The sequence below is a fragment of the Solihabitans fulvus genome (genome assembly GCF_008386585.1).
GTDB lineage: Bacteria > Actinomycetota > Actinomycetes > Mycobacteriales > Pseudonocardiaceae > Solihabitans > Solihabitans fulvus.
Map to the genome: position 1 here is coordinate 1 of NZ_VUOB01000021.1, position 56,723 is coordinate 56,723.

Sequence of the window (56,723 nt, forward strand, 5' to 3'; positions counted from 1 at the left end):
CCGGCCCCGGCAGGACACACCCGCCGGGGACGGCCGGGAGCACCTGCTAGGGGGTGTCCCGTGGATCTTGTCCGCGCTAGCCGGGCCGAGGCGGCCCCTGACGGCACCGCCGGACCACCCGAATACAACCCGGTATGAGGCCGGCCCGGCGGCACCGCCAGGAACCACCTCGATCCCGACTCCCATCGAACAAGACCCGCAGGACACCCCCTAGACCGCGCTCCGACGCGATCGACTCCCGAGCAGCCGGCAGCCCAGGACGCCGAGCCCCGGCCACACCGCGAGGGCGCCGAGGCCGACCACCGTCTCGAGCACCGCCACCAGCCCGCCGAACACGACAAGCAACAGCAACGACACCCGCAGGGCGTCGCCCCACTCGCTCACCACCCGGTCAACCAGGCACCACCAGGACCGGCTCACGCGGCGATGACGCGGACCGGTGCCGCAGCACCGCGTCGGCACGATCCTGGCGCCGGGGTCCTGCGAAAACGTTGAGGCGCCGCCGATCTCCTGCCGCGACCGACCGCGAGGTCTCGACGGTCGGTCACCGATCGCCCGGTCGGTGACCCGATGAGATGAGGTTCTACCCCCGTTCTGGGCTGGTGAGCTGAATCCGGCTGGTCCTACACTGGCCATGTTGTTATTCCCTATGTCCTACGGCTGTTGGGTGACAACGACCGCGCGGCTCCCTGTGACAGCAGGGAGCCGCGTTGTGTGTGGCTCCCGAGATTCCGCGGCGCGACCGAACGTCCCACCGAAGGAATCTCGCCCCACGGAAGGAAATAATGCCCGAACAAATCTTTGCGCTGGTGGTGTAGGGCGACAGGAGCGGCGGGTGGCCCCGTTCTCACGTCGAACGGCCGAGTGACCTTCACTTCGACCTATCGGCCACGCGCAAAACCTGAAACGCTGTCACGTCAACCATTCAACGCGTGATGTCACCCTATCGAGTGAGGCCGGGATTCGGGTTCGTCCGCGATGTCGGGTTGTCCTCGCGAGGTGTCGCGCGCGACTGCTGCATTCAGGTGGCTCGACGCGGCCCAACGGGTCGCCGGAGCGCGTCGGATTATTCGCATAGCGGGGCACGGAACCGGACGATGTCGGCGCGGCGGCCCGAATCGGCGCATCGCCGCGCGATGGGCGGAACCGATCAGCGGGGTCCGACCACCCGATCCCCGGCCAACACCCGGCCGGAGACCCCGGCCGGCAGGTCGTCGGACCCGCCGGCCAGGGACGCGGACACTCGACGTCAGGCTGAGTTCGGCCCGACATCGTTGGTGGTCAACGGAATCCTGGTGACGCCGCTGGCCACGTACTCGTCCGCGCCGATGTCGAACACGCCGACCCGCGCCTGAAGGTCGAAGTCCTTCGCGGCGTAGGGATAGCTGCCCACCGAGGCGTTGATCGCCGGGCTGCCCGAGGTCAGCCGGAACAGCCCGGCGGCGTCCTTGGTCAGCTTCGGGTCGACCGACCGGTAGCCGCCCGTCGGGATGGAGCCAGGGGCCGTGCCCCACACGATGTTGCCCTGGTACTTGACGATCGAGCCGGTCGGCATGGCCACCGCGCTGCCCGAGGTGCCCACCATGATGTTGTCGGCGAGCACGCAGTCCTTCGGATCGAACTTGCCGCCGTCGCCGTGCACCAGGTCGCCCGAGCCCAACAGGGTGTTGAACGCCACGGTGTCCCGGTCCGGCCGGTCGTGCAGCTTGCTGGTCGGCCCGCTGTCGGCCTCGTCGCCGGACCCGAACACGATGTCCCTGCCGCCGGTGTTGGCCACGTAGTTGTTGACGATCCGGTGGTCGTTGCCGTGGAAGCGGATTCCGGAGTCGAACAGCAGGTTGCCCTCGACCACGCTGCGGTTGCCGTGCCGAAGCACGATGTAGCCCCGGCTGTCGCGGATGGTGTTGTAGCGGACGATGTTGTCCGACGACTTGACCGAGATCGCCTCGATATCGCCGTTGGCCTTCTCGAACAGGTTGTACTCGAGGATCGCGTTCGCCGAATACGACTGGTGGTCGCTCAGCCCGAGCCGGATGGACTCGCCGCCGTTGGCTCCGGCGAAGGCGTGGTTGTAGAAGTAGTTGTGGTGCACCCACACCCGCTTGGCCATGTCGTTGGCCGGCCCGAGGATCTGGAGGAACACGCCCTGGCTGGTGCGGTCGTGGAAGATGTTGTGGTCGACCTGCGCGTCGTCGCCGGAGACCGTGAACCAGTTGCCGGCTCCGGTCAGCTGCACGTCGTTGCGGGTGAGCTGGATGTGGGTGCTGCCGGGCGGCACCTGGAGCGAGCCGCCGTGCCGCAGCTGGAAGCCCCTGAGCACCACATAGGAGGCCCCGGAGAAGGCGAACCCGGTCGATCCGGTGATCCGCGCCCTGCCGATGTGCTCGGCGCTGACCGTGATCGGCGCGGTCGCGGTGCCGGAACGCCGGATCGTGACGGCGGTGCCCGCGTTGTAGACGCCGTCCGCCAGCAGCACCTCGTCGCCCGGCTTTGCCGCGTCCACCGCGCTCTGTAGCGCGGCCAGCGAGGTGACCCGCACGGAGTGCGGCGAACTCGCCCCCGACGCGGCTCCTGTGCACCACAGCGTGACCATCAGCGCGCCGACGAGCCCGGCCGCCACTCGTGTCGTTTTCATCCCGATCCTGTCTGTCGGTGAAGAGCGGCGGCGGCCCCCCACCGTAGCGTGAAAGCGTTTACCGTTGGTTTCACGCCCGCGCCATTCGTCCGGACCACTCGGCGCACGTGCACGCCCGTGACGGGTTCGCGCCACTTTGGTGATTCAGGATCATCCCGCGACTACGCCATGCCATGGTGGCCTGATCCAGCGTGGGCGAGGCCAGGGGGCGACGTGGCGGACGAGGCGACAGGCACCGAGCGGCCCGCGCGGTTCCGGGACGTGTTCGCCGTCGGCCAGTTCCGCGTCCTGTGGCTCGCGCACGCGCAGTCCAGGATCGGCGACCAGCTCGCGCGGGTCGCCCTGTCGGTGTTGGTGTTCGACCGAACCCACTCGCCGGCCTGGACGGCGCTGACCTTCGCGATGACCATCCTGCCCAACCTCGCGGGCGGGGCGCTGCTGGCCGGCCTGGCCGACCGCCTCCCACGCCGCACCGTGATGGTGGTCGCCGACGTGGCGCGCGCCGCGCTGGTCGCGGTGATGGCGTTGCCCGGCCAACCGATCGCGGTCATGGTGGTGCTGCTGTGCCTGGTGCAGCTGCCCGCCGCGCCGTTCTCCGCCGCCCGCAACGCGATCCTGCCCGCGATCCTGTCCGGCGACCGGTACGTGGTCGGCGTCGCCGTCATGCGCACCACCGACCAGCTCGGCCTGGTCGGCGGCATCGGCGTCGGCGCCGCCCTGGTGACCGCGCTCGGCACCCGGACGACGCTGGTGATCGACGCGGCCACCTTCGCCCTGTCGGCCGCGCTGATCGCACTCGGCGTGCGCGCGCATCGCCCACCGGGCAACGACATCAGCGGTCACTCGCCGCGCTCGTGGTGGCAGTCGCTGCGGGCGGGGGCGACCCTGGTGCTCGGCGACCGGCGGCTCCGCGCGCTCGTGGGACTGGCCTGTGTCAACGGTTTCTACGTCATCCCCGAGGGCATCGCGGTGCCCTACGCGGCACATATCCACGGCGGGACACCGGCGGTCGGCTGGCTGCTCGCCGCGATCCCCGCAGGCTCGGTCCTCGGCATGCTGACCCTCAAGAACGTCCGCCCGGACTGGCGGTTGCGCGCGATGGGCCCGCTGGCCGTCGCCAGCTGCGCGATCCTGCTACCGACCTGGCTTGCTCCGGTCCTGGTGGTCTCGGTGGCGCTGTGGGCGCTGTCGGGGTTCTTCTCCGCGCACGACATGGTCGTGCAGGCCACGTTCGTGCGGAACGTGCCCGACGCGTCCAGGGGCCAGGCCATCGGCCTGGCGAGCGCGGCGATGCAGACCGCGCAGGGCCTCGGCATCGTCGCGGCCGGACTGCTCGCCCAGGTGCTCACGCCGGCCGCCGTGGTCGGTCTCGCCGGCGCGACAGGGGTGCTGGCCGCCGCCCTCGCGGCCTCGGCATGGGCGCGCGCGGCCTCGCCCCGACCCTCGGTGGGGCGGGGCGAGGCCGGCCTCGACGCGGCCAGCGGCTGACCGCCCGGGAAACACCGGGCCGAGCACCGCTGGGTGGGCGAGCAGGGATCACGTCCAGGTGTTCTCACGCCGCCAGGTGTTCTCACGCATGACCGTTCACCTCCTTCGTGACGGGCCCGCTGTCCCGCCCATGCCCATGGCCTCGTTGCGCCAACCGGGTAACGCTCCAATGGTCTCCCAGGAGAACAGTTACCACGTGTGCCAGTTCGGTTACGCTGGCCGACACGAACGTGGGCATGCGTCCTCGTGAGACACCGGGGGGTGTCGCCAGGTGAGCAGACCATGGCGATGGGTCCGAGGCCACGAACTGTGGACCACGCCCCGTCCTGTCCTGAGTTACGTCCTCGCGGTCGACCTACTTGCGGTGGCGGCGACCGCCGCGACGGCCGGACTGCTGCCGATCACCGGGGCCGACTGGACCCGGCTGGCGATCCTCATCGGCTGCTCGATCGTGCACGTCGAGCTGTCCCGCAGCATCGAACGGGTCCGCAAACTGGCCGCGGGGTCGGGGCCGTTCGTGGACGGGTTGACGCCGTGGCACTTCGCCGCCGTGCTCGTGCTGCCCGCCCCGCTGGCCAGCGCGCTGGTGGTGTTCACCCAGACCTACGTGTGGCTGCGGGTCTGGCGCGGCCGACGCCCGCTGTACAAGTGGGTGTTCTCCGCCGCGACCGTGCTGCTGGCCACCCAGGCCTCCGCCATCGTCCTCGCCGCCGCGCCGGGCGCGCACCCGGGGATTCCCTTGGGATGGCTCGGTATTGCGCTGGTGCTGGTGGCGGCGGTGCTGCGCTGGCTGATCAACTACGCGCTCATCCTCGGCGCGATCCTGGTGTCCTCACCGGATCTGCGCGCGGCGCAGATCGTCAGCGAGTTCAGCGAGCAGGTGATCGAGGCGGGCGCGCTCGGCCTCGGCCTTGCCGCGGCCGGCCTCCTGGAGTTCGATCCCCGGCTGCTGGTCGGGATCATCCTCGGCCTGGTCGCCATGCACCGGGGCGTGCTGCTCACCCAGTTCCGGCACGCCTCCCGCACCGACGGCAAGACCGGCCTGTACACCCCGACGTGGTGGCACCAGATCGCCGAGAGCGCGCTGCGCCGCGCGGTGGCCACGCGCACCAGCGTGGCCGTGCTGATGCTGGACCTCGACCACTTCAAGCGCCTCAACGACACCTTCGGCCACCTGGCGGGCGACGAGGTGCTGCGCGCGGTCGCCGACGCGATCACCGAGACGGTCCGCAGCTACGACGCGGCCTGCCGTTGGGGCGGTGAGGAGTTCGCCATCCTGCTGCCCGAGGTCAACGTCACCGAGCTGCGCGCGATCGCCGAACGCATCCGCAACCAGGTCAAGGCGCTCGTCCTCGACGTCGCCGCGACCGACCAGACCGCGCCGCCGCAGGTGACCGGCCTGACCATCTCCATCGGCGGCGCGCTCTATCCCAGCCCCGGCATCACCGGCCTCGACGACCTCCAGCTCGCCGCGGACACCGCGCTGTACGGCGCGAAGGAGGCCGGCAGGGACCGCGTCCACCTCGCCAGCTCGCCCGAAGTGGCGGCGGCGCACGAGGAGGACGAGGTGTCGCGCCAGGACCGTCGTCATCCCTGAGAGCGGTCGCGCCGTTCTCACTGGTCCACGAGCGCCGGGCGGGGCGACGGTGCCCCGCCCGGCGCTCGTCGACGGAACAGGGCGCGCGTCAGGAGGTCCGCGTGAGCCGCAGCGCGGTCCGGAAACCGAACTCCACCATGGCAACCCCGCCCTGTTCGTCCCGCAGGAAGCGGGCGCTCGGCCTGCGGGTGTCCGTCGCCCTGGCCACCACGTCGTCGGCCACGAAGGCGACCTCGAAGGCGGGCGGGGAGTCGATCTCGTGGCCGACCACGACCATCCGCGCCACCAGGGCGTCGTCTAGCACGGAGAAGTCGAACACCAGGTTGCCCGTCTCGTAGCGTCCGGCGTACTCGGCCAACTGCTGCGGCGACCGGGGCAACGTCCGCTTGTTCTCGATCGGCGGCAGGCCCGCCAGGTTCTCCAGGCACCAGTCGACCACCTTGGGCCCCAACACCGAACCGCCGGAACTGTTGGTCAGCACGGTGACGGCGAACTCCTCGCTCGGCAGCGTGACGAACTCCGACAGCTGGAGGTTGCTCACGTTGCCGCCGTGCCGAACCAGTTCGGCTCCGCCGTGCCGCAGCCGAATCCAGCTCAGCCCGATCTCCTCGGCGGGGAACGCGGCCGCGCGCTGCGGGCGCCACAGCGCGGCCCTGGTGTCGTCGCTGATCGGTGGCGTGCCGTCCGCCTGTCCCGTCAGGAAGAACCGGGCCCAGCGGAGCTGGTCTCGGGCCGTGGACCACAGCCCGCCTGCCGGCGCGGCCGACCGCGGCAGGCCGATGGTGTGCGCGACGGCGGCGACGCCCTCGCGCACGGTGTGGCCGACCGCGTGCCGGCGGGTGAGCACGTCCCACGGCAGGAACATCGAGTCGTTCATGCCCAACGGTTCCAGCAGCCGCGTGCGCACCAGGTCCTCGAACGGGGTGTCCGACACGACCTCGGCGACGCGGCCAGCGAGCATGAACCCGGTGTTGCTGTAGGAGAACACCTCGCCGGGCGGGAACACCTGCGGCAGCTCGTCGAACTGGTCGGCCGCGCCGGCGAGCGCGTCCGTCCCCCAGCCGGTGTCGATGCCCACGTCCCCGAGGAAACCGGCCGAGTGGGTCAGCAGGTGCCGCAGCGTGATCGTCTTCCTGGCGAGCGGATCGGCCAGCCGGAGGCCGGGGAGGTACTCCACGATCGGCTCGTCCAGCCCGAGCAGGCCGTCCTCGGCCAGGGCGAGCACCGCGGCCGCGGTGAACGTCTTGCTCGTCGAGCCGATCATGAACAGCGTGTCATCGACGACCGGCGACGCGGTGTCCACACTGGACACTCCCGTGGTGAGCACCGACTCCTCGCCGCCGTGCAGGACACCCACCACGGCACCGGGCACGTTGGCCTCCAGCGCCCACTGATCGAGCAGGACCTGGAGTTCCTCGCTGGTCTTCGGCACGCGCGCCGCCTCTCACCCGGTTGTCGCCACGATGGCACCACCGTGTCACTGCGGCGCGGCCGCCGGTCCGTCAGAGGCGACGAACACTGGCTGCCGGCTTCGTCGGCTATCACCAACCCGGTGCGTCTGGCCCGCGCACGGCGCGGGCGCGCGGTGCTCACTCGCGCACGGCAAGGACCACGGTCAGGGCCTGGCCCTCCTCCACGCGTTCGTTCCTGCGCACCTGCGCCTTCACCGGAACGACGTAGCGGCCGTCCTTGGGGAACAGGGAGGTCCGCCAGGTGGTCGCGCCGATGGTGGCGGTCACCGGGATCATGCCCCAGCCATAGCTGACGAACCTGGAGAGATCCTCCAGTTCCCGACACTGCTCGTCGGGAACGGTGACGAAGTACCACGGCGAAGGTCCCCGCCAGTACCAGAGTTCGCCGCTGAACGTGAGCTGCACCCGGTCAGTCGCCTTCCCGCTCGCCGTGGCACCACGGGTCACCGTCGAGGGCGGTCATCGCGGGGCGTCCTCGCCGACGCGGCCGTCGATGGCCTCCCGGATCAGGTCGGCGTGACCGCTGTGGCGGGCGTACTCCTCGATCATGTCGACCAGGAGCCGACGCAGGCTCGGCACGCCCCAGCCGGGGAACTCCTGTCCCCGCGCGCGGTCCAGCCCGCCGTCCGCCATGGCCTCGGCGATGAGGCCGCGGGACCGTTCGACGGCCGCGCGCCAGTCCCGCCACACCGCGTCGGGGTCGTCGGCGGCCGTCCACACCCAGTCGCTGTCCCAGTCCTCGGCGGACCAGACGGGCTGTGGCACGCGGCCGTGCAGCTTCCACTCGAACGAGCTCTGCTCGACCCGCACGAGATGGCGCAGCAGCCCGCCGAGGGTGATGGCGGAGGTTCCCACGGTGGTGGCCATCGCGGCGGCGTCGAGGTCGGCGCACTTCCACTCGAGCACCCTGCGATTGCGTTCGAGGGTGCCGAGCAGGGTGTCGAGCTCGTTGCCGGCGACCGGTGGTTCGGTGATCAGGTCCTGGGTCATGACGTGGACGATACGATCGCTCCCGGACGATCCGCTTCCTGAATCCGATGGTGGTCGCGATGTCACTCGAGGTGAGCCCCACCGCGCGCGCCCTGCTGGCGCTCGAGCTGATCCAGAACAAGCCGGGGGTCACCGGGGAGGCCCTTGCGGCCCGCATCGGGGTGTCCGACCGGGCGGCCCGCAGGTACGTCGGCATCCTGCGGGAGGCCGGCGTGCCCATCGAGTCGGTCAGCGGACCGTACGGCGGGTACCGGATCGGGCGCGGGCTGCGCGTCGCGCCGCTGATGTTCAACGCGCCGGAGGCGCTCGGCCTGGTGATGGCGGTGCTCCAGGGGTGGCACGGGGGCACCGACGGGGACCACCCCGTGGCCACCGCGCTCGGCAAGATCGTGCGCGTGCTGCCGGCCTCGGCGGCCGCCCCGGTCGAGGCCATGCGCCGGGTGAGCGCCCAAAACCCCGGCGACGCGGCCGCGAGCCCGGACCCGCAGCTCACCGCAGCCGTGGCGCAGGCGTGCGAGAGCCGCCGCAGGCTCCGGATCCGATACCGCACGAGCAGCGCCGACGGCCGGGAGATGGTCGTCGACCCGTGGGCCGTCGTGGTGCGGCACGGGCGGTGGTACCTGCTGTGCTGGTCGCACACCGCCGACGCCCGCAGGGTGCTGCGGGTCGACCGGATCACGCAGGCGGAGCCGATCGAGGGCTCCTACGATCCCCCGGCCGACCAGGACCCGGTGCGCGAGGTCGAGGAGCACCTGGCGGACGGGTGGAGGTACGAGGTCGAGGTCCGCATCGACGCGCCCGTGGAGCTGGCGGCGCGGTGCGTTTCCCGGACGCTGGGCCGGCTGAGCCCCGTCGACGCGCAGAGCTGCCTGCTGCACGGCAGCACCGACAACCCTCGCTGGTACGCCGGGCAGCTCGCGGCGATGGAGCTGCCGTTCACGGTGCTCGGCTCGGCGGAGGTGCGGGCCGGGGTGCTGGCCCTCGCGGACCGGCTGGCGCGGGCCGCAAAGGGCTAGCGGGTGTGGCCTATCGGCCGCCGGTGCGCTCGTACGGGATCTTCTCGCCCGCCTCGACCGCGACCGGCAGCCGGTTCTCGGCCGGCGGCAGCGGGCAGGTCGCCAGGTCGGTGTAGGCGCAGGGCAGGTTGGTCGCCCGGTTGAAGTCGATGACGACCGCGCCCCGGTCGTCCGGCTCGGCGATGGAGAGGCTGCGGTTCGCCTGGTAGGTCGTCACGCCGGAGGTGGCGTCGGTGAACAGCAGGTGGAAGCTCCCTGGGCGCGCGCCGTTGAACACCGTCAGCCGGTGCGTCCGGCCGGCCAGCTCGAACTCGACCTGGCCAGGGGCGTCGTAGACGTGCTGGAGCCCCTCGACCGCGGCCCCGACGGTCACGGCGCGGGGCGACTCGAACGGCAGGAACCGGCCGCTGACGGCCCAGCGCGGGTCGGGGGCGTGGGCCGGGGTGGTGGTGTAGCCGACCCGCAGCGGGTGGTCGGGGTGCCGTGGGCGCAGGATGTCGTGCCCGCCACGCTTGGCGACCTCGACCACCGCGTCGCCCGCTCCGGCCAGGACGCTCGCCCGCTCCGCGATGATCCCGAAGTCGTGCCAGCCGCGCACCGCGGTGCCGTGCACGGTCAGCTCCTCGCCGTCGGCGAGTTCGACCGTCACGCCGGCCGCGGTGCTGGACCACTCCCCCGGCGCGTCGGGAAAGCGGGTCGGCTCGGCGGTCAACCACCGCAGGCTGGTGACCGCGAGGAAGCCGTGCGGATCCCCGACGGCGCGCTCGTGTTCGGCGTGCCACTGCTCCCACTGGTGAACGAAGCCCGCCCGCTCGGTGGCCTGGACTGTCATGTCGACTCCCTCACGCGCCGGGACGCGGTCATCGTCGGTTCCACTCGGCGGCGAGCAGCTCGTAGGAGCGGACCCGGTCGGCGTGGTCGTGGGTGATGGTGATGATGATCAGCTCGTCGGCCCCGGTGGCGTCGCGCAGCGCCTCCAGATGGTCCGCGACCTGCCCAGGCGAGCCGACGAACTGGGTGTCGACGCGGTCCGCGACCAGCGCCCGGTCCTGGTCGGTCCAGGCGTGCGCGCGGGCCTCGTCCGGCGTGGGGAACGGGATCGCGCCCTCGCCGCTGCGGATGCTGCGCACCCACAGGCCGTAGCCGGTGGCCAGCTCCCTCGCGGTGGCCTCGTCCTCGGCGACGACGACGTCGGCGGACACACTGACGTGCGGACGCGCCAGCTCGGTCGACGGCGTGAACGCCGCCCGGTACGCCTCGGCGGCCTCCAGCACGGTGGCCGGGCTGACGTGGTAGTTCGCGGCGAAGCGCAGGCCGCGCGCGCCGGCGACCTCGGCGCTGATCCCTGCGCTGCTGCCCAGGATCCAGACCTGCACGTCGGCGCCCTCACCGGGGATCACGTGCGCCTCGACCCCCTCGGCGGACACGTAGGTGCCGGCCAGCAGGGCGAGAATGTCGGCGATCTGCTCGTCGTAGGGCTGGGGTTCGGCGCCGGGCTGGCGGAGCAGCCCCTTGTGCAGCCCGAACCGCGGCGAGCGCACCAGGTGCTCGGGGGAGAACCGATTGGCCGGGATCGTCAGGCCGCCGGGTGTGCGGCCGTCGACCACGGCCGCCGCACCGGTCAGCACGGGCTGCCTTGCGGCCGGGGCCGGTTTGCCGCCCGACCGGCCGAGGCCGAGGTCGAACCGGCCGGGATGCAACGCGTCGAGCAGCCCGAACTCCTCGACGGTGGACAGGGCCGTGCGGTGCCCAAGCTGGGTCGCGCCGGAGCCGAGCCGGATGGTGGACGTCGCGGCCGCGGTGAGGGCGAGGACGACGGCGGGCGAGGTGCCCGCGACGCCGGGGTTGAGGTGGTGCTCGGCGAACCAGTACCTGGCGTAGCCGAGCCGTTCGGCCTGCCCGGCCAGGTCGATGCTGTTGCGCAGTGCCGCGGTCGCGGTCGACCCGGATGAGATCGGCACCAGGTCGAGAACCGTGAGCGGGGTGTTGGCCATGGCGGGTCCCTATCTCGCTGGCACGGGCACGGCTGCGTCGACCGGTCCCCAGTGCCATGGCGGGTCGGGAAGTTCGCGGCGCAGCGTCGGGGCGATGTCGGACTGGAACAGCTCGAGGCTGTCCCGGTGCTGGGCGTCGGTGAGGCCGCCGGCCTCGGCGCGGACGTGCAGCACGCTGTGGCCGAACTGTTCGTGGTAGCGGTGCACCTTCTCGATCACCTGTTGCGGGCTGCCGATCAGGGCCGAGCTGCGCTCGACGAAGTCCTCCAGGGTGCGGAAGACCGGTTCGAGGCCGAGCCGCTGCTGGGCCGCCAGCTGGCCCTCGAAGACGGGGCGGTAGGCCGCCAGCGCCTCCTGCGAGGTGCGCGCGGCGTAGTACCCGGCGGTGCCCGCGCCGACCGTGGCGAGCGCGGGGTCGTGGCCGTAGTGCTCCCACCGCTGCCGGTAGTAGCGGACGAGCTCGGCGTACGGCTCGATCGAGTTGGTGACGTTGGCGGAGAACAGCGGGTCGCCGTAGCGGGCGGCGAGGTCGACCGACTCCCGGCTGGTCGCGCTGCCGTGCCAGACCCGGATCGGCTGCTGGAGCGGCCGGGGCCAGACCTCTGCCTCGGTCAGCGCGGGACGGAAGCGCGGCGAGTACGTCACCGTGTCCTGCCGCCAGAGTCGGCGGAACAGCTCGTAGGACTCGGCGTTGCGGTCCCACTGGTCCTCGGCGGTGACGTGGAACAGCTCGCGCTGGGCCGTGCCGTTTCCCTTGCCGATGATCAGTTCAAGGCGACCCTGCGAGAGGTGGTCCAGCGTCGCGTAGTCCTCGTAGGCGCGCACCGGGTCGAGCAGGCTCAGCGTGGTCACCGCGGTGAACAGCCGGATCCGCCTGGTGCGGGCGGCGATGTGGCTGAGGATCACGGGCGGCGACGACGAGATGAACGGCCGCTCGTGCCGTTCGCCGACGCCGAAGCCGTCGAAGCCGAGCTCCTCGGCGAGCACCGCGTTGTCGATCACCTCGCGGAGGCGGTCGTTGGTCGACTTCAGCGCGCCGGTCACCGGGTCGGGGCCGTGCACGATCAGGGTGATGGCCAGGAATTTCACGACGCCACCCTGGTGCCGGTGTCCGCCGAGCGCGCCTCGCCGAGCCCGAGGTGGTCGCGCAGGGTCGCGCCCTCGTACTCGGTGCGGAACACCCCTCGCTCCTGGAGCAGCGGCACGACGGTGTCGGCGAACTCGTCGAGGCCGCCGGGTGTCAGGTGCGGGATGAGGATGAAGCCGTCGGCGGCGTCGGACTGCACGAACTCGTTGAGGCTGTTGGCGATTCCCTCCGGCGTGCCGATGAAGGACTGGCGGCCCGTCACCTCGATGATCAGCTCGCGGGTGGTGAGTCCCTTCTCCTCGGCCAACGCCCGCCACTGGGCCGCGGTGGCCAGCGGGTCGGTGTACTGGCGCACGCTGGCCCTGCCCCTGGCGACGAGATTCTCGCCGACCAGCGGGTCAACCGCAGGCAGCGGCCCGTCCGGGTCGTGCGCGCTGAGGTCGCGGTTCCACAGCTGTTCCAGGAGCCTGATCGCGGTCTGGCCGCTCACCTGCTGGCGGCGGATCACGGCCGCCCTCTCCCTGGCGTCGGCGTCGGTGTCGCCGAGGACGAAGGTGACGCCTGGCAACACCTTCAGCTCGTCCCGGGAGCGGCCGTACCGAGCGAGGCGGCCCTTGACGTCGGCGTAGAAGGCGCGGCCCGCCTCTAGCGTGCCGTGCCGGGTGAAGATGGCGTCCGCCGCCGAGGCCGCGAACTCCCTGCCCTCCTCGGAGTCGCCCGCCTGGAAGATCACCGGTCGGCCCTGCGGGCTTCGCGGCACGGTGAAGTGGCCGGTGATGTCGAACTGGCTGACGTGGTGGTCGAAGCGGCCGGGGGCCGGGTCGCTGAGGAAGACCCCGGAGTCCTTGTCCGCGACGACCTCGTCACCCCGCCAGGAGTCGAACAGCTCCCCTGCCGCGGTCAGGAACTGCCTGGCCCGCTCGTAGCGGTCCTCCTTGGCCAGGAAGCCGCCTCGGCGGAAGTTCTGCCCGGTGAACTCGTCCCAGGAGGTGACGACGTTCCACGCCGCGCGCCCGGCGGACAGGTGGTCGAGCGAGGCGAACTGGCGGGCCACTTCGTAGGGTTCGTTGAAGGTGGAGTTGATCGTCCCGGTGAGCCCGAGCCGGTCGGTGACGGCGGCCAGCGCGGCGAGGACGGTGAAGGTGTCCGGCCGGCCGACAACGTCCAGGTCGTAGATCTCCCCGTTCTGCTCGCGCAGCCGCAGTCCCTCGGCGAGGAACAGGAAGTCGAACTTGGCGCGCTCGGCGGTCTGTGCGAAGTGGACGAAGGAACTGAAGTCGATGTGGCTTCCTGCGGCCGGGTCGCTCCACACGGTGGTGTTGTTGACACCGGGGAAGTGCGCCGCGAGGTGGATCTGTTTGACGGGCTCGCTCATCGTGGTGACGTCCTTCCTGCCTGGCTCAGACGGTGGCGGCGTAGCGGTTGGCTGGGCGGGGCAGGCCGAGCAGCCCGCGCAGGGTGTTCGCCTCGTACGCGGTGCGGAACGCGTTGCGGCGCTGGAGTTCTGGCACGAGGTGGCGGGTGATCTGCGTCAGGTCGTGCGGCAGCGCGGCCGGCCGCAGCCGGAACCCGGTGAGTCCGGTCTGCCGCAACTCCACGAGCAGGTCGGCGAGTTCTCCGGCCGTTCCGGTGAATACGGCGGCGTCGCTGGTGAGTTCGGCGCCGTCGCGCTCGTCGAGGCGCGCCTTGCGGGCGGCGGCGACACCGGGGTCGGGGTCGAGGAAGACCACCAGGTCGGCGAAGACGTGCACCGTCTCGTCCGCGCGGCCGGCCGACGCCTGCTCGCTGCGGATCTCGGCGAGGATCGACCTGGCGTCGTCGGCGTCGCGCGGGGTGACGAAGCCGACGTCGGCCGAGCGGGCCACCAGCCGGTTCGGCTCGCCCCGGTGCGCCAGCGCGGCGACCACGGGCTGGCCCTGCGGCGGACGCGGCGTGATGGACGGGCCCCGCACGCTGAACCTGCTGCCCTCGAAGTCGATGTAGTGCAGCTTGTGCCGATCGACGAAGCGACCGGTGGCGGCGTCGCGGATCTCCGCGTCGTCCTCCCAGCTGTCCCACAGTCGCCGCAGCACCTCGACGTAGTCGCCGGCCTCGTCGAAGAGATCCTTGAGCAGCGCCAAACCTTCCGCCGAATCCAGGTCCTCGATCCGCACCGACGGCACGGTTCGGCGGCCGAAGTGCGCGGCCTCCTCGGCACGTCCGGACACCTTGACCCGCACGCCGGCGCGGCCGGTGCTCACGTAGTCGAGGGTCGCGATCGCCTTCGAGACGTGGAACGGCTCGGTGTGGGTGACCACCGCGGTCGGGATCAGCCCGATGTGCCGGGTCAGGGGCGCCACCCTGGCCGCGATCAGCACCGCGTCCAGCCTGCCCCGCACCCGGTCGGTCCGGCCGTCCGGCTCGGCGCGCCAGGATGACTGGAGGCCAAGGGAGTCCTCGATGGTCACGAAGTCCAGCAGGCCCCGCTCGGCCTCGGCGACCAGGTCGGACCAGTACTGCGCGGTGAAGATCTGGTCGGGCCGGGCGTCGGGCTCCCGCCAGGCCGCGGGATGCCAGCCTGCGCCGTCGAGCGCGACGGCCAGGTGCAGCGGTGCGGGTGATGGTCCAGGCATGGGCGTCTACTCCCTGGTGGCATGCCGAATCGCGCCAGCGCCCGTGCGCGGACGGGTGGAGCGGCGGCAGGGAAAACGGGGCTGCGGAAGGAGGTCAGGCGGCGACGTGCTGGCAGGCCGGACAGAGTGCGGCGGCGACGCGCTGGAGATCGATGTGGCGTCGCGAGTACGTGGTGGCGACGCGGCACCGGGCCTTGGGAGCGGGGACCGCGACGCGCTCAACGGCTGCTCGCACTGTCGCCACCCCCATCCCGATCGGCTCACACCGATGTCGAGTTCGCGCCGTTGCGGCGCCGTCGTCGGCACCGCCAGGTCGTCACCTTGAGCACCCACCGCGCGGGACGGTTGTCGTTGCGCAGGCCGAGATCTGGTGCTGACACTCATGACCTTCGTTCGCACCGTAACGCGGCAGCGCGGCCGGACACAACCATCCTCGGCGGCGCTCGGTATGTGGGAACGTGCGCCCGGTTCAGCCCATCGCCAGCGTGATCGCGTCGGTGACCGTTTCCTTGTGTGTGCCATGGAAGGTGCGTCCCCCGCCGTACAGGGCGAAGTACCACATCGCGTTGCCGCCCGGCTTGTCGCGGCGGTTGTAGTTCTCCAGCGTCACCACGTCCTCGCCGTCCTTGGCCACGACACCGGCGAAGTGGTAGGTCCACGGCGCCTTGCGGCCCGCCGCCCGGTCCTCGTCCTTCTCCTCCCGCTTGCGCGCGCGGGTGCCGTAGATGCCGAACGCCTCGCCGACCTCGGCGGTGGCGGACTCGTTGATGCCCAGCCTTCGGTCACGTTCAGGGTTCGGCGCCTCGTACGGCCGGTAGCGCGACTTGATGAGGTTGCCGACCTTCCCGGTCAGGTCCCTGATGCCCTCGGTCTTCTCGGCCGACAGCGGGCCGTCGAGCAGTGCCGCGCTCTCCGCCCTGTCGACCAGGATCTGCTGGAGGCCGGGGTGGAACTCGAGGTTCTTCCGCTCCATCTCCCTGAGCAGGGTGCCGGCCACCTTGGTGTCCATGCCCGCGGTGACGAGCTGCGCCCGGACGGCGGTGATCGCCTCGTCGACATCCCCGTCGTGCGCCTCCTCGACGTCGACGTCGATCTCCGCCTCCCGCCAGGTGAACCGGAAGTACTCGGTGTCCTTCCGCAGGTTGCGGGCGAGCCGCTCCGGCGTCATCCCCGGACGGGTGACCAGGCGGGCGTAGGCGGAGAAGTCGGTGGTGTTGTTGGGCTCCTGCCGGTGGCTCACACGTTCGCCGCCCTCCTCCTCCGGGGCGAGCAGCACGTTCCCCGCCCGGTCACCGGTCACCTTGCGGGCGACCTCGATGCACTCGTTCACGTCCAGCAGGTCGTCGCCGGTGCGCTCCTCGCCGTGCACGACCATCACGGGCTCCACCCTGCGCAGCCCGCGCTGGGCCAGTTCCTCCGGCACCTCGCCGGAGGACAGCCGAAGCTGGAGCGGCGACCCCCGGTCGCCGAGCGCCTCGTTCGCCCTGTCGATCACGTCGGGCAGCGCGAAGAAGTCCTTGCTCCCGGAGCGCCTGCCGACGGCCATGCCCCCGTTCGTCGAGAAGACCCACGGGGATTCGCTGGATTCGGACTCGCTCTCGGACGAGTGCTCGGCGGACGCGTGCTCCGAACTCTTCTCGGAGAAGTACTCGTCCTCGCTGTCCAGCTCCTCGTCCTCGTCGTGTGCGGCGGCCGGGGCGGCGGTCGCGCCGGCGTCGGTGATGGCCCTGGTGACGCGCTGGGACAGGGAGTCGATGTGGGCGGCGCGGAAGCTGCGGGATCCGGTGCCCTTGACCGCCCGCCAGTCGGTGATGGCCTGCTGGATGGCGTTCAGTAGGTCCTGATGGGGTGAGGCCGGATCGGCTTCGAGGGCCCGCCGCCAGTTCGCCACGGCCGCGTCCACGCGCTGCAACTCGTTGGACCGGCCGGTGGTGAGCGCGAAGAAGGTCTGCACCTTCCAGCGGCCGGCCAGGTCGCGCAGGGAGCGCTGGGCCGGCGACAGGGCGGTAGGCGCGCGCTGGACGACCACCGGTGACCGCTGGTCGGCCAGCAGCCTGCCGACCGCCGCGTTGCCGACGCTGCGTTGCAGCGCGGGCAGCAGCTCCGGCGACAGGCGTTCCGGATGCTCAGGATGCTCCCGGTACGAGGTCGCCGATTCCGCCGACATGGCGTTGCTGATCGGCTCGGCGGCACGCCGCGGCCGACCAGGAGGGGCTGTCCGTTCCGGCCTGTCCTTGGCGTGCATGATCGTCTCCGTCCTGTGCGAGACCGAGCGGCAACGACTCCTGCCTACCCACACCGGACACACGCGAACAGGTCCCCAAGGGCAATCCTCGGGCACCCTTCCCGACACCGGAGCCCGGCGGACCGCGCGATCGCGACTACCGTCCGCGACGCTTTCCGCGCTTGCCACCGTCGGAGGCGCCGGCGCCCCTGCGCTGCCCCCTGCCGGCCACCTTGCCACCGGCCGCCTTGCCTGCCGACCTACCACCGGCCGACTTACCACCGGTCGCCTTGCCGGCCGAGGACTTCCGCTCCGCGTCGGGACGCGCGCCCTTCGTCGACGCCTTCGCCTCCGCAGGGGCCGGTTGGCGCCCCCGCGTGCTGTTGACGGTCCTGCCACGGACGATCCCGATGAACTGCTCCATCAGGTCGGTGGTCTCGTCCTCCGGCCACGACAGCGCGACACCCGACTCAGGGGCGCCCGAGACGGGCCGGTAGGTGAGGTCCTTGCGGTGATGCAGCCGGGCGAGCGACTGCGGCACGATGAGCACGCCGACGCCGGCCGCCACCAGCTCGACCGCGTTCGCCGTCGTGGCAGGGCGGTCGACCGCGGGACGGCCCGGCGGTTGCGCCCAGTCGAGGGCGTCGTCGAGGGGGTGCAGCACGACCTCGTCGGCCAGGTCCGCGACGGGCACCTCCTCGGCCGCCGCCAAGACGTGGTCCTTCTGGATCACGACCACCGTCGTCTCGACGTAGAGCGGAATCGCGCTCAGGCCCGTCCGGTCGATCGGCAACCGCACGAGGCCGGCGTCGGCGCCGCCGGCCCGCACCAGGTCGGCCGCCTCGGCTGCGGACACGCCGACGAGGGTCAGCGCAACATCGGGCAACCGCTCGTGCCAGGTCCGCACCCATTTGGTGGGTGTCACTCCGGGGACGTACGCGAGCCTGAACGAAGGAGGTACATCCGAGCCTGTCACCGGGTCAGATTACCGGGCGTGGTCAGCGGAGGCGCGCGCGCTCGATATCCTTGACCCCATGACGTCGCACAAGACCATCCAGACGATGAAGCCCGCGACCGCGGCGAAGAAGCTGGGTGTGTACCTCGAAGCCACCCCCGCGGAGTTCCGCGAGGGTGTCGTCTCGCGCGACGAGTTGAACGCCCTCCAGGCCGATCCGCCGGAGTGGCTGCGGGAACTGCGCCGCAACGGCCCGCATCCCCGCCAGGTCATCGCGCGGAAGCTGGGCATCTCCATCGGCGGTCTCGCGCGTGGCGGCATCACCGACCCGCTCACCACCGAGCAGATCGACGCGTTGAAGGCGGACAGCCCCGCGTGGCTGGAGCAGGAGCGCGCCACCCAGGCCGAGGTCAGGAAGGAAGAGCAGCGCCTCAAGGAGAAAGCCGAGGAGACGCAGCGCCGGACTTCGTGACCCCGGGCCTGGCCGGCGTGACCGAGGACGGTCAGGCGAGGTCGTCGACCGTGGGCGCGATGGTGCCGAACAGGTCGCCGATGGTGGTCAGGGCCGCCGCGTGGAGGGCCGCCGAGGGCAGGACGGTGCCGTCGGGGGCGGTCAGCGGACGGGTTGCGGTGGCCTCGGCGACGACGGTGGGCCGGTAGCCGAGGTTGAAGGCCCCCTGCGCGGTGAACGTGACGCACATGTGGGTCATGAAGCCGGCCAGCACCAGGTCGGCGCCGGCGCCCAGCTCGCGCAGGGTCTTCTCGAGGTCGGTGTCGTGGAACGAGTTGGGGACCTGCTTGACCACGACGCGCTCTCCCTCGATCGGGGCGACCTCGGCGCAGATGGCGCCGATCTCGGCGCGGATGTCGTAGGGAGTGTTCTCGCCGCCGTCGTTGATGACGTGGATCACCGGGGTGCCGGCGGCGCGGGCGGCGGCCAGCAGGCGGGCGGCGGCCGCGAGGGCCTCGTACGCGCCGTCCAGCGCCAGGACGCCCGTGGTGTAGGTGTTCTGGAAGTCGATCATGATCAGGGTGGCGTCGCCGAGCCTGGGCAGCTGGCTGCCGAGGCCAAACACGTCACGCAGGGTAGTGGAAGCGGTCATGGTGGAGCCCTTTCGACCTGAGGTGAGGGCACGGCGAAGCCGCACGGCGTGCGCGCGTGCCAGTGGGAAAACCGTGGGGTTACTGGTTCAGCTGGTGGTGCGGAAGCGGCGGCGGTAGGCCGCCGGGGTGGTGCCGATCTGCTTGCGCAGCGCCCGGTGCAGGGTCTCGACCGAACCGAACCCGCAGCCGGCGGCGACCTCGCCGAGGGACTGGTCGGTGCTCTCCAGCAGGCGGCGGGCCGCCTCCACCCTGGCCGCCTCGACGTAGGGAGCCGGGCCGGTGCCGGTCTCCTGGCGAAACACGCGGGCGAAGTGCCGCTCGCTCAGGCACATCCGTCCGGCCAGCGCGGCCGTGGACAGATCGCCGTCGAGGTGGTCGGCGATGAACATCCGCAGCTCGTCGATATCCCTGCGGGAGGCGGGCGGCCGGCTCAGCGGGACCGAGAACTGGCTCTGCCCGCCCTGCCGCCGCAGGTACATCACCAGCTGCCGGGCGACCGCGAGCGCGACCTCCTCGCCGAGGTCCTCGGCCACCAGCGCCAGCGCGAGATCCATGCAGGCGCTGATCCCGGCCCCGGTCCAGACGTTCCCGGACCGGACGAAGATCGGGTCGGGGTCCACCGTCACCGCGGGATGGTCGGCGGCCAACTGGGCGGCGGTGGACCAGTGGGTGGTGGCCGTCCTCCCGTCGAGGAGCCCGGCCGCGGCGAGCAGGTGCGCGCCGACGCACACCGAGGCCACCCTGCGGGCCTGCGGCGCGGCCCGCTTCACCCACTCCACGACGTCCCGGTCGATCCTGGCGACCGGGCCGGCCGGGTGCCGGTCGACCGCGCCGGGGATGAGCAGCGTGTCCAGCACCCCGTCGACCTCGGCGAAGGAGAGGTCGACGACCAGCCGCACGCCGGCCGAGGAGGTGACGCTGCCGCGCGAACGTCCGGCCAGCTGCACCTGGTAGCCCGCCCGGCCGCCCGCCTCCAGGTTGGCCAGCGCGAACACCTCGGCCGGCCCGGTGACGTCGAGGAGGTCGACATCGGGGAAGACGGCGATGACGACGCGGCGGGTACTGGGCACGCACCAATCGTCACCCGCACCCCCGATGGCCGCAATGACGCAGTTCTGTCACATCCGGACACGAGCCCCGCACCGCTGCGTCGAGGCTAGAGAGACGGACGCGTCTTCAATGAGACATCACTGTCTCACATGAGCTAGCATCGTCGCATGACGACGAGTCGCGAGGACGTGTTGCGGGCCGCCGCCGCGGTGCTGCTGCACCGGCCGCGCACGCCGATGGAGGACATCGCGCGCGCCGCCGGCATCAGCAGAGCCACCCTGCACCGGATGGTGCCCAGCCGCGCGGCGCTGGTGCGCGAGCTGGCCGCGTTCGCCGTCACGCAGACGCGCGCGGCACTGGCGTCCGCCCGGCTGGAGGAGGGCGAGCCGGTCGAGGCCGTGCGCCGCGTCGTGGACGCCCTGATGCCCATCGCCGACCTGTACGCGCTGCTGTCCGGCGAGAACCAGCTCGTAGAGAGCACCGAGCCGGACGGGCCGTGGTCCGAGCTGGACGGGCTGCTCATCGCCCTCTACCGGCGCGGCCAGGAGGCCGGCGCGTTCCGGCTCGACCTGCCGGCGGAGTGGTTCGTCGACGCGCTGTCCTCGATGCTGGTCGGCGCCAGCTGGGCCGTGCACGACGGCCGCCTCGCCCGGCGCGACGCGCCGCGCGCCCTGGTCGAACTGCTGCTCGGCGGCATCCGCAGGGGGCAGTCGTGACCGGCCAGCGCTCGCGCTGGATCGCGCTGGGCACGCTGGTGCTCGCCGTGCTGCTCATCGCGGTGGACGCCACCGTGCTCGGGCTCGCGATCCCCTCGCTCACCGAGGACCTCCGGCCGACCAGCACCCAGCTGCTCTGGATCGGCGACAGCTACTCCTTCGTGCTGGCCGGTCTGCTGGTCACGATGGGCACGCTCGGCGACCGGATCGGCCGCAAGCGGCTGCTGCTGATCGGCGCGGCCGCGTTCGGCCTGATGTCGGTGCTGGCCGCCTACGCGACGAGCCCGGTCATGCTGATCGCGGCGCGCGGTCTGCTCGGCGTGGCGGGCGCGACGCTGATGCCGTCCACCCTGTCGATCATCCGCAACCTGTTCACCGACGACCGGGAGCGCACCCTGGCTATCGGCGTGTGGGGCGCCATGGCCTCGGCGGGCGCCGCCGTCGGCCCGGTGGTCGGCGGGCTGCTGCTCGAACACTTCTGGTGGGGCTCGGTCTTCCTGATCAACGTGCCGGTGATGGTGCTGCTCATCGCCGTCGGCGCGGTCACCCTGCCGGAGTCGCGCGACCCCTCCCCCGGCCCGTGGGACCTGGCCAGCGCCGCGCTCTCGCTGGTCGGCGTCGTCAGCCTCGTCTACGCCGTCAAGGAGTTGGCGGCCGGCGCGGGCTGGCCGACGGTGCTGGCCGGCCTCGTCGTCGGGGTGGCGGCGCTCACCTGGTTCGTGCGCCGCCAGCTTCGGCTGCCGGTGCCGTTGGTCGACGTGCGGCTGTTCGCCGACCGGGCCTTCACGGGGGCGGTGCTGGCCCAGCTGCTGGCCATCCTCGGGTTGTCGGCGCTGGCCTTCTTCATGTCCCAGTTCCTCCAGCTGGTGCAGGGCCTTCGCCCGCTGGAGGCCGGGGTGCGGGAGCTGCCGGCCACCGCTGGAGCCGTGCTGTTCGGCCTGGTCGCCGGCGCGGTGGCCAGGCGCTGGTCGCCGAGGGCCACAGTGACCGCCGGCCTGGCGGCGATCGGCGTCGCCATGGCCGCCGTGCTCGGCCTGCGCACCGGGATCGGCTTCCTGCCGGTCGGGCTGGGGATGTTCGTGGTGGGCGCCGGCGCCGGACTGGCGCTCACCGTCACCGCCGACATCGTGTTGAGCAGCGCGCCCAAGGAGAAGGCCGGGGCCGCCTCGGCGGTGTCGGAGACCTCCTACGAGCTGGGGGCCGCGCTGGGCATCGCGCTGCTCGGCTCGATCATCACCGGGTACTACCGGGGCGCCGTGACGCTGCCGGCCGGCGTGCCCGAGGACGTCGCCTCGGCGGCGCGGGACTCGCTCGGCGGCGCGGTCACCTCGGCGGGCGGGCTGCCCGCCGAGGTGACCGAGGCGGTGCTGAGCGCCGCGCGGGACACCTTCGTCGACGGCATGCGGCTGGGTTCGGCGGTCGGCGCGGTGCTGCTGCTGGCGGCGGCCGGCACCGCCTGGGTCCTGCTGCGCCGGCCGGGTCACCGCGTGTCCGAGCCGTCGTAGCCGCTGTCGGTGCGGCGGCGGGCGAACGCTCGCGAGCGGCTGCGTGGTCGGCTGCCCTGTTCCGGCGTGGCGGCGGTCATCGCCGCCACGCCGGAGCGGATCAGGGGGCCGCGAGCGCCTCGGTCGGCGTGAGGCGGGACGCCCGGATCGCCGGGTACACGCCGGCGAGCACGCCGATCGCGATGGCCGCGCCGACCCCGCCGAGCACGGTGGTCAGCGGGATCACCGTCGGCCAGTCGCGGGACACCGCATATCCCGCGGTGCCCAGCGTGCCGAGCCCGGCGCCGGCCAGGCCGCCGAGCAGGCAGAGCGCGACGGACTCGGCGATGAACTGTCCCCTGACCTGACGCCGGTTGCCGCCCAACGCCCGCCGCAACCCGATCTCCCGCTTGCGTTCCAGCACGGAGATCACCATCGTGTTGGCCACGCCGACGCCACCGACCAACAGCGCGACCCCGGCGAGCCCGAGGAACAGGCCGGAGAACGTGCTCTGGCTGATCCGCTTGGCCGCCAACGCATCCGACGGCCGACTGACCTGGATCTCGGCCGGATTGGCCGGGAAGATCGTGGCCGCCAGCACCGAACGGACGTTCTCGATCGCCGCCTCCTGCGACCGGATGAACACGACGGTGGGGTGCCCGTCGAACCCCAGCTTGGCGCGCGCGGTCTCCCAGCCGACCAGCACCGAACGCTCCACGTCCGGCGCGAGCGGGATCGGGTCGAGCACCCCGACGACGGTGAACCACTGCGCGCCGATCCACACCTGCGGGTTCGGTTCGCCCGGCCGCAGCTCGGTGATCCCCAGCCGCGTCGCCGCCTTGTCGCCGAGCACGACGGTCGGGAAGGATTCGTTGGCCTGGTTGAGGAACGTGCCGGAGTGCACGCGCGCGCCGATCGTGGGGAGCAGCGTCAGGCGGCTGGCCAGCACGGTCAACCCGGAGCCCTCGCCGGCGGGGATCCGGTCGGAACGGCTGATCGGGACGTGCGTGTTGCCGACCGCGCTGGTCAGTTCGACCGGGCCGATCCGCGCGGCCATCTGCGCCGCCGCCTCGGGCACCTCCGGCAGCTTCTGGGTCATCGGGTTGAGCACCGCCTCGGCCCGCAACAGGTTGGTGCCCAACGTGGACAGTTGATCGTCGAGGGCGCGTTGGCTGGACGCGGGAATCCCGACGACCACGATCATCGTGGCGATGCCGATGGAGATGCCCAACGCCGACAGGACCGCCCGCATCGGCCTGGTGCGGACGCCGAGCAGCCCCAACAGCACCAGGTCGACCGGTCCGAGGCGCACCGGCTTGGCCAGCGAGTCGACGTTCCTCATGTGCGGTCTCCCCGTGCGGTTCCCGTGTCCGACAGGATCCGTCCGTCGCGGATCTCCACCCTGCGCGGCAGCCCGGCCGCGATCTCCCTGTCGTGCGTGATGATCGCGATCGTCGTGCCGGCGTTGTTCAGCTCCACCAACAGATCGAGCACGGCCTCGCCGTTGGCGGTGTCCAGCGCCCCGGTCGGCTCGTCGGCCAGCACCAGGGCTGGCCGGTTGACCAATGCCCTGGCGATCGCCACCCGCTGCTTCTCCCCGCCGGAAAGCTGCTGCGGCAGGTGTTCGACGCGGTGGCCGAGCCCGACCCGTTCCAGCGCCTCGACCGCCATCGGTCGCCTGCGGCGACGCGGCACGCCGGCGTAGAGCAGTCCGGTCGCGACGTTCTCCTCGGCGGACAGCCCCTCGGTGAGGTGGAACTGTTGGAACACAAAGCCGATCTGGCGGCCACGCAGCGCGGACAGCCTGCGGTCCGGCAGCGTGGCGACGTCGTGGCCGGCGATCTCCACGGTGCCGTTGGTCGGCTTGTCCAGCGTGCCCATCAGGTGCAGCAGCGTGGACTTGCCCGAGCCGGACGGGCCGATGATGGCCAGCAGCTCGCCGGCCTCGATTGTCAGCGAGACGCCGTCAAGGGCGCGCACCCCGCCGGGATAGACCTTGCTGGCGTCGCGGATCGCGAGGACCGGGGTCACGAGGTGGTCACCACCCGCATGCCCTCGCGCACACCGGGTCCGCTGACCTCGACGAGGCCGCTGGCGAACATCCCGGTGTGCACCGCCACCGTGGTCGTCGTGGTGCCGGTGACGACCTGCACGGCGTAACCGCCCTCCTGCAAGGCGATCAGCGCGGTCACCGGCACCGCGAGCACGCCCTGTTTGGTCTCGGCGGCCAGCCGCACCTGCACCGGGCCCGAGTCCAGTTGGCCGGCGGCGTTCTGGTCGTCGATCGCGATGGTGACGGCGACCTTCGGCGGCTGCGTCGAGTCGCCGGGCGGCGCTCCGGCCTGGCTGCCGCCTCGGGCGGCCCCGACGGCGTCGACCGTGCCGGCGGTCTGCTTGCCGTCCGGCAGTTGGAGCGTCACCTTGGTGCCCTGCTTGACGAGATCGATCTGCGCGGTGTCCACCTGCGCGGTGACCGCCCTGCCGGTGCCGGTCAGCGCCAGCAGCTCCGCGGCGGCCGGGCCGCCAAGCTGGGCGCGCACCGACTCGACCCGGACCTTGGCCGGCAGCACTGCCAGGTCGCCGACGTCGATCGCGCCGGTCTCGTCGACGCCGATGGACTTCTGCCAGCGTTTCACGGCGGCGGCCGTGCCCGAGGTGAACTTCTCGCCGTTGCCGACGCCCGTGTAGCCGAGCGCGCGCAGGTTCGCCGCGATCTCCTTGACGTCCGGCCCTGCCATGCCCTCGGTGTCCACCTTGCGGTACAGCGGGGTGTCGCCGAAGAACAGCGTGACCGGCTTGGCGTCCACTGTGTACAGTTTCTGGCCCTGGTCGACCACGGTTCCCGCCGAGGGCAGCCAGGTGATCGTGCCGGCCTTCCGCCCGGTGAACGGGGTCGCGGTGGCGTAGCCGAGGGTCCCGTTGATGGTGGTGGTGTTGGCCAGGTCGGTCTTGGTGACCGCGACCGTCTGCGGGGCGGCCGGGCCGGCGGAGGCCGGCGCCTGCGCCGGCCGGGTCAGCAGGCCGTAGCCCACCACACCCGCCGCGCCGACGACCACGAGCAGAACCAGCCAGGACACCAGCCGTCTCCTGCGGTGCGCCCTGGGCGCGTCATCGACATCCTCGTGCTGTGTCAACGGGTTCCGCCGGTGGAAAGCTCCTTCTCACACACCGGCGCCATGGCGAGCCCCTTGGAGACCGACTCGGAGTCGTTGTTGGGACCGCCCAACGCGAACCCGTTGCGCCCGGTCGTGTTGTTCGCTGCGTCCTCGGTGACCTCCTTGACACCCTTCTGCCGCAGGCACAGCACCATCTTGTGCACGAAGTCCATCGACTCGGGGTTGTTCTTGTCGTACTCCCACGGCGGCAGCGGGTACTTCGACATGCAGGCGGCCGCGGCGGGGCTGGACTTGTCGGCGCCACTGCCGGGGTCGGTCACGCCGGTGCCCGACGGCGGTTTGACACCGTGGTCGGCCATGCACTTGGTCCAGGGTTCGAGCATTCGGTCGCGGTCGGCCCCGGTCATATCCAGCCGGTACCTGGGGCGGTCGGCGTCCGCGTTCGACGGCCGTGCCGCCGAGGACTGCGCGGAGGACGGCGCGTCGGTCGCGCCCGAGGTCTGGAGCGTGGCGACCTTGGCGGGTGGGGGTTCGGTGGTGGAACAGCCGGCCAGCGCGAGCAGCGCCGCGACGCCGACGATGCCGGCCACGCCACGGTTTCGGATTGTCATACGGATCAGGTTTCCCGACAGTTGTGAAGATCCAGTTCAACTGTCATGAAGCACCGATGATCGCTCGGGCCGCGATGGCGGCCCACGTCCGGCGCGCGGCGTCGCCGAGTCGATGGCGCGGATCAGGCGGCGGCTCAAGGGGCACGCCGAAACGACGCAGAAATAATGGGGCAGCAAGAACGGCAAGAAGTCACGTATTTCCCCGCCCCCTTCAACTTATAGCGCACCGGGGGGCTTGCGGCAAGACCCGGGGTGGGCAGCAGAATTCGGCGGCCGAAGCCTGTACCTGCGGAAACGGAGTCGCGAAGTGCGTGTGTTGTTGACGAGTTGGGGATCGCGCGGAGATGTCGAACCGCTGGTTGGTCTCGCGGTGGCATTGCGGGAACTCGGCGCGGAGGCGCGGGTGTGCGCGCCGCCGGACGAGGACTTCGCGGCGCTGCTCGACCGTGCCGGCGTGCCGTTGGTGCCGCTCGGCCCGTCGGTGCGCTCGGTGGTCTCCGGCGCGAAACCACCGACGGGGAAGGACGGTTTCCGGCTCGCGCCCGAGTTGGTCGCCGCGCGGTTCGACACGTTCACCGAGGCGGCGCAGGGATGCGACGCGCTGCTGACGACCGGCCTGATGCCGGCCGGCGCGCGGGACGTGGCCGAGAAGCTGGGCATCCCCTACGTGTACGCCTGCTTCCAGATCTACGGACTGCCGTCGCGGCACTTCCGGCCGGGCCAGCGGCCGGGCACGCCGTCCCCGCAGGACGAGACCGACCTGACGGTGCTGTGGGAGCAGGACGCCCAGCGCGTGAACGCGCTGTACGGCGAGCCGCTCAACAGCCACCGGGCGGCGATCGGCCTGGCACCGGTGGACAACGTCCGCGACTACGTCTTCACCGACCAGCCGTGGCTGGCGGCGGACGCGACGCTGTGTCCGTCGCAGGGCATGACGAACCTCGACGTCGTGCAGACCGGCGCGTGGATCCTGCCCGACAACCGCCCGCTCCCGGACGACCTGGTGGCGTTCCTGGACGCCGGCACACCACCGGTGTACGTGGGCTTCGGCAGCATGGCCTCGCACGCCCCGAAGGACATCGCGAGGGTGGCCACCGAGGCGGTCCGCGCGCGGGGCGGGCGCGTCCTGCTCGCCCGGGGTTGGGCCGGCCTGGCCTCGATCGACGACGCCGACGACTGCTTCGTCGTCGGCGAGGTCAACCAGCAGGCGCTGTTCCGCAGGGTGGCCGCCGTCGTGCACCACGGCGGCGCGGGCACCACAACGACCGCCGCCATGGCGGGCGCGCCCCAGGTGGTGATCCCCCGGATCGCGGACCAGCCGTACTGGGCCGGGCGGGTGGTCGAGTTGGGCATCGGCGCGGCGCACCTCGATCCGGAGCCGACCGTCGAGTCCCTGTCGGAGGCGCTCGCAACGGCCCTGGACCCCGACACCCGCACGCGGGCGACCGCGGTGGCCGGCACGATCCGCACCGACGGCGCGGCGGTGGCGGCGAAGCGGCTGCTCGACGTGATCAGCCGGGACAGGGCGCCGATGTCTGGCTGAGCTGCGCGGGATCGTCCAGCTCTGCCCTAACGAAGCGCGGCGTGGGCCGCGTCGAGGCGTTCCGCGTCGGCGCGGTCCGAGCCGTCGCCGGACGCCTCGTCGGCCCAGTCGAGCAGTCGGCGCAGGCGGGGATCCGTGCCGGCCGACGCGATGCGGGGGTTGCCGAGGACGACGTGACCGCTGGTCCCGTCGATCGCGATGAGCGTGCCCTCCCGGATGACGCGTCCGCCGGCCAGCACGGAGCCGGTAGCGACCGTGAGGCCCGAGGCTCCCACGACGGCCGGTTTGCCCAGAGCGCGCGCGACGACGGCGGCGTGGCTGGTCGGGCCGCCGAGGGCGGTGACGACCCCCTCGGCGGCGGCCAGGCCGTGCAGGTCCAGCGGGGAGGTGTGCGGGCGCACCAGGATGACCGGGCCCTCGGCGGCCATCCGGACCGCGGCGTCCGCCGTGGTCGCCACCCTGCCGACCGCAACACCAGGGCTGGCGCCGACGCCTCGCGCGAGGAGGTCGGCCGCGTCCGGGTTCACCAGCCTCGGCGTGCGCGCGTGCCGGAGCTGCGCGGGCGACACCCGAAGCAGCGCCTCGCGGCGATCAAGCACGCCCTCGTCGGCCAGGTCCACGGCGACGCGGACGGCGGCGCGCCCGGCCAGGCCGCCGGACCGCACCTGGAGGAGCCACAACTCGCCTGCCTCGAAGGTGAACTCCACGTGGCACGCGTCGCGGTAGTGGCCCTCGACGCGGCCAAGGGCGTCCAGCAGGCCGGCCCACACCGCCGGTTCCCGTTCGGCCAGTTCGGACAGTGGCCGCGTCGGCGACCTGCCGGAGACGACGTCGCCGCCCTGGCCGCCGAACACGACCTCGCCGAACGGGCCGCGCGCGCCGGTGTTGGGATCGCGGCTGAACGCGACCCCGGTGCCGCTGCGGTCGTCGCGGTTCCCGAAGACCATGGCCTGCACGGTGACGGCGGTGCCGAGCTCGTGCGGGATGCCGTGGAGTCGGCGATAGGTGGTGGCGCGCGGTGTGTGCCACGACGAGAACACCGCCGTGACGGCGAGGTCCAGCTGCCGCGTCGCGTCGTCGGGGACCGGCTCGCCCGTTCGTGCGCGGATGAGGTTCTCGACGCCGCGAATCGCCGCGAGGAGACCGGCCACCTCCCCATCGGCGTGCTCGATTTCCCTGCGTACCAAGGCTTCCAGTGATTCGGGAGCGAGGCCGATGGCCACGGCGGCGAAGCCGGACAGGAACCGCAGGCGCGCGTCGAGGGCGAACGACGGGTCGCCGGTCTCGGCCGCCAACCCCGCCGTGGCCTCGGCGGTGAGGCCGAGATTGAGGACGGTGTTCATCATGCCGGGCATCGAGACACAAGCGCCCGAGCGAACCGACACCGCCAGCGGCCGGTCGGGGTCGCCGAGTCGCCGTCGCGTGGCGGCCTCGAGATCGGCGACGGCGGCCGCCAGCTCGGCCGCCAGGCCGTCGGGAGGTCGTCCGTCGCGCAGAAAGGCGCGGCAGGCCGCGGTGCCGATGACGAACCCCGGCGGCACCGGCAACCCGAGGCGCCGCAACACAACCAGGCCGTGCGCCTTGCCGCCGAGGACGCTCGCGGGCTGCTCGGTCTCCGCCGAGAGCGGGTAGATCCAGGTCATGGTTTCACGGATTCAGTGTCGCGGAATGCCAAGGGTGGCAAGCAGGTCTTCGTGGAGCTGGAACCAGACCGTGTGGTAGGACTCGGTGTTGTCCGTGACGTAGGCCAGCGCGCCGGACCTGGCGCGCGCGAGCGCGTCGGCGAGCCGGATCCGATACCGCAGGAACCGGGGCACCGCGGCGGACAGCTCCGCGCAGACGACCTCGGCGCGCCGGTCGAAGTCCGCGAACAGGTCCAGGATCAGGGCGTCGTTGGCCTGGTCGGCGGGGCCGGGCCGGGTCGCGCCGCCGTCGCGGGGGCGCGTCTGCCACGCCGTGCAGAGGTCCAGCAGCTCGCGGTTGAGCACCAGGAACTCCTCGTACGCCGCCGTTACTGCGGTTCGAGCGTCCGCGGTGTCCAGCTCGTCGGCGATCAGCTCGGCGTCGGCGGCGCGGCCTGCGTCGGTCAGGCCCCACCCGCCGAAGTCGCCGGGAACGTGCGTGACCAGGCCGGCCACCGCGAGGTCGATCAGCGTGGACTCGGTGTCGGGTGACGGCAGTCCCGCCGCGTCGGCGACCCTGGCGAGGCCGGCGAACCCGATGCAGCGAAGGGTGTGCAGCACCACCAGATCGTGGGTCGAGTGAGGCGGGTCGGCGCGCGTCACGGGGTGGCCCCGCCGGATCGCCCGGCAGTGGTGTCGCCCGCGGTCGCCGCCGCGTGCGCCGCTCCCCGCCCGTTGGCCCTTGCGACGATCTCGCCCGCCCGGAGGCGCACCGCGGCCTCGGTGTCCTCGGCATCCCGAACGCCGAAGGCCGCCGCGACCGCGCCACGGTCATCGAGGACGAGCCGAGGGGACCCGGTGTCCTGGCCGAACACCCGGCGCAGGCACCAGGCGAGGTCGCCGATCCGCAGCCGCACGAGACGCCCGAGCTCGGCGGGATCGCCCGTCACCACGACCACAGTGACCTGGTCGCCGGGCCGGGCGGCGCGGACGGCCTCCTCTGCCGCCGCCAGCCGACCGGTGCCGAGGACGACGATCACGCCGTCGGCGTCGAGGCCGACGTGGCGACCGGTGAGCTGGTCGGTCAACGCCTGGGGCGGCTGCCAGGCCTCGCGGACGGCGTGTGCCGGGCCGACATAGGGCAGGTGCGGCGGGTGCCACGCGTCGGCGAGGTCGAGGTCCGCGAGGTGCTGGCAGGCGCGCACCACGTCGAAGGGGTCGCCGAAGCCGACCGCCCGCTCGGCCAGGTGGCCTGCGCCGCTCAACAGCGTGACGACCAGTTCCGCCAGCCGCACCCGCCGCACCGGCGCAGGGAGGCGCGGTCCGCAGGACTCCAGCGCGAGCGCGAGCAGCAGCGCCTCCAGCCTGGTCACCTGCGCCAGCGCGGTGCGGCCGGGTTCGTCGTCGAACACCCCGGCCAGCGAACGCAGCTGGAGGTTCCCGCCTGCCGGCGTGTCGCCGGTGAGGGGCAGCCGTTCGAGCCAGGTGCGCGCGAACGCGCCGAGCGCCTCGGCCGGGCCCTCGGGCACCGGAGTGGCCGGGGCGGTGTCGGCGGGCGGCAGCGAGTCGAGCAGGACCGCCAGGTAGAGCGCGCGCTTGCTGGGGAAGTTCGAGTACACCGCGCCACGGGTCAGCTCGGCCCGCTCCGCGATCCGGTCGATCTTGGCGTCGGCGTAGCCGTGCTCGGCAAACTCGGCCCGCGCCGCGGCCAGCACCGCGGCCTGGGTGCGTTCCTGCTGTTGTGCCCTGGTCAGCCGGACCATCGCGCCCCCTCAGCTCACTGGTGGCCGAAACGATACTCTGATCATCCCGATGTCATGAACATCTGGATGAAAGTTCACCCGGGTCACGGCCGACGCACGGCGCCACCTCCACCGGCAGTGCTGCGGCCGGTGGGGGTGGCGTCGTCGCTCCCGGGGAACGTCACTGCTGCGCGCCGCGCTGGTCCTTCCTGAGCGCGATGGCCTCGGCGATCCGCTTGATCCGGCGGAGCCTCGCGTCCCAGGCCGCCCCCACCGAGGACAGCTGCGCGACCGCGCGAGCGAGCTGCGCCTCGTCCACCCGGTATCTCCGCTCCCGCCCCGAAGAGGTGACGTGCACCAGGCCGACGCGGTCGAGCACGCCGAGATGTTTCGCGATGGCCTGCCGGGTCACGGGCAACCGCTCGCTGAGGCTGGTGGCCGTGCCGTCGCCGTCGGCCAGGAGCAGGTCGAGCATCCGCCGACGGGTTGGATCCCCGACCGCGGACCACAGGTCGTCGTCGACGGCGGCGGTCACGAGGTCGACACCAGCCGCGCGACGTACTCGCCGAGCCGGGGCACGAACGTGTCCCAACCGGAGGAGTGATCGAGGTAGCACTCCTCCAGCTTCGCGGCCTCCCAGCCCATCTCCCGGAACCCGGTCTCGGTGAGCCGAACCGTGGTCCCCTCGCCCGACGGGGTGAGCTCGAAGGTAACCAGCAACGAGTTGGCGGAGTCGTCGACCGCGTCGTCGGGGTAGCACCAGCGGAAGGAGAACAGTCGGGAAGGCTCGGCGGCCACCACGGCGATCGGGGCGACGTGCGCCCGGTCGCCCCAGACGAGCTCACCGACCGCGCCGGGGGTCGGGTCGAACTTCGCGTCGTCGGCCCACCATTCCGAGATGTGCTCCGGGCTGCTGACGACCTCGAAGACCACCTCCGGCGAGGCGTCGACGTGGATCTCCCGTTCGATGCTGCCGTACTCCATGCCCTTCACGGTTCCTCCAAGTGCAACGTTTGGTTGCACGTCACGCTAGCCGACCTCCACCCGTCACGCAACCATCGGTTGCGCATGGTCCGTCGCGACGACGCGCGCCGCGCCGCAATCACCGCCCGACCGAAAGGCATTCGGCGACGATCTCCCAGAATGACACGGAAACAGCGGAGACCACGACACGGCGCGCTTGCGCGAGGCGAGCGCTCGACTCCGCAAAGCCTGGCGTCATCGGGATTTCATCCTCGCTCGATAGATTCACGCCGGGCCGAACGGCTGACACGAACGGGGGCGTACGTGGTCACGGCACACACAGATTGACGGCGGCGGTGTCGGCCACGACGCGTCGCTGAACACGGGTGACATCGCCAGGTGGGCCTACGGAACCGTGGTCGGCACCATGGATGATGATCATCAAACAGTGGATACCTCGATCGGCGGCTACCACGTCCGATTCCGTGAACCAACACCCGAACAGCCCTCACCCGCTCAGCGGTGTACGACCGATGAGGGCAAAGCGACGCTGACGTTGGGCCGAACTTCTCGCAACCTCACCAAGTCGACACCGGGGCACGGCGACGATGCAGGTGGCGAATGGTTGTCCGATGTCAGCAGAAACCGTCAGGGGGTGCACGCCGGCCGAGCGCGCCGGAACACGAGGAGCGCCACGGGAGCTGGGGGACCGTGGGTGCGACCGCCGCTCGGGGCACCACCGTCGAACCAGCGCACTATGGGGGAAGCATGGAATTTCGCGTGTTGGGTTCCCTGTCAATCCGGGACAACGGCGAGGAGTTGATCCACACCGCCGGGAAGCCCAGACAACTGCTGGCCCTGCTGCTGCTCAACGAGCCGCACCGGGTGTCGACCAGCTCGCTGATCACCGAGCTGTGGGACGACACGCCACCGCAGCGCGCCATGACCACGCTCCAGACCCACATCTTCTATCTGCGCAAGGAGTTCGCCAGCAAGCTCGGTGTGACGTCCGGCGTGATCGCGCACGGTCTCCTCCAGACCCGCGACGGCGGCTACCAGATCAACATCTGCCGGAACTCCTTCGACCTGACGGAGTTCCAACGCCTGCGCAACAGGGCGCAGATGCTGCTGCACAGCGGCGACACCCTGGACGCGAGCCGGGTGCTCAGCGAGGCGCTGGGCCTGTGGCGCGGGCCCGCGCTGATGGACGTCGAGCACGGCAGGCTGCTGCGCGCCGCGGTGGCCGAGCTGGACGAGTCCAGACTGGACACACTGACGCTGTTCTTCGGCACACAGCTGGAGCTGGACCGGCATCGCGAGATCCTGAGCGACCTGGCCAGGCTCGTCGTCCGGCATCCTCACCACGAACGGCTGCACGCCCGGTACATGCTCGCCCTGTACCGGTCGGGGTACCGGGCGCAGGCCCTGAAGGTGTTCGACGAGTTGCGGCGGAACATGCTCGACGAGCTCGGCATGGCGCCGTCCGCCTCGATCGCCAGGCTGCGGCAGGCCATCCAGGTCGCCGACACGGCCGCCGTGAACGGCGTCTGCGTGTGACGGTCCCGCACCGACGCGCCGCACCGGTGCGCCGGCCGGCGGTGTGGCCTGGAGGTGTTGTGCGTGGCGGTGTTGTGCCGAGCCGTGTTGGGGGGAGCCCCGCGCCTGGTGGACCGACAGGCCGGGCTCCGCAGCCAACACCTCAGCAAAGCCCTAGAAGGATCCCGCCACGGCGGGCAGCACCGGCAGCTCCGACGACCTCGGCAGTGGCAGCACCGGCATCCGGTCCAGCGCCGGGTCGGACGTGAGCACCGCCTGGTAGTACTGGTGCAGCTTGGGCGACGGTTCCACGCCGAACTCGGTGATCATGTCCTTGCGCAACTGGTGGAACGCCTCCAGCGCGCGGACGCGGTAGCCAGAGCGGTACAGCGCGATGATGAACTGCGCTCGCCGGTCCTCGTGAAACCGGTCGTGCGACACCAGGACCGCCAGCTCGCTGAGGATCTCCCGGTGCAGACCGAGCCGCAGCTCCAGCTCGATGCGGTGGTCCAGCATCGTCGCCCTCGACTGCTCGAGCCCGGCCACCTCGGCGCGGATGCCCGGCCCTGCGGCGACGTCGGCCAAGGCGGGACCGCGCCAGAGCGACAGTGCCTCGCGGAAGTTCTGCGCCGCCGTGTGCAGGTCGCCTTCGGCCATGACCGCCATTCCCGCCCGTTCCAGCCGATGAAAGACCCGCAGGTCAAAACACCCGAGTTCGGCGACGACCTCGTAGCCGTTTCGCGCGGTGCGTAATATCTCGTTGCCGACGGTGTCCATACTCTCGCCGGTGACCTCGGCCAGCTTCTTGCGCAGATGGAAGACATAGGTCTGCACGGCCGCGAGGGCCGTTTTCGGCGCGTGCCCGTCCCACAGTTCGTCTATCAACATGCCCATCGGCACGACCCGCGAGTAGTTGAGCAGGAGCAGTGCGAGAAGCTGACGCGGTTTCCGTGCGGTCGGCACCACCTCCATGTCAGCGCAGGAGATCCTCAGCGGCCCAAGAACTCGAATATCCATTCACCTCTCCGAACATGCGCATATCTCAACCATGGACACGAGCATTCCGGAAGACGAATTCACCATTGAACACAACCCCCAGAAGCATCCTAACAGCCAATTCCGCCTCCGCGTTTGGTCACGTCTTCTCCCCCCAGCCGTCCAAACGCAGAAAACCCTCCAGGTCCAGCATCCCCGGATGCGCCGCCCGCAGCGCGGGGATATCGGCCTGGTAGCCGACGTCGTTGAACCAACGGAACATGCGGATGAAGTTCTCGTCGAAATCCAGGCCGGTCGCGCCGGCGATCACCGCGAAGAAGTCCTCCCAGGAAACCTGCTCGTACCGCACCGAACGACCGGTGACCCGACCGATCACGTCTGCGACCTGCGGCAGGGTCAGCTCGTCCCCCGCGAGGTCGACGGCCTGGCCGAGCCACCGGTCCGGGTCTCCGAACGCCAGCACGGCGAACGCGGCGACGTCCGCGATCGCGATCTGTTGCAGGGGCTTCTCCGGATCAAGCGGCCATGGCAGGACGCCGGACAGCGCGGGCCCGGCCACCTCGTGCCAGTTCTTCATGAAGAAGACCGGACGGAACACCGTATAGGGCAGGCCGAGCCCGTGAATGTGTTCTTCTATCTCGTGCTTGCTGTCGTGGAAGGAGATTCCGGTCGCCCGGTTCGACGACGCGGCCGAGCTGTAGACGAAATGGGCCACACCAGCGTCCTTCGCCGCCTCGGCGAACGCCTTGCCGTGCCGGATCTCGACATCCACGCCGGCCATGAAGTTCTGCACGGAGAAGACTCCGTACACGCCGTCCGCAGCTTTGCGCAGAGACGCGGGGTCGTCGTAGTCGCCGATCACGATCTCCGCGCCGAGTGCCGCCAGTTCGCGCGCGGCCGGCTTGGCGGGATCCCTGGTCAACGCGCGCACGCCGAACCCGTTCGCCAACAGTTCGCGCGCGACGACAGAACCCTGGTTGCCCGTCGCCCCACCGACAAGCACCAGTCGATCTTCATCCCCCAGTGACATGAACCCCGCTCCTCTTCACGTGTCTAGCAATAGACTTCGGCAATCGCCAACTCTCGTCGCCACACAGTTGATCACCTAATATCGTGAGGTTATTTTGTCTTCACGTTACTGGTTCCAGAGCAGCTGTCAAGCCGCTTGACAAGTGCGGCGGCGGTGCACCGCCGCCGCCATGTCCTGTGCGGAGATCTAACCGAAGGTTCGCGGCCGAAGGGAAAGCCCACCGGTGACGTCGATGACCTGCCCGGTGATCCACCGCGCCTCCTCCGAGGCGAGGATGGCGACCGCGTCCGCGATGTCGTCCGGTCGGCCCACCCGGCCGAGCGCGGCCGAGCCGGCCAGCGCGGCCTGGGCCTTCGGGTCCTCGCGCAACGCGGCGAACACGTCGGTGAGGACGACACCGGGCGCGACCGCGTTCACCGTGATGCCCCTGCCGCCCAGCTCGACCGCCAGGGTCCGGCTCATCACGTCGATGGCGCCCTTGCTCATCACGTAGCCGACCGCTGGCGGGGCCGTTCTGGTCGCCAGCGTCGAGATGGTGATGATCCGCCCGCCGTCCCGCAGCATCGGCAGCGTCCGCTTGACCAGGAACAGCGGCGCCTTGGTGTTGATCGCGAAGATCCGGTCGAACTCGTCCTCGGTGAGCGCGTCGAGCGGGCTGAAGCTGACCGTCGCGGCGTTGTTGACCAGGATGTCGAACCGCGCCGCGCCGGTGTGCTCGGTCAGGCCCTCGGTCAACCCGGCGACCAGCGTGTCCACGTCGCCGTCGACACCGAGTTCGGCCGGCACGGCGAACGCCCTGCCGCCCTCGGCCTCGATCGCCCCGACCGTCTCCTTCGCCGCCTGCTCGTTGCTGCCGTAGTGCACCGCGACCAGCGCGCCGTCGGCGGCCAGCCGGCCGGCGATGGCCCGGCCGATCCCCCGCGACGCGCCGGTCACCAACGCCACCTTGCCGGCCAGCCCCGTCACGAGGAGACCCCGGTCAGGCGCACGGGCAGGGTGGCGTGGGCGTTCATGATGAACGACCCACGTGGTTCCAGCTCGGCGACGTCGACGGCCAACCGCAGGTCCGGGAACCGCTCGAACAGCGCCGGCATCGCGATGCTCGCCTCGAGCTGCGCGAGCTGCGCGCCGACGCAGAAGTGCGCGCCGTGCCCGAACGACAGGTGCTCCTTGTTCGCCCTGGTGATGTCGAACCGCCCGGCGTCCGCGCCGTGCACCTCGGGGTCCCGCCCGACGGCCGCGTAGCCGACCAGGATGGGTTCGCCCCGCGGAATGACGACGCCGCCGAGTTCGAGGTCCTCGATCGCGAACCGGAACGGCAGCTGCGCGATGGGCGACTCCACCCGCAGCACCTCGTCGACCACGTCCTGCCAGGTCCGTCGTCCGGTGCGCACCAGCTCGTACTGGTCGGGATGGGTGAGCAGGGCGACGACCACGCCGCAGAGCAGGTTGGTCACCGTCCCCGAGCCCGCGCTGAGGATCAGGTTGAGCGTGCCGAGCAGCTCCGAGTCGGTCAGCGCGGAACCGTCCTCCTGCGCCCCGACCAGCGCGCTGGTCAGGTCGTCGCCCGGCGTTCGGCGCTTGGCCTTGACCAACTCGCCGATCGCCCGCTGCCACTGCTCGATGTTGCGCCTGGCCTGCTCCGCGGACAGCCGGGTGTCGGTGTTCGCCTCGCCGCCGCGCAGCACCGCATCCCGGTCCTCCTCTGGCACGCCGAACAGCTCGCAGATCACCTGCGCCGGCAACGGCGTGCCGTACAAGGACTTCAGGTCGACCACCGCGCCGGGCGGCGTCGCCGCCAACCCGTCCAACAGCGCGTTGGTGATCCGCTCGACCCTCGGGCGCATCTCCGCCACCCTGCGCGGGGTGAACGCCTTGGCGGCCAGCTTGCGCAGCCTGGTGTGGTCGACGCCGTGCGCGGTGGTCATGTTGTCCGACAACCAGTCGATCAACGGCCAGTCCCCGCCGATCTCGCCGTTGGCGAAGGCGGGCCAGTGCTTGCGCGGGTCCTTGGACACCCTGGAGTCGGCCAGCAGCGCCCTGGCCGCCGCGTGGCCGGTGACCGACCAGGCCCGCACGTCGCCGGGCAACAGCACCGGCGTCACCGGGCCGCGCGCGCGGAGCCTGGCCGCCTCGGCGTGGATGTCGGCGCCGGTCAGGTCGAGCGGGATGGGCGCGACGCCGGTCTCCACTCACGCACCCCCTTTGACGCCGGAGATCGCGATGTGGTTGATCAGCTCACCGACGGGGGTGCGGCCGGCCGGCCGGAAACCCGCCTCGGACATCCACTCCTCGTACTCCCTCGGCGTGTAGACCATGCCCTCGCCGGAGGCCACGGCATGGAAGTACGCGGACAGCTCGGCGGCGTGCTGCGGACCGGTCTCGTCGTCGTCCTGCAACGGCGTGACGACGAAGATCCCGGCGCCGTCGCCGACCGCCCGCGACGCCTTCTGGAGCAGCTTGCGAATCCGCTCCTCCGACCAGATCTCCAGGAAGTGTGAGAACAGCACGCAGTCGGCCCCGGTCGGGAACTCGTCGCTGAACGCGTCGAGACCGACGGCCTTCACCCGGTCGTCGAGCCCGGCTGCGACGAGGCGTTCGTTGGCGGTCTTCGCGACCGTCGGCAGGTCGAGAATGGTGATGCGCAGGTGCGGCCAGCGGCGCGCGATGTTCGTCGCGTTGATCGCCCGGCCGCCGCCGATGTCGAGCACGTGCGTGTAGGACGAGAAGTCCAGTGTCTTCACCAGCTCGGTGGACGACATCGCGCTGAACGCGCCCATCGCGTTGTGGAACGCGGACTCCAGCGTCGGGTCGGCGGCGATCCGCTCGTAGAGCGTGGTCGACTCGTCGCCGAACACCTTCTTGAGGCCGACGTTGGTGTTGGCCTTCAACGACTCCCAGAACCAGCCCATGGTCTTGTAGGTGATGTGCTGGTGGTAGGGCACCAGCGCGGCCGCGATCGGGTCGTTGTCCCCGGTGAGCGGCGTCACCACGGCGGTGTTCCGGTATGCGTCGCCCGCCTTGCTGGTCAGGCCGAACGCGGTGAGGCCGAGCAGGAGGACGCGGGTCGGCTGTTCCGCCAGCCCCAGCTTCGCCCCGATCTCCGCCTTCGTCATGCCCGGCTGCTTGGCCAGCGCCTCGAACAGCCCCGACTCGAAACCGGCGCTCAGGAACTGGAATCGGTAGTGCGCCATCAGGATCGAGTGCAGCTCCTCGGCCGGCCCGGCCTGAGTGCTCGCCTGTTCCCCAGTCACGTTGTTCTCCTCCGTTGGTTGGGCGAAATGTGTTGACCTCGAACGAGGTGAGCTGTGTCCGCCAAGATCTGGGCGGAAGAACTAGCTGGCGGGCCAGGCGAGCTTGGCGAAATGCGCGCTGCTCACGTCGACCTTGAGCAGGGTGTGCGCCACGGCGCAGTGCACGTCCCGCCAGGCGCGGCCGACCGGGTGACCCTCGACCTGCATCGCGGTGCCACCGGTGGAGAACAGCCGCTCGATCGCGACCCTGGTCAGCTCGGCGGCCATCGACGCGTCCCGCGCGGTGCGGGCGATGTCGGCCTCGCTTGGCAGCCCGCCCGCGGTCTCGCAGGCCCGCTCGACCAGCAGCCTGGCCGAGTCCAGCTCGGCGGCGGTCTGCGCAAGCACCTGCTGGTAGCGCGGCTCCGGCCGGCCGTCCCTGCTCTTGCGCCCCACCACGTCCGCCCACACCGGGAGCGCGCCGAGGGCCGCGCCGAGCGCGGGCGCCGCGAACAGCGGCGGCATCGAGCCGAGCACGGACACCCGGTAGGCCGGGTCGGCTAGGTGGTCGTTGCACCCCGCGACGACGGCGGTCTGGGCGCAGGTCAGGTGGTCCGGCACGACGGCGCGGTCCAGCACGACGGTGCGGCTGCCGGTGCCGCGCATGCCGACGGTAAACCAGGTGTCCTCGACGGCGAGGTCGCGCCTCGGCACGGCGCAGAAGATCGGCAGACCGTCCGCCGGCACGCAGACCAGCACCCACTCGGCGAAGTCGATCGCGCTGACGAACGCCCACCGGCCGGTCAGCTCCCAGCCGCCGTCCACCCGCGTTGCGGTGCCGGCCGGCGGCAGGGCCGCGGCGATCGGCACGTCCGGGCTGTCCCGCCAGATCTCCTGCTGTCCCCGCCGGGGCAGGAAGGCGGCGATCCGCCCGGACGCGGCGAGCGAGAGCCCGCACCACGAGGCCGAGGCGCAGCCGCCGCCGACCGTGATCAACGCGTGCAGCAGGTCGGGGAACGACGAGCCCGCGCCGCCGAACGCCGCAGGCACGCCGTGGCGCGCGAATCCGGCGGACACCAGTGCCGAGGCGACCTCCGGCGTCAGCCGTCGCCGCGTGTCCGCCTCGGCCGCGTGCTCGGCCGCGAGATCGGCGACCTTCTTCGCGGCGGCGGCCAACGTGGTCGCGGGTGGCATCTGGTCGAGCATGTCCGCACTCCCCTCAACGGCGATCTCTGAACGCTCACAACCCGACCTCAAATAGCGATGAAATGTGGCTATGTCGGGCGCTCGGGACGGATCGGTCAACCGAAAAAGGGGCGCCGCGAACCGAGGTTCGCGGCGCTCCGAGGCGACTCGGCGGATTGATTGCTCAGTCGACGAATTCCGGTAACCGCGCGGCGACCTCAGCGGGCGAGGGCATGGCGGCGATCTCCGCCGCGATGGTTCCCGAGGCCTTGCGATAGGACGGCTCGGCGAGGACGTTCCGCACTTCGGCGGCCAGCGCGCTGGCGTCGAACTCCTCGGGAAGCAGGCGGGTCCCCGCGCCGACCGACAGCACCAGCTCGGCGTTCTGGAACTGATCCGCTCCTTGCGGGACAAGGATCTGCGGCACGCTGGCACCGAAGGCGCCGAGCGTCGTGCCGCTGCCGCCGTGGTGCACGACCAGGTCGAGGTGCGGCAACACGCTCGCCTGCGGCACCCACGGCAACACCTGCACGGTCGACGGCACGCTACCAAGGGCCCGCACGTCGACCTGCGGTCCCGCGGCGACCAACACTCGTGCGTCCACAGTGGACAATCCAGCGATCGCCTCGCGCAGCACCTCGGGGTTGCCGAACGACGTGCCCAGCGTCAGGTACACCAGCGGCGCGCCCGTCCCGGTGACGATCGCCGGCAGCTCTCCCGGCTCCGCATAGGGCACCGGCCGCAACGCGACACGCCGCACGGTGTCCAGGAACTCCGTGTTCTGCAGGGAAAGCGGGCAGACGTCCACGTAGCGGTAGCCGGTGCGCGCGAACTCCGTGCCCAGCTCGGCGGTCACGGTGTCCACCAACCCGGCGACCTCGTGCGCGAACTCCGTGGACGCTCGGCCGAACCCGTGCCGGATCTCGGGCACGCCGGCGCCGGCCGCCGCCGAGGTCGCCCCGACGTTGCCCACCTCGGTGACCATCAGCTCCGGGGTGAACTCGTCGATGATCCGGACGACGTCGGCGGCGAACGCCTTCGGCAGCACGGAACCGAACACGGTCTCGGAGACCCGGCCCCGGTCCTCCTCGGTGAGCTCCGTCGGCGCGCGACCGCCAACGACGCGCCCCACCGCCTCCATGATGCTCAGCCCGGCCGGCACGGCCTCGATGCCCGCCAGCGCGAGCGAGGGGTGCATGACCTCGGCGGTGGCCCACCGAACCTCGTGCCCGGCGGCCCGCGCGGCGCGGGCGAGCGGAATGAGGGGGTAGACGTGGCCGTGGCTGCCGAGGCTGGAAAAGAGAATGCGCATGGACTCCTCATTCTGCGAACCGTGCTCGAGACCAGCCGGACACGGCGGGACCATCGGAACCGCGTTCGTCAGTCCGCCTAGGCGGTGTCGTCCCGCGACTGGCTGTTCATCAGGGTCCGGAAGGCGTCCGCGCCGGGGCTACCCTCGGCGTTCGTGCCCTTCTCGATCACCGCGAGGTTGTGGTAGACGTGCAACGCCGTCACCTCGCGGTCGGTCGGCGCGGCGGCCCTGGAGTCTCCCATGAACTCCTCGTAGTGCAGCCCGTCGACCAGTTGCTTGAGGAATCCGAACGTGTGGTCCTGGCTGGTCAGATCGTCCTCGTTGCCGCCAAAGATGAAGGGCCACAACGCGGTCTGGAGGTCCTCGACGAAATAGAGACCGTCGTGCCGCAGATACGGGAACAGCGCCTCGAACGACGCGATCACGTGCGCGCTGATGTGGCTGCCGTCATCGATGATGACGTCCGGTCTGCCGATTTCGTCGATGACCGCGAGCAGCGAGTCCCGGTCGGACTGGTCCGCCTGGAAGATCGGCATGCGAGGCTCGGCCAACGCCCGCTTGTCCACGATGTCGACGCCGCAGACGATGGCTCGCGGGAAGTAGTGCTTCCACATCCGCAGCGACTCGCCGCCGTCCTGCGGGTCGTCGTAGCCGCCGACGCCGATCTCCAGGATCGTGACCCGCCGGTCCCGCCATGGGCTGAGGTGCTGTTCGTACCGGCGCGTATACTGGTGCAGCGGCCCCCACTTGTCGGTGCCGTAGTAGGCGGCGAGCCTGCCGAGGTCGAGCTGGTCGCGGCGGTCGAGCACGTCGAGGATCCGCTGGGGCGGGCCAGCCCAGCGGTCCGGCAGCGGGTTTCGCGCCAGTTCCCGTTGCGCCACTTCGGCTCCTGGCCAGCGCACGGTGCGGGTCGCGGCCGAGACCAGGTCACGCGGGCCGTACAGCGAGCGCACGATCTCCCCGACCTCCTGGGTGATGACCACCGAGGGAAGGTCGCCGCCGGGGCCGCCGTCCGGCGCCGCCGGCACGGTGAACTCGGCCTTGTGCCCCTCGTGCACGAGGACCAGCGTCGTGTCCGCGTAACCCGCGCCGGCGACCTCGTCGATGCGTGCCCTGAACCGGATCTCCTGGAACAGTAGTTCCGCGACGGAGTCGAACCCTATCGCGGAGATCGTCGCAGCCAGATCGCTCGATCGCGTCTCGGCAGCATCGAGCAGTTGGTTGATCCGGTCCATTCGAGATCCTCCCCGGCCGCATCCACTTTTCCCACACGGTAAGCAGCTCTCCCAGTAGTGGCAAGAGGTTTCGCGCGCATTTGCCGCCCGCTCTACCGGTTCTATAGTGGAAATTGACGGCTCGTTCCGGAGGGGGCCGCTAGGGGGTGTCCTGCGGATCTTGTTCGATGGGAGTCGGGATCGAGGTGGTTCCTGGTGGTGCCGCCGGGCCGGCCTCATACCGGGTTGTATGTGGGTGGTTCGGCGGTGCCGCCAGGGGCCGCCTCGACCCGGCTAGCGCGGACAAGATCCACGGGACACCCCCTAGCCCCCGGAGCCGCGACTAACGGAATTGGTGCGAGTCGACCGGCGGGATGTTGTGGTTGAGCCGGAACAGGTTCTCCGAGTCGTAGACGGCCTTGAGTTCGGTCAGCCGCTGGTAGTCCTTGGGGTCGTACGCGGAGCGCACTTCCTCGGCGGCGTTCTCGCCGTTCATGAAGTTCAGCAGTCGACCGCCGGTGCTCCACGGCTCGATCGCGTCGAGCAGGCGCTGGTGTGCCGGCCGAATCTCGGTGATGTCGGCGCGCTCCAACCGGGAGACCACGTTGAACAGGAACTGCGCGTCGCGGTTGCCGACGGCGTTGTCGACGGCGGGCGGGTGGGCGAGCTGCCCGCCGAGGTGGCGCAGTTCGATGATGTGCGGCAGCGACGTCTTGGGCGGGGCCAGGTCGAGGATGGTGCGCAGCGCGGTCGTGTCGAGGTCGCCGAGCATGAGGGTGCTCGCCTCGTAGGATCCGGGGAAGGGCGGGTCGTTGTAGACGGACCCGGACTGGGTGTAGGGCAGTTCGCCGAGGGTGTGACTCTGCGGGCCGAGCGCCAGGAGCGGCGCGACCAGGCTCTCCCCCGCCCCGAGGTCGTCCGCGGCGTAGGCGATGCGGACCTGGACGATCTGCTTGCCGCGCAACGCCTCCGGGAGCGCGGGCACGTCGGGGAAGGAGATCTGCGCGATCGAGGAGCTCAGCTCGTCCGGCAGGGTCGCGGTCCATCGCAGGTAGGCCTCGAAGACCTCGGCGGCCTGCTCGCCGGCGAACTGGAGCCCGCCGCCGTAGAGCGTGGTGATCGGCATGAGGTCGATCTCGATCCCAGTCACCACACCGAAGTTGTCCCGGCCGCCGCGCAGCGCCCAGAACAGGTCGGGGTCGGAGTCGCCGGTGACGTGCCGCAGCTGGCCGTCCGCCGTGACGACGTCGATGCTGCGCACGTGGTCCGCGGCGTAGCCGTACCGCCGCGACAGCAGGCTCAGCCCGCCGCCGAGGGTGTAGGAGACCACGCCGAGGCCGGGATAGGAGCCCGACAGCGGCGCCAGGCTGGCCGACGCCGCCTCGTGGATCACCTGTTCCCAGCGGGTTCCCGCCGCGGCCCACGCCGTGCCCGCCTCGGCGTTGACCCGCACACCCGTCATCCGGGAGGTGTTGATCAGCAGGCCGCCGTCGGCGGCGATGCCGGCCAGCGAGTGCCCGGTGCCCTGCACACCAACGGGGAGCCCGTGGCTGCTCGCGAACGCCACCGCGGCCCGCACGTCGGCGGGTCCGGTCGCGCCGACCACCACGTCGGGCCGATGCCAGCGGGCGGTCTGGTATCCGGCGCGTTCCGTGTCATACTGCTCGTCGTCGGGGGTGTGCACCGGACCCCTCACCCGCTCGGCAAGGGCCGCGATCTCGGAGGCGTCGACGCCGGAGGACTCGGTGCGTTGCGGGTCCACACTGTTCATGATCGTTCCCCATGGTTGTCGGTGTTCGGGATTCGCCGGCCGGGCACGGGTCCGCACGGCGAATTCGGCTCCGCCAGCGCACGGTTCGGCGACTGCCCTGCGGCGTCGCGCTTCCGGGGCCGTCCACCCGCCCCAACGAGGTAGAATTGGCCGCTCGCAACACTGGCCAGGTAACCTTACCGTCAGGCGGTGTGATGCTGTCAAGTAGCTTGACGAATTGGCTGCGCCAGAAAGGTCGCCCGACATGACGACACCGTCCGGAAAGCTGGACAACGCGGACGAGAGCAAGCTGCCGCTTCCCGCACTGTTCGCACAGGGCAAGGAAGTCACGGTCGGACAGCTCCACCGGCGGCTCGCCGAGGAGGGGTTCGACGGCATCCTGTACTGGCACGGATCCGTCTTCCGGTTCATCGACGCGGAGGGTTCGCGGCTGACCGTGCTCGCCGAACGCTCCGGGCTCACCAAGCAAGCGATCGGTGAGGTGGTCAGCGATCTCGAGCGACACGGCTACGTCGAGCGGACGGCCGACCCGGACGATCGCCGGGCGAAGATCATCCGGCTGACCGATCGGGGCATCAAGGGCCAGGCCGCCGCCGCGCGGATCCTCGGGGAGATCGAGCAGCGGTGGGCCAAACACCTCGGCAGGGAGCGGGTCGCCGCGCTGCGGCAGACGCTCGCGGAGGTCATCCGCCTCGAGAAGGGTCAGTAGCGAGAAAGGCCAGTAGCGAGAAGGACAGTGGACAGGCGCGGCCACCGACCGTCCCCCGGCCTCACGCCGTGCTCGCGGCCGCCAGCACGGCGGCCATGCTGGCGTCGGCGAGGCGCTCTGCGCGTGCCAGGGAGATCGCCTCGTCGACATAGAGGAAGTTCCACGACAACTGGCCCTGGCTGGTGCAGGCCACCGCGGCGAAGTAGCCGATCACCGAGATGCCGCCGACGACCTGCGCCCCGGACAGTCGCCACGCGCCGAGGGTGTCGGGAAAGTCGAACCGCCCCATGTTGGAGATGAAGACGTTGAAGGGGCCGTGCTCCTCCATGAACCTGACGAAGGGCCCGCTGTCCGCGACACCGGCGGGCCCCCTCTCCGCGAGGAGCCTCGGCGGCAGGAAGTGCTCGCCGCGCTCTCGGCGTTCCCTGATCTCGCGATTGACGGACCGGGCCATCGACCACAGGTCGTCGGGCCGGTAGCGGACCACCGAGGGCAACGCCGACACGAAACTGCCGATCTCGTCCTCGGACACCGGCGGGTCCAGCTCGTCCCGGAAGTCGACCGGCGAGCCGATCGCGAACGACGCCGATGTCGGTGCGCCGAGGTCCCGCGCCACGGCGGAGACCATCGCCGCGGCCAACACGCCGTGCATCGAGACGCCCTCCCGCCGGCACGCCAGCGCGAGGCCCTCCAGCGCGTCGCCAGCGAGGAACCGGTGCAGCAACCGGGTTCTGCGGCGGTCGAACGGCACGAAGCGTTCGGGCGCCAGCCGCGTCACGTCGCGCTCGACCGCGCCGGGATCCGCCCCGCCCGTCGGGAGGTCCGGCAGCTCGACCGAGGTTTCCCGGTGCCGCGCCGGGAAACGGGCCTCCGGGGGCAGCACGGATCCACTCGGGACGGGCTGGCCGGCCGGCGGCGGCTCGGCGGTGAGCCGCACCCATTGGCGCAGCAGCGCGAGCACGGTCGTGCCGTCCGCGACGCAGTGCGGAGCGCTGATGATCAGATCGTGCACCTGCCCGGGCTGGCTGACGACGACCGCGCGGGCAAGCGGGCCGGACCGCCAGTCGAGCGGGTGGGCGAGCTCGGTGCCGTCCAGCTCGTCCGCCCAGCGCGCGTCGTCGGGCCGGGCGAGGACCACCTCGCGCAGCGGAATCGGGTTGTCCGTCGGCACGAATCGCGGGTCGACGCCGGACAGCTCCGCCGTGATGGCCTGGCGCAGCAACGGATGCCGGGCCTGTAGCGCGCCGAGCGCGCCGCGCAGCGCAGTCATGGACAGCTCGCCCTCGACGCGCACGCGGGCGGCGCAGTTGTTCGTGGAGAGCTGGTCGGCGATCCAGTACCAGCGTTCCGTCGGGCTCAGTGTTCGCGTCGCCCCCGCGCGCGGGTCGGCGACACCAGGCGTCGGCACGGTCAAGGAAACGGGGATATCCATGCGAAATGCCTCCATCACGCCACAAGACGATCCGCCGATACCCTAAGCAGCAAACCACTCCGATTAGAGCATGATCTGAATCACGCGTCGTCATTAGCCATAATCAACCGCATTTTTACTGCGGCGCGCCAGTCTGCGCCAGCCTATGGACGGCAGAATTCCGACACCCGAACACCTGCCGGACCCACACCGGAGGATGAATCATAGGCCTGCGCATTCTCCGGCTCAGGAAGGGTGATCACCTTGTCCGAGCCCCTGTCCCCCGCCGTGCCCGACCCAGCGCCGGACTACCGGTCACGGCTGCCCGCGCTGACCGGTCTGCGCTTCTTCGCGGCACTGTGCGTCTTCTTCGTGCACGCGTTCTTCCTGGTCGACCCGCTCAAGCCGACCGTGCCGCTGAGCTTCTTCGGCGACCCCGGTGTCGCGAACTTCCTCGCCACGCTGTTCGGCAAGTCCGGGTACCTCGGCGTGACGTTCTTCTTCGTCCTCAGCGGATTCGTGCTCACCTGGTCGGCGAGGCCGGGCGAGCGGGTGACCGCGTTCTGGCGACGTCGGATCGTGAAGATCTTCCCCAACCACGTCGTGATGTGGGCCGCCGCGATGGTCCTCTACGCCTCGGCGTTCACCCCGGTCGGCACCTGGCTGGCGAACCTGCTGCTGGTGCATTCGTACTTCCCGCAGCCCTCGGTGTTCATCAGCGTCAACTCGCTGTCCTGGACGCTGTGCTGCGAGCTGTTGTTCTACCTGTTGTTCCCGCTCATCATTCGCCCGGTTCGGCGGATCGCCGAGCACCGGCTGTGGCTGTGGGCCGGCGTGATGATCGCCGGCATGGTCGGTGTGGAGCTGGTGACCGTGTTCGTCATCCCGGACCATCCCGGCTCGCCGATGCTCGCGGTTTCCGTTCCACAGCAGTGGTTCGGCTACATCTTCCCGCCGCCTCGGCTGTTCGAGTTCGTGCTCGGCATGGTGCTTGCCCGGCTGGTGCGGGCCGGGAGGTGGCCGCGCGTCGGCGTCGCGCCCGCCGCCGCGCTCGCGGTGATCGGGTTCTTCGTGACCAACGCGGTGCCATCGCCGTTCGACTTCACGGTCAGCGCGGTGATCCCGATCGGCGTGCTCATCTGCGCGACGGCCGCCGCGGACGTTCGGGGCACCAGGACCTTCCTGCGCAGCAGGGTGATGGTGTGGTTGGGCAACGTGTCCTTCGGGTTCTACCTGTGCCAGGGCGTCGTGCTCTTCTACGGCCGCCTGGCGATCGTCGGGGACGGGACGTTCAGCACGCCGGTGGCGATCCTGCTGCACCTCGGCTTCTTCGGGCTCACGCTGCTGGCCGGCTGGCTGCTCTACGCATTGGTCGAGCAGCCGATGATGCGGCGGTTCGCGCGCAACCGCAGGCGCGTCCCTGCACCGACCGAACCGGTCGCGGTCGACGGCGTCGCGAGCGCATAGGAGCTGGCGCATAAGGGCTTCAGGGGATCAGGACGGTCTTGCCGGCCAGCTTTCCCTCGGCGGCCCGCTCGTGCACGCTGGCCAGGTCGGTCAGCGGCAGGCGCTCGGCCACGTGGATCCGCAGGTCCCCGGCGTCGACGCGGACGACCAACTCGGCGAGCTGGTCGGCGTCGCTCCGCACGAAGATCCACAACACCCGCACCCCTCGCCCGGCGTCCTCGGGGCCGGGACCGGTGATGCTGACCAGGACTCCGCCGTCGGCGACCAGGTCCACCAGCCGCCCGGTCTCCTCCTCGTTGGTGGACACCAGGTTCAGCACCGCGTCGAACCGCAGCCCGGCGACCGCCTCCGACACGGGGGTTACGGTGTAGTCGATGATCCGGTCGGCGCCGTAGGAGCGGACGCGGTCGTGGCTGCGCGCGCTGGCGGTCGCGGTGACGGTGGCACCGGCCTGCGCGGCGAGCTGAACGGCATACCCACCGACCGCGCCGCCCGCCCCGTTGATCAGGATGCGCTGCCCCGCCTTCACACCGGCGTGCTCGAACAGCATCTGCCACGCCGTGAGCCCGACCACGGGCAGCGCCGCGGCGTCGGCCAGCTCGCCGGTGCGCGGGGCGGCGGCCAGCGCCTCGGCCGGCGCGGCGACGTAGTCGGCGGCGGCGCCGGGCTCGGTCGCCGGCAGGGACCCGACCACCGCGTCCCCGACGCTCCAGCCGGTCACGCCGGCGCCGACCTCGGTGATCACACCAGCCACGTCGCCGTTCGGAATCTGCGGGAACGCAATCGGGATGAACTCCTTCAGCACGCCCGCGCGGAGCACGGCGTCCACCGGGTTGAACGAGGTGCCGGCCACCCGCACCACCACCCGCCCGGCACTCGCCACCGGCCGGTCAACCTCCTCGTAGACCAGGACATCGCTGCCGCCGTAGGAGTGGTAACGCACTGCCTTCACGATCTCTCCTTCGCTCGCCTGCCTCGACGGTACCGCACATAGGAAGGTAGCCTGACTTGACGCCGAAGAACACACCTCTTACCGGATGACTCCCTTACCGCAGGCCAGGTGCGGCGTCGACGAACCGGTCCGTGTACGGGGTCAGGGTCACCGGGCCGAGCAGCCCGACGTCCTGTGCCGCCCGATCGGCGAACGCGGGCTGGACGACCCTGACCCGGTTGATCATCGTGGTCGCGACCGAGACCGCGACGGTGATCCGGCCGGGCCGGACCAGGTCCCGCCGAAGGTCGACGACCCCCGAGAGCTGGTCGACCACGCCGACGCCGACGCCGTTCACGCCGACCCGGAACGCGCCGGCGACGGCGCCGAGGCGCAGGTACGCGCCGGTCGCGTGCGCCCAGCTCGGCGGCAGCAGCACCGTCGCCACGTAGTGCCCGACCCCCACGGCGTCGGCGATCCCGGGCAGCTCTCGCCATGGCCGGAGGCGGACCGAGGGGAAGGACCACTCGACGTGGTTGCTGTCGGTCGAGCGCTGCCCCGGCCGCGCGGGCTGCCAGTCGTCCACGGTGAGGTCCCAGGTCGACAGCTCGACGACGTCCGGGAGCGCCGCGACGGAGGTTCGCACCTCCGCCCCGCCGCCGAGCGTCGTCCGGTACGTGCCGGGGCGGGAGGCACGGACGAGGAGCCGGCCGTCGCGGCGCAGCGCCAGGTCCGCGGTGGTCTCGACGACGTGCGCCGCGACGGCCTCGGACTCGGGCCGGGCGACCAGGCCGGCTGGCCCGATCGCCACGAGCGCCGACCCGTGCGCCGCAAGATCGAGGTCCAGCGTGTGCCGGCCCTCGCCGAGGATGTACCTCGCGACCGGCTCGATCGCGCCGGTCCACGCGTCCAGGACGTGCGGAACACCGAGCGCGGGACCGGTGAGCGACACCGTCGCGGACACCGGGTCCGCGCTGTCGTTGTGGACGTAGTACCAGTCGGTGTCCTCGGAGACCCGCCGAACCGTCCGCACCGACGGCACGGTGGCGTGCGCGGCAGGCTGGATGCCGAGGGACTCCAGCGCCGCCGGCAGCCGCGCGGCGTCCTCGACGCGGTGCACACCGGGCTCGGCGAGGATGCCGGCGACGACGTCGACGAGCTGACGGTCGTCGGCCGCCGCCGCGGCGGCCGACGCGGCATAGCCGGGCGTGCGCGACGGCGGCTCCCCCACGAACAGGACCGGCAGGCCGGCGGCCGCGAGGCCGTGCAGCTCCCGCGCCGCCGGCAGCGGCATGCTCGCCTGGTGGTGCACGATCACCGCGCGGAACGCGGGTCCCGCCGGCAGCAGGACGCCATCCTCGACGTCGTCGGCGCGGTCGCGCAGCAGGGCAGGAGTCAGGTACGCGTAGGTGTAGCCGGCCGCCAGCAGTGCGCGCGCGTCCACGGCGTCGGCGAGGTGGCCGATGCTCTGGTTGTAGACGGCGAGATCGGTGCGGCGCCGCCCGGTCTGGAGGATCGCCTGCGTCCGCGCGTAGTAGGCGGCGACGTCGCCGGTCATCGCCCAGGTCGGCTGGCGCGCGCCGAACGGGTCGGGGAACAGGGTGCCGAACTCGTGGAACCCCGGCCAGCCGGTGTGATCGTCGCGCACGGTGCCGTCGAGGGACGGCGGCCAGTGCGGGTACGCGAGGCCGTGGAACACCATCTGGTTGGCGCCGAGCGCGTACTGCTCGTTCACCTGCCGGGTGATCTCCTGCGGCGAGACCATGTACGGACACGGCCAGGGCGGCCTGGTGAGCGGGGCGAGACCGGTGAGGCCGGGGACGAGCTCGTCGGAGACGATCGTCGTGCCGGCGACATCGGCCCCTGCGGAGACCAGCCGCCAGTCGTCGCCGGTCCCGCAGGCGAGGTTCTCGCACTCCGGGACGTCGAGCAGCGTCGCCGCCTCCGCGATGTCGATGGGCAGCCCGTACGGCTGCGCCCGATACCCGAGGCCGAGGGAGTGTGCCCACTCCAGCATCGGCCGGACGTGCTCGTCGAGGTACAGGTCGTTGCAGGTCTGGTCGACATCGCGCAGGACGCGGGCGCTCGCGTCGGCGTCGCCGCCGGCGAAGGCGAACGCCGGACAAGGCGCGCCGGCGAACCCGCTGCGCAGCTCGGCGGCGAGCACGGGCAGGTACGTCGTCAACGGGTAGCCCCTGCGCTTCTCGAACTCGTCGAGAAACCGCGGCGTCCACAGGCGCGCGGCCCCTGCGGCCACCTCGATCGAGTCGTCGAAGACGGCGCCGCCGACGCGCCGCATGAGCCGCATGACCTTGGGCGACAGCGTGGTCTCGAAGTAGGACGTGAACGCCACCACGCCGTCCCTGCTGAGGTAGTCGACCGCCCTCGCCTCGGGATCGGTGTAGAGCGAGGGCTGGTTCCCGAACGGGAGATCGTTGCGGATACCCGTGCCCCTGCACCAATAGCCGACCAGGACCCAGGCCGCGGTGTCCGGCGGGTCCCAGCGCACCGAGCCGTCCAGCACCGACGAGGTCAGGTCGACCGCCGAGCCGAGGTCGAGCACCGGCGCGTCGCCCGACGGGTCAAGGCACCGGGCGGCGCCCACCGCGACCAGCGTCGGCCGGCTCGTCCGCGTCGTCGAGGTCACGACCCCGCCGACGACCCTCCTGTCCGCGAAGGTCCTCGGCGCGGGCGCCGGCACCGGGCCGTCGTAGGACGCGCCGCCGGTGACGAACTCGAAGGCGTGCACCAGTTCCTTCGTCGAGCTTGGACCGTCGACGTCGAGCCCAGGAACGGCGAGCGGCCACTGCGCGCCGAGCGTGAGGTCCACCTGGAGACCGCGCCCGTCGGCCACCTCCAGCACCGTTTCCAGCGCGGCGATCCACCGGTCGGAGCCGTAGCCGTGCACGTGTGGATCGACGCAGTAGTCGACCGTGCTCTCCCCCGGGCCCCACAGCACGCTCGCGATCTCGACGCCCTTGTAGCCGGCGTCGGCGACCTGGTGGAGCTGGGCGGTCAGCTCGTCGTGCGCCACGGCCGCATTGGGCCAGTGCCAACGGAACATCGCTCCCGTGCCGGGGCTGCCGCAGGCGAAGCGCGCGGCGATCCCAGGCTCGGGCTCCCGGCGGTTCACCGCGTCGACCGCGCCGTCACGGCTGTCCCGACATGGCCGTGTTGAGCAGGTCCAACAACTGTCGTGGCGTCTCGGCCTCGATGAGCTGCTGGTCGTCGACGGTGACGCCGGTGCGTTGGGTGATCCTGGCGGCGGTTTCCATCAGTGCCAACGAGTCGTAGCCGATGTCCGCGAACGGGACGTCCAGGCTGTCCGAGGGCGTGACCCCGGTTTCGGCCTCCCCCGCCGACTCGACCAGTGCCTGGAAGAGTTCCTCGATGGTCAGCTTGCTCATCCGTCCTGTCCTTCCTTGGCGTTGCCTCGTACGACGAGCGCGGAGTTGAAGCCGCCGTAGCCGCGGGCGAGCACCAGTGCGGTCTCCACGCGCTGGTGCCGTGGCGCGTCGAGGACCAGGTCCAGCCCGTAGTCGTCCGGCACGTCCGTGGTGTGCGGGGTCGGCGGGATCACCGAGTCGCGAATGGACAGCAGCGCGGTCAGCACGTCCACCGGGCCCCCACCAGCGCCGAGTCGACCGAAGCCCGCCTTCGGCGCGGTCACCGGAACGCCCCGCCTGCCGAACACGTCCTCGATCGCGGCCGCCTCGATCCGGTCCAGCTCCGGCACACCGGCGGAATCGGCGAACACGACGTCCACTGTGGACACTCCGGCGTCGGCCATGGCCAGCTCGATGGCCCTGCGCAGCGTCGACGGCCGGCCGGAACCGGGCCTCGGGTCGAAGGTGGCCGCGTGGCCGGCGATCTCGCCGTGGCTCGGCGCGTCGCGGCGGCGGGCCGAGCTCCCGGCCTCCAGCACGAGCACCGCGCCGCCTTCGCCTGGCACGTAGCCGTTGACCGCGCGGTCGAACGGGCGGTACGCGCGGCGGGGATCGGCGGCCCGGCTGAGCCGTCCGTGCGCGCTCTGCGCGAGGAACCCCCACGGGTCGAACGCCGAGTCGAACCCGCCCGTCACCATGAGCCGGGCGCCCTCGCGGATTCGGCGCCGGGCAAGGCTGATCGCGTCCAGCCCGCCGGCCTGCTCGGCGACCAGCGCGCCGCACGGGCCACGCATCCCGTGCCTGATGGAGACCTGGCCGGTGTTCACCGCATAGAACCAGGCGAACGACTCGTACACGCTGACTTCGGCGGGCCCCTTGGTCCACAGCTTGCGGAACTCGCGGTGGGTGAACGCCGAGCCACCCTGGGCGTTGGCGAACACCACGCCCTGGTCGAAGCTGTCCAGGTCGCCATCCGCGACGTCCGCGCCGGCCAGCGCGGTCGCCGCGGTGACCAACGCCAGCCTGGTCACCCGGTCGCTCTGCGGCAGCAGCCGTTTCGGCAGGTGCGCCTCGGCGTCGAAGTCCCTGATCTGTCCGGCCAGCCGCACCGGGTAGCCCGAGGCGTCGAAGCCGGTGACGGGGCCGATGCTGGTCCGGCCGGCGAGCACCGCCGCCCAGTGGTCCTCGACGGAGAGCCCGCTCGGCGCCGCGACCCCCATGCCGACGACCTGAGCCGACTCGCTCATGACACCGCCCGCAGGGCCATCGCGCTCTGGAAGCCGCCGAACCCGCTGCCAACGGTGAGCACGTTGTCCAGCCGCGCTTCCCTGGCCTCCAGCGGCACGTAGTCCAGGTCGCACTCGGGGTCCGGCTCGTGCAGGTTCGCGGTCGGCGGCACCACGCCGTGGGTGATCGCGAGCGCGCTCGCGGCGATCTCGATCGAGCCGATGGCGCCGAGGGAGTGGCCGACCATCGACTTGATCGAGCTCACCGGGACTCGGTAGGCGTGGTCGCCGAGGCTGCGCTTGAACGCGGCCGTCTCGTGCCGGTCGTTCTGCTTGGTGCCGGAGCCGTGGGCGTTGACGTAGTCCAGCTCGTCCGGCCGCATCCGCGCCTGGGCGAGCGCGACGTCGATCGCCTCGGCCATCTCCACGCCGTCCACCCGCAGCCCGGTCATGTGGTAGGCGTTGCACCTGGTCGCGTAGCCGGCGACCTCCGCGTAGATCTCCGCGCCGCGCTTGCGGGCGTGCTCGTACTCCTCGACGACGAACATCGCGGCGCCCTCGGCGAGCACGAACCCGTTGCGGCTGGCGTCGAACGGACGGGAGGCGCGTTCCGGCTCGTCCAGCCTCGGGGTGGTCGCCTTGATCGCGTCGAAGCACGCGGCCACGATCGGCGAGACCGGGGTGTCCGACGCGCCGGCGATCATCGCGGCCACGGTCCCCGAGCGGACCAGGTCGACCGCGTAACCGACGGCGTCGATCCCGGACGTGCACCCGGTGGAGACCATGGTGACCGGGCCCTCGGCGCCGATCTCCCAGGCGACCTCCCTCGGCATGGCGCTGGGGACCAGGTAGTCGAACATGTGCGGGGAGAGGTGGTCCTCGTTCATCACCCAGTGCCGCCCGCTGTCGGAGAGCACCAGGTACTCGCGCTCCAGGCTGGTCGCCGCGCCGACCGCGCTGCCGATCGTGACGCCGAGGGTCGCCGGATCCAGCTGGCCGGGGTCGAGCCCGCTGTCCTCGATCGCGTCCCTTGCACACACCACGCTGAACTGCGTCGCCCGGTCCAGCCTGCGTTGTTGGCGCGGGGACAACCCCTCGAAGTCGGGGTCGAAGTCGCATTCCCCGGCGACCTGCGACCGGAATCCGGACGCGTCGAACAAGGAGATGGGCCGCGTGGCCGTGGCACCGGCCGCGATCAGTTCCCAAAAAGCCTTCGTGCCGAGTCCCCCAGGGGCCCGGACGCCAATTCCGGTAATCACAACTCTGCGGGTCATAAAACGACCTTCGACAGGAGACGTCAATGTCCACTAAAGCACCGGTAGAGCAGGAGAGGCATTTCACTGACCGCGCCGGCGTCGGGCGCGACTACGCCCGACGCCGCTATGCCCGACGCGACTACGCCCGACGCGGTTGTGCTCGGCGCCAGACCAGGACGCGGCGCTGGCGGCGGCCGTGCACCGTGGTGCTGGCGTGCAGGGTCAGCCGGTCGCCGGCGAACTCGGCGGCGCGGACCTGCTCCGTGCCGACCCAGTCCGCCCTCGGCGTGACCTCGATCCGGTGTACGACCCGATCGCCGTCCCTGCGCCAGCGCCCGGCATAGCCCATGAAGCCGGGCGCCGGCCCCGGTTCGGTGCGCATCATGCTCACCGAGACGTGCCCGTCCGCCGTGTAGATCAACAGGCCGGACGGATCGGCGCCCAGCGGGCCGGCACTGGTCCGGCCCGCGTCGTCGACGTCGTGGAAGGACACCAGGAGCCACACCCCGACGAGGTCGGTTCCGGCCATGTCAGGCCCGCGCGCTCATGCGTCGAGGATCGCCACGACGCGGGTCCACCCGGCGCCTGCGCCGCCGACCGGCACCGGGAAGCAGGACACCGTGTAGCCGGTCGGCGCGGGCAGCGCGCCGAGGTTGGCCAGCTTCTCCAGCTGTAGGTACTCGCGGGTGCGCCCGTAGATGTGGGCTGGCCACAGTGCCGCGCTGTCACCGGTCCGCCGGTACTCCTCGATCATCGTCCGCATCGGCCGGTCTAGGCCCCACGCGTCGATGCCGATGACCCGGACGCCGTGCTCCACCAGGAACCGGGTGCCCTCGCCGGTGAGACCGGGGAAGTCGGTGAGGTAGTCGGCGCCGCCCCACCTCGTGTCCGCGCCCGTCCACAGCAGGACGATGTCGCCCTCGGCGAGCTCGTGGCCGATCGCGGCGAGGGCGTCGGTCAGGTGCGCCACCGTGATGCCGTCGCCGGCCGGCACGGCCCGGACGTCGAGCCGGACGCCGGGGCCGTAGCACCACTCGAGCGGCACCTGGTCGATGCTCTTCGCCGGTTTCCCGCCGCTGAGCGGCCCGTAGTGCAGCGGGGCGTCCATGTGCGTGCCGGTGTGCGTGGTGAGCGTGACCGTCTCGTTGGAGATTGCCATCTCGTCGGGGAAGTCCTCCGGCGACAGGCCGAGCACGGTGGCGCCCTCCCGGTGGCCGAGCAGGTCGATCTTCACCGGGGTGGCCTCGCTCGGCGTGTCACGCAGGACGACGCTCAGGTCGACCAGGCGCGTCACGCGGCACGTTCCCCGGCCGCGAGACGCTCCGCCTCGATCTTCACCGCGCCGAGGTCGGCCACGCTGTTGCGCTCCACCGCGGCCTTGATCATCTCGTCGGCCTCCTCGTAGGTGTAGGTGCCGGCGACCTTCCCGTCGACCGGTTCGCGCGGCTTGAAGTCGTGCGTGAGCACCAGCTGCGTCCGGTCCTCGCCGAGCGCAAGGGCGCGCCACTCGCCGCCCATGTGGCCCATCATCGGCGCGTGCTCCAGCTGCCGGTAGCCGATCACCTTGCGCTGGACGTCGATGTCGCGGCGGGACACCCAGGTCTGGATCACGCCGTTGACGTCGACGACGAGGCGCGCGATCTGGTGCTCCGGCGACTCTTCCAGGATCGTCACCTGCTGCGTCGGCGGGAAGATGCGCGCGTAGCCCTCGACGTCGACGAGGACCGGCCAGACCACGTCGACCGGCGCGTCCACGGTGACGGTGTGCTCGGTGTGGTGCATCGGGTTACCTCCGGTGGTGCCCGCGGTCAGCAGGACGTCGTGGTTGGCGTAGGCGGCCTCGTAGTCGACCTTCGACCGCCAACGGGCGAGCAGATCGTGCACGACGGGCAGCTCGGAGAACTTCCGCAGGGTGGGCAGGTCCGCGCAGGCGAACTGGGCGATCGCGTTTCCGGTCATGCCCCTGGACTGCTCGTCGACGGGCAGCAGATAATGCGCGCCGTAGCCGAAATCCTTGACCAACCCCGACTTGTACGCCG

52 protein-coding genes and 1 riboswitch (1 of these 53 running past the window's edge) are annotated in these 56,723 nt (G+C 71.3%); of the genes, 10 read left to right on the forward strand and 42 right to left on the reverse strand.

Annotated features, from left to right (window positions below):
- Window positions 1–210: 210 nt before the first annotated feature.
- A complete protein-coding gene (locus F0L68_RS11615; protein ID WP_149849530.1) occupies window positions 211–420 on the reverse strand; it encodes a hypothetical protein in 210 nt (69 codons plus the stop codon).
- Window positions 421–1,249: 829 nt separating this feature from the next.
- Window positions 1,250–2,635 carry a polysaccharide lyase 6 family protein gene (locus tag F0L68_RS11620; RefSeq protein ID WP_223198710.1) on the reverse strand — a complete coding sequence of 462 codons (1,386 nt, stop codon included), beginning with the start codon at window positions 2,633–2,635 and terminating at the stop codon, window positions 1,250–1,252.
- Window positions 2,636–2,848: 213 nt separating this feature from the next.
- Between F0L68_RS11620 and F0L68_RS11625 the strand changes: the two genes are divergently transcribed.
- Entirely contained in the window at window positions 2,849–4,123 is a 1,275-nt protein-coding gene (locus F0L68_RS11625) for an MFS transporter (protein ID WP_223198711.1), read from the forward strand.
- Window positions 4,124–4,394: 271 nt separating this feature from the next.
- Complete coding sequence (locus F0L68_RS11630) at window positions 4,395–5,720, forward strand: GGDEF domain-containing protein (protein ID WP_223198712.1); 1,326 nt, start codon at window positions 4,395–4,397, stop codon at window positions 5,718–5,720.
- 88 nt (window positions 5,721–5,808) lie between these two features.
- Here F0L68_RS11630 and F0L68_RS11635 read toward each other — a convergent pair whose 3' ends face one another.
- The 3 genes from F0L68_RS11635 to F0L68_RS11645 all read right to left on the reverse strand — a co-directional run bounded on the left by F0L68_RS11635 (window position 5,809) and on the right by F0L68_RS11645 (window position 8,182).
- On the reverse strand, window positions 5,809–7,152 hold the full coding sequence (locus tag F0L68_RS11635; protein ID WP_149849532.1) for a serine hydrolase domain-containing protein: 1,344 nt from the start codon (window positions 7,150–7,152) through the stop codon (window positions 5,809–5,811).
- 157 nt (window positions 7,153–7,309) lie between these two features.
- Window positions 7,310–7,597, reverse strand: a complete 288-nt coding sequence (locus tag F0L68_RS11640) for a DUF1905 domain-containing protein (protein ID WP_149849533.1) — start codon at window positions 7,595–7,597, stop codon at window positions 7,310–7,312.
- A gap of 54 nt (window positions 7,598–7,651) precedes the next feature.
- On the reverse strand, window positions 7,652–8,182 hold the full coding sequence (locus F0L68_RS11645) for a DinB family protein (RefSeq protein ID WP_149849534.1): 531 nt from the start codon (window positions 8,180–8,182) through the stop codon (window positions 7,652–7,654).
- A gap of 59 nt (window positions 8,183–8,241) precedes the next feature.
- Here F0L68_RS11645 and F0L68_RS11650 point away from each other — a divergent pair, with 59 nt between their 5' ends.
- The gene (locus tag F0L68_RS11650; RefSeq protein ID WP_149849535.1) at window positions 8,242–9,198 is read left to right on the forward strand and encodes a helix-turn-helix transcriptional regulator; all 957 of its coding nucleotides are present in this window, start codon (window positions 8,242–8,244) and stop codon (window positions 9,196–9,198) included.
- Between the two features lie 10 nt (window positions 9,199–9,208).
- Here F0L68_RS11650 and F0L68_RS11655 read toward each other — a convergent pair whose 3' ends face one another.
- The 8 genes from F0L68_RS11655 to F0L68_RS11685 all read right to left on the reverse strand — a co-directional run bounded on the left by F0L68_RS11655 (window position 9,209) and on the right by F0L68_RS11685 (window position 18,091).
- A complete protein-coding gene (locus F0L68_RS11655) occupies window positions 9,209–10,030 on the reverse strand; it encodes a DUF1684 domain-containing protein (RefSeq protein WP_149849536.1) in 822 nt (273 codons plus the stop codon).
- Window positions 10,031–10,058: 28 nt separating this feature from the next.
- Window positions 10,059–11,192: an LLM class flavin-dependent oxidoreductase gene (locus F0L68_RS11660; RefSeq protein ID WP_149849537.1), complete on the reverse strand. Its 1,134-nt coding sequence runs from the start codon at window positions 11,190–11,192 to the stop codon at window positions 10,059–10,061.
- Window positions 11,193–11,201: 9 nt separating this feature from the next.
- Window positions 11,202–12,281, reverse strand: a complete 1,080-nt coding sequence (locus tag F0L68_RS11665) for an LLM class flavin-dependent oxidoreductase (protein ID WP_149849538.1) — start codon at window positions 12,279–12,281, stop codon at window positions 11,202–11,204.
- Complete coding sequence (locus tag F0L68_RS11670; RefSeq protein ID WP_149849539.1) at window positions 12,278–13,654, reverse strand: NtaA/DmoA family FMN-dependent monooxygenase; 1,377 nt, start codon at window positions 13,652–13,654, stop codon at window positions 12,278–12,280. The genes F0L68_RS11665 and F0L68_RS11670 overlap by 4 nt, the downstream gene beginning before the upstream one ends.
- 25 nt (window positions 13,655–13,679) lie before the next feature.
- On the reverse strand, window positions 13,680–14,891 hold the full coding sequence (locus tag F0L68_RS11675; RefSeq protein ID WP_149849540.1) for an LLM class flavin-dependent oxidoreductase: 1,212 nt from the start codon (window positions 14,889–14,891) through the stop codon (window positions 13,680–13,682).
- A 94-nt stretch (window positions 14,892–14,985) separates the two neighbouring features.
- Window positions 14,986–15,141 (reverse strand): putative leader peptide, encoded by a 156-nt coding sequence (locus F0L68_RS44880; RefSeq protein WP_368732277.1) that lies wholly within the window; start codon window positions 15,139–15,141, stop codon window positions 14,986–14,988.
- Window positions 15,142–15,167: 26 nt separating this feature from the next.
- Window positions 15,168–15,279: riboswitch (SAM riboswitch) on the reverse strand.
- An 81-nt stretch (window positions 15,280–15,360) separates the two neighbouring features.
- A complete protein-coding gene (locus tag F0L68_RS11680; protein WP_149849541.1) occupies window positions 15,361–17,136 on the reverse strand; it encodes a hypothetical protein in 1,776 nt (591 codons plus the stop codon).
- A 136-nt stretch (window positions 17,137–17,272) separates the two neighbouring features.
- Window positions 17,273–18,091 carry a LysR family substrate-binding domain-containing protein gene (locus F0L68_RS11685; RefSeq protein WP_149849542.1) on the reverse strand — a complete coding sequence of 273 codons (819 nt, stop codon included), beginning with the start codon at window positions 18,089–18,091 and terminating at the stop codon, window positions 17,273–17,275.
- 58 nt (window positions 18,092–18,149) lie between these two features.
- Here F0L68_RS11685 and F0L68_RS11690 point away from each other — a divergent pair, with 58 nt between their 5' ends.
- A complete protein-coding gene (locus F0L68_RS11690; protein WP_149849543.1) occupies window positions 18,150–18,542 on the forward strand; it encodes a DUF5997 family protein in 393 nt (130 codons plus the stop codon).
- A gap of 31 nt (window positions 18,543–18,573) precedes the next feature.
- On the opposite strand, the gene F0L68_RS11695 is transcribed toward F0L68_RS11690, so the two are convergent.
- Together F0L68_RS11695 and F0L68_RS11700 are read right to left on the reverse strand one after the other, a co-directional pair.
- Window positions 18,574–19,173 carry an isochorismatase family protein gene (locus tag F0L68_RS11695; protein ID WP_149849544.1) on the reverse strand — a complete coding sequence of 200 codons (600 nt, stop codon included), beginning with the start codon at window positions 19,171–19,173 and terminating at the stop codon, window positions 18,574–18,576.
- Between the two features lie 87 nt (window positions 19,174–19,260).
- The gene (locus F0L68_RS11700; RefSeq protein ID WP_149849545.1) at window positions 19,261–20,244 is read right to left on the reverse strand and encodes a GlxA family transcriptional regulator; all 984 of its coding nucleotides are present in this window, start codon (window positions 20,242–20,244) and stop codon (window positions 19,261–19,263) included.
- Window positions 20,245–20,391: 147 nt separating this feature from the next.
- Between F0L68_RS11700 and F0L68_RS11705 the strand changes: the two genes are divergently transcribed.
- Together F0L68_RS11705 and F0L68_RS11710 are read left to right on the forward strand one after the other, a co-directional pair.
- On the forward strand, window positions 20,392–20,940 hold the full coding sequence (locus tag F0L68_RS11705; RefSeq protein WP_149849546.1) for a TetR/AcrR family transcriptional regulator: 549 nt from the start codon (window positions 20,392–20,394) through the stop codon (window positions 20,938–20,940).
- Window positions 20,937–22,445: an MFS transporter gene (locus tag F0L68_RS11710; RefSeq protein WP_149849547.1), complete on the forward strand. Its 1,509-nt coding sequence runs from the start codon at window positions 20,937–20,939 to the stop codon at window positions 22,443–22,445. The genes F0L68_RS11705 and F0L68_RS11710 overlap by 4 nt, the downstream gene beginning before the upstream one ends.
- Window positions 22,446–22,545: 100 nt before the next feature.
- On the opposite strand, the gene F0L68_RS11715 is transcribed toward F0L68_RS11710, so the two are convergent.
- Genes F0L68_RS11715 through F0L68_RS11730 form a run of 4 tightly spaced genes read right to left on the reverse strand, consistent with a single transcriptional unit; the run spans window position 22,546 to window position 26,151 of the window.
- Complete coding sequence (locus tag F0L68_RS11715; RefSeq protein WP_149849548.1) at window positions 22,546–23,766, reverse strand: ABC transporter permease; 1,221 nt, start codon at window positions 23,764–23,766, stop codon at window positions 22,546–22,548.
- On the reverse strand, window positions 23,763–24,455 hold the full coding sequence (locus F0L68_RS11720; RefSeq protein WP_149849549.1) for an ABC transporter ATP-binding protein: 693 nt from the start codon (window positions 24,453–24,455) through the stop codon (window positions 23,763–23,765). Before F0L68_RS11720 ends, F0L68_RS11715 begins: the two co-directional genes overlap by 4 nt.
- Window positions 24,452–25,501, reverse strand: a complete 1,050-nt coding sequence (locus F0L68_RS11725) for a peptidoglycan-binding protein (protein WP_223198713.1) — start codon at window positions 25,499–25,501, stop codon at window positions 24,452–24,454. The genes F0L68_RS11720 and F0L68_RS11725 overlap by 4 nt, the downstream gene beginning before the upstream one ends.
- Window positions 25,502–25,554: 53 nt before the next feature.
- Window positions 25,555–26,151: a hypothetical protein gene (locus tag F0L68_RS11730; protein ID WP_149849551.1), complete on the reverse strand. Its 597-nt coding sequence runs from the start codon at window positions 26,149–26,151 to the stop codon at window positions 25,555–25,557.
- A 307-nt stretch (window positions 26,152–26,458) separates the two neighbouring features.
- Between F0L68_RS11730 and F0L68_RS11735 the strand changes: the two genes are divergently transcribed.
- The gene (locus F0L68_RS11735) at window positions 26,459–27,694 is read left to right on the forward strand and encodes a glycosyltransferase (protein ID WP_149849552.1); all 1,236 of its coding nucleotides are present in this window, start codon (window positions 26,459–26,461) and stop codon (window positions 27,692–27,694) included.
- A gap of 26 nt (window positions 27,695–27,720) precedes the next feature.
- On the opposite strand, the gene F0L68_RS11740 is transcribed toward F0L68_RS11735, so the two are convergent.
- The 5 genes from F0L68_RS11740 to F0L68_RS11760 form a co-directional block, all read right to left on the reverse strand.
- Window positions 27,721–29,337 (reverse strand): pyruvate, phosphate dikinase, encoded by a 1,617-nt coding sequence (locus F0L68_RS11740; RefSeq protein ID WP_149849553.1) that lies wholly within the window; start codon window positions 29,335–29,337, stop codon window positions 27,721–27,723.
- A 12-nt stretch (window positions 29,338–29,349) separates the two neighbouring features.
- A complete protein-coding gene (locus tag F0L68_RS11745) occupies window positions 29,350–29,937 on the reverse strand; it encodes a transcriptional regulator (RefSeq protein ID WP_223198714.1) in 588 nt (195 codons plus the stop codon).
- A 38-nt stretch (window positions 29,938–29,975) separates the two neighbouring features.
- A complete protein-coding gene (locus tag F0L68_RS11750) occupies window positions 29,976–31,079 on the reverse strand; it encodes a TetR/AcrR family transcriptional regulator (RefSeq protein ID WP_149849555.1) in 1,104 nt (367 codons plus the stop codon).
- A gap of 160 nt (window positions 31,080–31,239) precedes the next feature.
- Window positions 31,240–31,593 (reverse strand): ArsR/SmtB family transcription factor, encoded by a 354-nt coding sequence (locus F0L68_RS11755; protein WP_149849556.1) that lies wholly within the window; start codon window positions 31,591–31,593, stop codon window positions 31,240–31,242.
- On the reverse strand, window positions 31,590–32,042 hold the full coding sequence (locus F0L68_RS11760) for an SRPBCC family protein (protein ID WP_149849721.1): 453 nt from the start codon (window positions 32,040–32,042) through the stop codon (window positions 31,590–31,592). Before F0L68_RS11760 ends, F0L68_RS11755 begins: the two co-directional genes overlap by 4 nt.
- Before the next feature lie 747 nt (window positions 32,043–32,789).
- Here F0L68_RS11760 and F0L68_RS11765 point away from each other — a divergent pair.
- Window positions 32,790–33,578, forward strand: a complete 789-nt coding sequence (locus tag F0L68_RS11765; RefSeq protein ID WP_188316520.1) for an AfsR/SARP family transcriptional regulator — start codon at window positions 32,790–32,792, stop codon at window positions 33,576–33,578.
- 153 nt (window positions 33,579–33,731) lie between these two features.
- Here the strand turns inward: F0L68_RS11765 and F0L68_RS11770 are convergent, their stop codons facing one another.
- The 9 genes from F0L68_RS11770 to F0L68_RS11810 form a co-directional block, all read right to left on the reverse strand.
- Window positions 33,732–34,574 carry an AfsR/SARP family transcriptional regulator gene (locus tag F0L68_RS11770; protein WP_149849558.1) on the reverse strand — a complete coding sequence of 281 codons (843 nt, stop codon included), beginning with the start codon at window positions 34,572–34,574 and terminating at the stop codon, window positions 33,732–33,734.
- A gap of 118 nt (window positions 34,575–34,692) precedes the next feature.
- Complete coding sequence (locus tag F0L68_RS11775) at window positions 34,693–35,583, reverse strand: NmrA/HSCARG family protein (RefSeq protein ID WP_149849559.1); 891 nt, start codon at window positions 35,581–35,583, stop codon at window positions 34,693–34,695.
- Between the two features lie 186 nt (window positions 35,584–35,769).
- On the reverse strand, window positions 35,770–36,549 hold the full coding sequence (locus F0L68_RS11780; RefSeq protein ID WP_149849560.1) for an SDR family oxidoreductase: 780 nt from the start codon (window positions 36,547–36,549) through the stop codon (window positions 35,770–35,772).
- Window positions 36,546–37,775, reverse strand: a complete 1,230-nt coding sequence (locus F0L68_RS11785) for a cytochrome P450 family protein (RefSeq protein WP_223198715.1) — start codon at window positions 37,773–37,775, stop codon at window positions 36,546–36,548. The genes F0L68_RS11780 and F0L68_RS11785 overlap by 4 nt, the downstream gene beginning before the upstream one ends.
- Window positions 37,776–38,837 (reverse strand): methyltransferase, encoded by a 1,062-nt coding sequence (locus F0L68_RS11790; protein WP_223198716.1) that lies wholly within the window; start codon window positions 38,835–38,837, stop codon window positions 37,776–37,778. It lies immediately after the preceding gene.
- An 81-nt stretch (window positions 38,838–38,918) separates the two neighbouring features.
- Window positions 38,919–40,022 carry an acyl-CoA dehydrogenase family protein gene (locus F0L68_RS11795; protein ID WP_149849561.1) on the reverse strand — a complete coding sequence of 368 codons (1,104 nt, stop codon included), beginning with the start codon at window positions 40,020–40,022 and terminating at the stop codon, window positions 38,919–38,921.
- Between the two features lie 163 nt (window positions 40,023–40,185).
- A complete protein-coding gene (locus F0L68_RS11800) occupies window positions 40,186–41,313 on the reverse strand; it encodes a glycosyltransferase (RefSeq protein ID WP_149849562.1) in 1,128 nt (375 codons plus the stop codon).
- 77 nt (window positions 41,314–41,390) lie between these two features.
- Entirely contained in the window at window positions 41,391–42,548 is a 1,158-nt protein-coding gene (locus tag F0L68_RS11805) for a class I SAM-dependent methyltransferase (protein WP_149849563.1), read from the reverse strand.
- 322 nt (window positions 42,549–42,870) lie between these two features.
- Complete coding sequence (locus tag F0L68_RS11810; protein WP_149849564.1) at window positions 42,871–44,298, reverse strand: FAD-binding oxidoreductase; 1,428 nt, start codon at window positions 44,296–44,298, stop codon at window positions 42,871–42,873.
- A gap of 244 nt (window positions 44,299–44,542) precedes the next feature.
- On the opposite strand from F0L68_RS11810, the gene F0L68_RS11815 reads away from it, so the two are divergent.
- Window positions 44,543–45,007 (forward strand): MarR family winged helix-turn-helix transcriptional regulator, encoded by a 465-nt coding sequence (locus tag F0L68_RS11815; RefSeq protein WP_149849565.1) that lies wholly within the window; start codon window positions 44,543–44,545, stop codon window positions 45,005–45,007.
- Window positions 45,008–45,068: 61 nt separating this feature from the next.
- Here the strand turns inward: F0L68_RS11815 and F0L68_RS11820 are convergent, their stop codons facing one another.
- Complete coding sequence (locus tag F0L68_RS11820; protein WP_188316522.1) at window positions 45,069–46,439, reverse strand: phthiocerol/phthiodiolone dimycocerosyl transferase family protein; 1,371 nt, start codon at window positions 46,437–46,439, stop codon at window positions 45,069–45,071.
- A 243-nt stretch (window positions 46,440–46,682) separates the two neighbouring features.
- On the opposite strand from F0L68_RS11820, the gene F0L68_RS11825 reads away from it, so the two are divergent.
- Window positions 46,683–47,885, forward strand: coding sequence for an acyltransferase family protein (locus tag F0L68_RS11825; RefSeq protein WP_223198717.1), 1,203 nt, complete (start codon window positions 46,683–46,685; stop codon window positions 47,883–47,885).
- A gap of 19 nt (window positions 47,886–47,904) precedes the next feature.
- Here the strand turns inward: F0L68_RS11825 and F0L68_RS11830 are convergent, their stop codons facing one another.
- From F0L68_RS11830 to F0L68_RS11865, 8 genes are all read right to left on the reverse strand, one after another.
- A complete protein-coding gene (locus tag F0L68_RS11830) occupies window positions 47,905–48,837 on the reverse strand; it encodes an NADP-dependent oxidoreductase (RefSeq protein WP_149849567.1) in 933 nt (310 codons plus the stop codon).
- A 94-nt stretch (window positions 48,838–48,931) separates the two neighbouring features.
- Complete coding sequence (locus F0L68_RS11835; RefSeq protein WP_149849568.1) at window positions 48,932–51,949, reverse strand: glycosyl hydrolase; 3,018 nt, start codon at window positions 51,947–51,949, stop codon at window positions 48,932–48,934.
- Between the two features lie 16 nt (window positions 51,950–51,965).
- A complete protein-coding gene (locus F0L68_RS11840; protein ID WP_149849569.1) occupies window positions 51,966–52,223 on the reverse strand; it encodes an acyl carrier protein in 258 nt (85 codons plus the stop codon).
- Window positions 52,220–53,449, reverse strand: coding sequence for a ketosynthase chain-length factor (locus F0L68_RS11845; RefSeq protein ID WP_149849570.1), 1,230 nt, complete (start codon window positions 53,447–53,449; stop codon window positions 52,220–52,222). Before F0L68_RS11845 ends, F0L68_RS11840 begins: the two co-directional genes overlap by 4 nt.
- Window positions 53,446–54,702, reverse strand: coding sequence for a beta-ketoacyl-[acyl-carrier-protein] synthase family protein (locus tag F0L68_RS11850; protein WP_149849571.1), 1,257 nt, complete (start codon window positions 54,700–54,702; stop codon window positions 53,446–53,448). Before F0L68_RS11850 ends, F0L68_RS11845 begins: the two co-directional genes overlap by 4 nt.
- Before the next feature lie 121 nt (window positions 54,703–54,823).
- Window positions 54,824–55,213 (reverse strand): lipocalin-like domain-containing protein, encoded by a 390-nt coding sequence (locus F0L68_RS11855; RefSeq protein ID WP_149849572.1) that lies wholly within the window; start codon window positions 55,211–55,213, stop codon window positions 54,824–54,826.
- Window positions 55,214–55,228: 15 nt separating this feature from the next.
- Window positions 55,229–55,978, reverse strand: coding sequence for a cyclase family protein (locus F0L68_RS11860; protein WP_149849573.1), 750 nt, complete (start codon window positions 55,976–55,978; stop codon window positions 55,229–55,231).
- Window positions 55,975–56,723, reverse strand: the 3' portion of a protein-coding gene (locus F0L68_RS11865; RefSeq protein WP_188316523.1) for an aromatase/cyclase. The gene runs 70 nt beyond the window's last position; 749 of the gene's 819 nt are visible here — the last part of the coding sequence; the start codon falls outside the window, past its right edge; the stop codon is at window positions 55,975–55,977. Before F0L68_RS11865 ends, F0L68_RS11860 begins: the two co-directional genes overlap by 4 nt.

Bases quoted from the DNA above. Each gene is read 5' to 3' on its own strand.
- F0L68_RS11620 (WP_223198710.1), bottom strand. From the start codon at position 2,635: ATGAAAACGACACGAGTGGCGGCCGGGCTCGTCGGCGCGCTGATGGTC.
- F0L68_RS11645 (WP_149849534.1), bottom strand. From the start codon at position 8,182: ATGACCCAGGACCTGATCACCGAACCACCGGTCGCCGGCAACGAGCTC.
- F0L68_RS11650 (WP_149849535.1), top strand. From the start codon at position 8,242: ATGTCACTCGAGGTGAGCCCCACCGCGCGCGCCCTGCTGGCGCTCGAG.
- F0L68_RS11655 (WP_149849536.1), bottom strand. From the start codon at position 10,030: ATGACAGTCCAGGCCACCGAGCGGGCGGGCTTCGTTCACCAGTGGGAG.
- F0L68_RS11660 (WP_149849537.1), bottom strand. From the start codon at position 11,192: ATGGCCAACACCCCGCTCACGGTTCTCGACCTGGTGCCGATCTCATCC.
- F0L68_RS11670 (WP_149849539.1), bottom strand. From the start codon at position 13,654: ATGAGCGAGCCCGTCAAACAGATCCACCTCGCGGCGCACTTCCCCGGT.
- F0L68_RS11675 (WP_149849540.1), bottom strand. From the start codon at position 14,891: ATGCCTGGACCATCACCCGCACCGCTGCACCTGGCCGTCGCGCTCGAC.
- F0L68_RS44880 (WP_368732277.1), bottom strand. From the start codon at position 15,141: ATGGGGGTGGCGACAGTGCGAGCAGCCGTTGAGCGCGTCGCGGTCCCC.
- F0L68_RS11680 (WP_149849541.1), bottom strand. From the start codon at position 17,136: ATGCACGCCAAGGACAGGCCGGAACGGACAGCCCCTCCTGGTCGGCCG.
- F0L68_RS11690 (WP_149849543.1), top strand. From the start codon at position 18,150: ATGACGTCGCACAAGACCATCCAGACGATGAAGCCCGCGACCGCGGCG.
- F0L68_RS11695 (WP_149849544.1), bottom strand. From the start codon at position 19,173: ATGACCGCTTCCACTACCCTGCGTGACGTGTTTGGCCTCGGCAGCCAG.
- F0L68_RS11705 (WP_149849546.1), top strand. From the start codon at position 20,392: ATGACGACGAGTCGCGAGGACGTGTTGCGGGCCGCCGCCGCGGTGCTG.
- F0L68_RS11715 (WP_149849548.1), bottom strand. From the start codon at position 23,766: ATGAGGAACGTCGACTCGCTGGCCAAGCCGGTGCGCCTCGGACCGGTC.
- F0L68_RS11730 (WP_149849551.1), bottom strand. From the start codon at position 26,151: ATGACAATCCGAAACCGTGGCGTGGCCGGCATCGTCGGCGTCGCGGCG.
- F0L68_RS11740 (WP_149849553.1), bottom strand. From the start codon at position 29,337: ATGACCTGGATCTACCCGCTCTCGGCGGAGACCGAGCAGCCCGCGAGC.
- F0L68_RS11750 (WP_149849555.1), bottom strand. From the start codon at position 31,079: ATGGTCCGGCTGACCAGGGCACAACAGCAGGAACGCACCCAGGCCGCG.
- F0L68_RS11760 (WP_149849721.1), bottom strand. From the start codon at position 32,042: ATGGAGTACGGCAGCATCGAACGGGAGATCCACGTCGACGCCTCGCCG.
- F0L68_RS11765 (WP_188316520.1), top strand. From the start codon at position 32,790: ATGGAATTTCGCGTGTTGGGTTCCCTGTCAATCCGGGACAACGGCGAG.
- F0L68_RS11770 (WP_149849558.1), bottom strand. From the start codon at position 34,574: ATGGATATTCGAGTTCTTGGGCCGCTGAGGATCTCCTGCGCTGACATG.
- F0L68_RS11775 (WP_149849559.1), bottom strand. From the start codon at position 35,583: ATGTCACTGGGGGATGAAGATCGACTGGTGCTTGTCGGTGGGGCGACG.
- F0L68_RS11795 (WP_149849561.1), bottom strand. From the start codon at position 40,022: ATGCTCGACCAGATGCCACCCGCGACCACGTTGGCCGCCGCCGCGAAG.
- F0L68_RS11800 (WP_149849562.1), bottom strand. From the start codon at position 41,313: ATGCGCATTCTCTTTTCCAGCCTCGGCAGCCACGGCCACGTCTACCCC.
- F0L68_RS11805 (WP_149849563.1), bottom strand. From the start codon at position 42,548: ATGGACCGGATCAACCAACTGCTCGATGCTGCCGAGACGCGATCGAGC.
- F0L68_RS11810 (WP_149849564.1), bottom strand. From the start codon at position 44,298: ATGAACAGTGTGGACCCGCAACGCACCGAGTCCTCCGGCGTCGACGCC.
- F0L68_RS11815 (WP_149849565.1), top strand. From the start codon at position 44,543: ATGACGACACCGTCCGGAAAGCTGGACAACGCGGACGAGAGCAAGCTG.
- F0L68_RS11820 (WP_188316522.1), bottom strand. From the start codon at position 46,439: ATGGATATCCCCGTTTCCTTGACCGTGCCGACGCCTGGTGTCGCCGAC.
- F0L68_RS11840 (WP_149849569.1), bottom strand. From the start codon at position 52,223: ATGAGCAAGCTGACCATCGAGGAACTCTTCCAGGCACTGGTCGAGTCG.
- F0L68_RS11845 (WP_149849570.1), bottom strand. From the start codon at position 53,449: ATGAGCGAGTCGGCTCAGGTCGTCGGCATGGGGGTCGCGGCGCCGAGC.
- F0L68_RS11850 (WP_149849571.1), bottom strand. From the start codon at position 54,702: ATGACCCGCAGAGTTGTGATTACCGGAATTGGCGTCCGGGCCCCTGGG.
- F0L68_RS11855 (WP_149849572.1), bottom strand. From the start codon at position 55,213: ATGGCCGGAACCGACCTCGTCGGGGTGTGGCTCCTGGTGTCCTTCCAC.